We start from the raw sequence: 53,119 nt of genomic DNA, 5'->3' as shown, positions 1-53,119 counted from the left end.
AGTCGATGGATCTGCGCCTTGCTGGCGAACTGATCGACGCATCCGAAGGACGTGGCGCCGCGATGAAGAAGCGCGAAGACACGCACAAGATGGCCGAGGCCAACAAGGCCTTCAGCCATTTCCGCTGGTAATTTAAGGACTAACCCACCATGGCCCGCAAAACCCCGATCGAGCGCTATCGCAACATTGGTATCTCTGCGCACATCGATGCAGGGAAAACCACCACGACCGAACGTATCCTGTTCTACACCGGCGTCAATCACAAGATTGGCGAAGTGCATGATGGCGCAGCCACCATGGACTGGATGGAGCAAGAACAAGAGCGTGGCATCACCATTACGTCGGCTGCTACGACGGCGTTTTGGCGTGGCATGGCTAAGAACTACCCCGAGCACCGCATCAACATCATCGACACCCCGGGGCACGTGGACTTCACCATCGAGGTGGAGCGTTCCATGCGCGTCCTGGACGGCGCCTGCATGGTGTACTGCGCGGTGGGCGGCGTTCAGCCGCAGTCCGAAACCGTGTGGCGTCAGGCCAACAAGTACGGCGTGCCGCGTCTGGCCTTCGTCAACAAGATGGACCGCACCGGCGCCAACTTCTTCAAGGTCTATGACCAGCTGAAGACGCGCCTGCGCGCCAACCCCGTGCCCGTGGTGATCCCCATCGGCGCCGAAGACACCTTCAAGGGCGTCATCGACCTCGTCAAGATGAAAGCGATCATCTGGGACGAAGCCAGCCAGGGCATCAAGTTCGAGTACGAAGACATCCCGGCCGAGCTGCAGAGCACCGCTGAAGAGTGGCGCGAAAAGCTGGTCGAGGCTGCCGCCGAATCGTCCGAGGAACTGATGAACAAGTACCTCGAGACCGGCGCGCTGGAAGAAGCCGAGATCAACCTGGCCATCCGCCAGCGCACCATCGCCGGCGAAATCCAGCCGATGCTGTGCGGCACCGCCTTCAAGAACAAGGGTGTGCAGCGCATGCTCGACGCCGTCATCGACTACCTGCCCTCGCCCGTGGACATCCCGCCGGTCGAAGGCACCGATGACGCCGGCAACGAAGTCAAGCGCCAAGCCGACGACGGCGAGAAGTTCTCGGCCCTGGCGTTCAAGCTGATGACGGACCCGTTCGTCGGTCAGCTGACCTTCGTGCGCGTGTACTCGGGCGTCCTGAAGTCGGGCGACACCGTGTACAACCCGGTCAAGGGCAAGAAGGAACGTATCGGCCGCATCCTGCAGATGCACGCGAACAACCGCGAGGAAATCAAGGAAGTTCTGGCTGGCGACATCGCCGCCGTCGTGGGCCTGAAGGACGTGACCACCGGCGAAACGCTGTGCGACGTCGACTCGCACGTGACGCTGGAGCGCATGGAGTTCCCCGAGCCCGTGATTTCGCAGGCCGTGGAACCCAAGTCCAAGGCCGACCAGGAAAAGATGGGCCTGGCGCTGTCGCGCCTGGCGCAGGAAGACCCGTCGTTCCGCGTGCGCAGCGACGAAGAATCCGGCCAGACCATCATTTCCGGCATGGGCGAGCTGCACCTGGAAATTCTGGTCGACCGCATGAAGCGCGAATTCGGCGTGGAAGCGAACGTCGGCAAGCCCCAGGTGGCCTACCGCGAAACCATCCGCAAGACCTGCGAGGAAGTCGAAGGCAAGTTCGTCAAGCAGTCGGGCGGTCGCGGCCAGTACGGTCACGTGGTCCTGAAGGTCGAACCGCTGGAGCCGGGCGGCGGCTACGAGTTCGTGGACGCCATCAAGGGCGGCGTGGTGCCGCGCGAGTTCATCCCCGCGGTGGACAAGGGCATCCAGGAAACGCTGCCTTCGGGCATCCTGGCCGGCTACCCGGTCGTGGACGTCAAGGTCACGCTGTTCTTCGGTTCGTACCACGACGTGGACTCGAACGAAAACGCGTTCAAGATGGCCGGCTCGATGGCGTTCAAGGAAGGCATGCGCAAGGCCAGCCCTGTGCTGCTGGAACCGATGATGGCCGTTGAAGTCGAAACGCCTGAAGACTACGCCGGCACCGTGATGGGCGACCTGTCCTCGCGTCGCGGCATGGTCCAGGGCATGGACGACATGGTTGGCGGCGGCAAGACCATCAAGGCCGAAGTTCCGCTGGCCGAGATGTTCGGTTACGCCACGAACCTGCGTTCGCTGACGCAAGGTCGTGCCACGTACACGATGGAATTCAAGCATTACTCCGAGGCCCCCAAGAACGTCGCTGACGAAGTCATCGCCGCTCGGGCCAAGTAAATAACCCTCGCCGCGTCCGCCCACAAGGCGGCGCGGCAAATATCGAAATTTCCTTGAAAGTCAAAGGATAGAGATCATGGCAAAAGGCAAGTTTGAACGCACCAAGCCGCACGTGAACGTCGGCACCATCGGTCACGTCGACCACGGCAAGACCACCCTGACGGCGGCCATCACGACCGTTCTGTCGACCAAGTTCGGCGGCGAAGCCCGCGGCTACGACCAGATCGACGCGGCTCCTGAAGAAAAGGCTCGCGGCATCACCATCAACACCGCCCACGTCGAGTACGAAACGGAAACGCGCCACTACGCGCACGTTGACTGCCCGGGCCACGCCGACTACGTGAAGAACATGATCACGGGCGCGGCGCAAATGGACGGCGCGATCCTGGTGGTGTCGGCCGCTGACGGCCCGATGCCGCAGACCCGCGAACACATCCTGCTGTCGCGCCAGGTGGGCGTGCCCTACATCATCGTCTTCCTGAACAAGGCTGACATGGTCGACGACGCCGAGCTGCTCGAGCTGGTCGAAATGGAAGTGCGCGAACTGCTGTCGAAGTACGACTTCCCGGGCGACGACACCCCGATCATCAAGGGTTCGGCCAAGCTGGCGCTGGAAGGCGACAAGGGCGAACTGGGCGAACAGGCCATCCTGTCGCTGGCCCAGGCGCTGGATTCGTACATCCCGACGCCGGAGCGCGCGGTTGACGGTTCGTTCCTGATGCCGGTCGAAGACGTGTTCTCGATCTCGGGTCGCGGCACCGTGGTGACCGGCCGTATCGAACGCGGCGTGATCAAGGTCGGCGAAGAAATCGAAATCGTGGGCATCACCCCGACGGTCAAGACGACCTGCACGGGCGTGGAAATGTTCCGCAAGCTGCTGGACCAGGGCCAGGCTGGCGACAACGTCGGCATCCTGCTGCGCGGCACCAAGCGTGAAGACGTCCAGCGCGGCCAGGTTCTGGCCAAGCCGGGCTCGATCACCCCGCACACGGAATTCACCTCCGAGGTGTACATCCTGTCCAAGGAAGAAGGCGGCCGCCACACCCCGTTCTTCAACGGCTACCGTCCCCAGTTCTACTTCCGTACGACGGACGTGACGGGCACGATCGACCTGCCGGCCGACAAGGAAATGGTTCTGCCGGGCGACAACGTGACGATGACCGTCAAGCTGCTGGCCCCGATCGCCATGGAAGAAGGTCTGCGTTTCGCCATCCGTGAAGGCGGCCGTACCGTCGGCGCCGGCGTGGTCGCCAAGATCATCGCCTAAGTAGCACCCATCAGCGAAGGCGGCTCAGTCCTCCCCGGCCGCCTTCGTCTTTCGTTCTTTAGGAAACGCCATGAAAAACCAAAAGATCCGCATCCGTCTGAAGGCTTTCGATTACAAGCTGATCGACCAGTCCGCTGCGGAAATCGTCGATACCGCCAAGCGTACCGGCGCCGTTGTCCGTGGCCCCGTGCCGCTGCCCACGCGCATCCGCCGCTACGACGTCCTGCGTTCGCCGCACGTGAACAAGACGTCGCGCGACCAGTTCGAGATCCGTACCCATCAGCGCCTGATGGACATCGTGGATCCCACCGACAAGACCGTTGACGCCCTGATGCGTCTGGACCTGCCGGCCGGCGTCGACGTCGAAATCGCGCTGCAGTAAGACCGCAAGACCTTCGAGCCTGCTACCTTCGCCGGCAGGCCCGGAAAAAGAAAAGCCGCATTCCCCGGAATGCGGCTTTTTTGTTTGTGGCGCGCAACGGCCAATCGCGCTAAGTGCTTGTGCTGCCTGAAAAAAACGTGCTAATATGCGAAGCTTGCCATTTTGTGGCAAGAGCAGCTATGGAAAAAAGGCGGGCGGGTTCGATTTTCAGAGCCATCGTGCCTTTGACCAGGTTGAACATAGTCGTAGGGCAGAGGCCGTTACCCTTTGCCTGATTAGCCCCGACCAATCGCAGTCGGGAATGGAGAAAACGATGTCGAATTCGACACCCACGCCCGCCGCTCACCGGCTGGGGCTGGTGGGTCGCAAGGTCGGCATGACCCGCATTTTCACCGAGGATGGCGAATCCATTCCGGTGACCGTGCTGGACGTGTCGAACAACCGCGTGACCCAAGTTAAGTCGCTGGAAACCGACGGCTACGCCGCGATCCAGGTGGCTTATGGCACTCGTCGTGCCTCGCGCGTGGCTCAGCCGCAAACGGGCCACTACGCCAAGGCCGGCGCTGAAGCCGGCAGCATCCTGAAAGAATTCCGCCTTGATCCCGCCCGCGCCGCCGAATTCGCGGCTGGTGCCGTGATCGCCGTGGAATCGGTGTTCGAAGCCGGCCAACAGGTCGACGTCACGGGCACCACCATCGGTAAAGGCTTCGCCGGTACCATCAAGCGCCACAACTTCGGTTCGCAGCGCGCGTCGCACGGTAACTCCCGTTCGCACCGCGTCCCGGGCTCGATTGGTCAAGCTCAAGATCCGGGCCGTATCTTCCCGGGTAAGCGCATGGCCGGTCACCTGGGTGATGTCACCCGCACCGTTCAAAACCTCGACGTCGTTCGCGTTGACGCTGAGCGCGGCCTGCTGCTGGTCAAGGGCGCCGTCCCCGGCCACGCTGGCGCCGACATCGTCGTGCGTCCGGCCATCAAGGCCCCGGCCAAGAAGGGAGCGTAAGTAAATGGATCTCAAGCTCCTGAACGACCAAGGTCAGGCCGCCGCGACTTTCAGCGCGCCCGACACGATCTTCGGCCGCGACTTCAACGAAGCCCTGATTCATCAGATCGTGGTGGCCTTCCAGGCCAACGCCCGTTCCGGCAACCGCGCTCAGAAGGATCGTGCCGAAGTCAAGCACACCACCAAGAAGCCCTGGCGCCAGAAGGGTACCGGCCGCGCTCGCGCCGGTATGACCTCGTCGCCGCTGTGGCGTGGGGGTGGTCGGACTTTCCCGAACTCGCCCGAAGAGAACTTCAGCCAGAAGGTCAACAAGAAGATGTACCGCGCCGGGATCCGCTCGATCCTGTCGCAGCTGGCTCGCGAAGACCGCATCGCCGTCGTCGAATCGTTCGATCTGGAATCGCCCAAGACCAAGGCCGCCGCTGCAAAGCTGAAGAGCCTGGGCCTGGACTCGGTCCTGATCATCACCGACAGCGTCGATGAAAATGTTTACCTCGCCACCCGCAACCTGCCGCACGTTGCCGTTGTCGAGCCCCGTTATGCCGATCCGTTGTCGCTGGTCCACTACAAGAAAGTGCTGATCACCAAGCCGGCCATCGCTCAACTCGAGGAGATGCTGGGATGAACGCTGAACGCTTGATGCAAGTCATTCTGGCGCCGATCGTGACCGAAAAGGCCACCTTCGTTGCCGAGAAGAATCAGCAAGTCGCTTTCCGTGTCGTGGCTGACGCTACCAAGCCGGAAATCAAGGCTGCCGTCGAACTGCTCTTCAAGGTGCAGGTCGAGTCCGTGCAGGTCCTCAACCGTAAGGGCAAAGTCAAGCGCTTTGGCCGATTCGTTGGCCGCCGCCGCAATGAGCGCAAGGCCTACGTCTCGCTCAAGGACGGCCAGGAAATCGACTTTGCGGAGGTGAAGTAAATGGCCCTCGTAAAAGTTAAGCCGACTTCGGCTGGCCGCCGTGGCATGGTGAAGGTCGTCAGCCCGAACCTGCACAAGGGCGAGCCCTACGCGCCGCTGCTGGAAAAGAAGACCCGTGGCTCGGGCCGTAACAACAACGGCCACATCACGGTCCGCCATCGTGGCGGCGGTCACAAGCAACACTACCGTGTCGTCGACTTCCGTCGCGACAAGGATGGCATTCCGGCCAAGGTCGAGCGTCTGGAATACGACCCCAACCGTACGGCGCACATCGCTCTGCTGTGCTACGCCGACGGCGAACGTCGCTACATCATCGCTCCGCGCGGCCTGGAAGTGGGCGCCACGCTGGTCTCGGGCATCGAAGCCCCGATCCGCGCCGGCAACACCCTGCCGATCCGCAACATCCCGGTGGGTACGACCATTCACTGCGTCGAAATGATCCCTGGCAAGGGTGCCCAGATGGTCCGCTCGGCCGGCGCTTCCGCCGTCCTGCTGGCCCGTGAAGGCGTCTACGCTCAGGTCCGTCTGCGCTCGGGTGAAGTCCGCCGTGTGCACATCGAGTGCCGCGCCACCATCGGTGAAGTCGGTAACGAAGAACACAGCCTGCGCCAGATCGGCAAGGCCGGTGCAATGCGTTGGCGCGGTGTCCGCCCGACGGTCCGTGGCGTCGCCATGAACCCGGTGGATCACCCGCACGGTGGCGGTGAAGGCCGTACCGGTGAAGCACGCGAACCGGTCAGCCCGTGGGGCACTCCGGCGAAGGGTTACAAGACCCGTCGCAACAAGCGGACGAACAATATGATCGTCCAACGGCGCAAGCGCAAGTAAGAGGCGAACACTATGTCACGTTCGATCAAGAAAGGCCCGTTTGTCGATGCTCACCTGATCAAGAAGGTGGACACGGCCGTCGCGGGCAAAGACAAGAAGCCGATCAAGACCTGGTCGCGTCGCTCGACGATCCTGCCCGAGTTCATCGGTCTGACGATCGCTGTGCACAACGGCAAGCAACATGTTCCCGTGTACATCAACGAGAACATGGTCGGTCACAAGCTGGGCGAGTTCGCGCTGACCCGCACGTTCAAGGGTCACGCCGCGGACAAGAAGGCGAAGAGGTAAGCGATGGAAACTACTGCCATTATCCGTGGGGTTCACATCTCCGCTCAAAAGACGCGCCTGGTTGCGGATCTGATCCGCGGCAAGTCCGTCGCGCAAGCGTTGAACATCCTCACCTTCTCGCCGAAGAAGGCCGCCGCCATCCTGAAGAAGGCTGTCGAGTCCGCCATCGCCAACGCCGAGCACAACGACGGCGCCGATATCGACGAACTGAAGGTCACCACGATTTTCGTGGACAAGGCCCAGTCGATGAAGCGCTTCTCCGCTCGCGCCAAGGGCCGCGGCAACCGTATCGAGAAGCAGACCTGCCACATCACGGTCAAGGTCGGAGCTTAAGGAGTCACGATGGGTCAGAAAATTCACCCCACTGGGTTCCGTCTCGCGGTCACCCGTAATTGGTCCTCGCGTTGGTTCGCCGACGACAAGGCCTTCGGCTCGATGCTGGCCGAAGACATCCGCGTGCGCGAGTACCTGAAGAAGAAGCTCAAGAGCGCCTCCGTCGGTCGCGTGATCATCGAGCGTCCCGCCAAGAATGCCCGCATCACCGTCTACTCGGCTCGTCCGGGCGTGGTGATCGGCAAGCGCGGCGAAGACATCGAAAGCCTGAAGGCTGATCTGCAGCGCCTGATGGGCGTGCCCGTGCACGTCAACATCGAAGAAATCCGCAAGCCGGAAACCGATGCTCAACTGATCGCCGACTCGATCTCGCAACAGCTCGAGAAGCGCATCATGTTCCGCCGCGCCATGAAGCGCGCGATGCAGAACGCCATGCGTCTGGGTGCCCAAGGCATCAAGATCATGAGCTCGGGCCGTCTGAACGGTATCGAAATTGCCCGCACCGAGTGGTATCGCGAAGGCCGTGTGCCGCTGCACACGCTCAAGGCCAACATCGACTACGGCACCTCCGAAGCCCACACCACGTACGGCGTGATCGGCATCAAGGTCTGGGTCTACAAGGGCGACATGCTGGCCAACGGCGAACTGCCGCCGGAAACCGCCGCCCCGCGTGAAGAAGAACGTCGTCCGCGCCGCGCTCCGCGCGGTGATCGTCCGGACGGTGCTCGCACCGGTCGTCCGGGTGGTCGTGGCCGTGGTCCCCGCAAGGCGGACGCTGCTCCGGCGCCTGAAGGAGAATAACCATGCTGCAACCCTCTCGCAGAAAGTATCGCAAAGAGCAGAAGGGCCGCAACACCGGTCTGGCGACCCGCGGCACCAACGTGTCGTTCGGCGAATTCGGTCTGAAGGCCACCGGCCGTGGCCGTCTGACCGCCCGTCAGATCGAAGCCGCTCGTCGTGCCATCAATCGTCACATCAAGCGTGGCGGCCGTATCTGGATTCGTATCTTCCCGGATAAGCCCATCTCGCAGAAGCCTGCCGAAGTCCGTATGGGTAACGGTAAGGGCAACCCGGAGTACTGGGTCGCCGAAATCCAGCCCGGCAAGGTGCTCTACGAAATGGAAGGGGTTAGCGAAGAGCTCGCGCGTGAAGCTTTCCGCCTGGCCGCTGCCAAGCTGCCGATTTCGACCACGTTCGTCGCGCGTCATATCGGTGCTTAAGGAGTACTAAGATGAAAGCCAGCGAACTCCGTTCGAAAGACGCCGCCGAGCTCGGCAAAGAGCTCGAAAGCCTGCTGAAGGCACAATTCGGTCTGCGTATGCAGAAGGCCACGCAGCAGCTTGCCAACACCAGCCAGCTGCGCAACGTGCGCCGCGACATCGCGCGCGTGCGTACCTTGCTGACCGAGAAGGCAGGGAAATAAAGATGAGCGAAACTCAAAACACCCAAGTGGCCAAGCGCCAGCGTACGCTGGTCGGCAAGGTCGTCAGCAACAAGATGGACAAGACTGTCGTCGTGCTCGTCGAGCGCCGCGTCAAGCACCCCATCTTCGGCAAGATCATCATGCGTTCCGCGAAGTACAAGGCGCACGATGAATCGAACCAGTACAACGAAGGCGATACGGTTGAAATCGCTGAAGGCCGTCCCATCTCGCGCTCGAAGTCGTGGCGCGTGGTGCGTCTGGTTGAAGCCGCACGTATCATCTAAGTGAAAGCAGTTTGTCGGAACGGTTCGCCGTTCCGATAATGAAACGGCAAGGGATCAAACCCTTGCCGTTTTTTTTGCGCCGTGCGGAAGTGTGGCGGGGCTTGTTTTCAGCGGTGGGCCATCTCGCGCAGCCGGCCCGCGATGCCGGTGGGAAAGTAATACACCGACACCACGAACAGGATGCCCAGCCACAGCAGCCAGCGGTCGGGTTCGAACAGCAGGGCCAGCGGCGCGACGCCGGAGACCAGGCCGTGCACGTGGTGCAGGCCGTCCTGCAGATAGCTCTGGGCGAATACGAACAGGCTGGCGCCCACCACCGCGCCATACATGGTGCCCATGCCGCCGATCACCAGCATCAGCAGGATATTGAGCATGATCTCGAACGACAGCGAGGCGTCGGGGCCGTTGTAGCGCAGCCAGAGCGCGTACATGGCGCCGGCCAGCGTGGCGAAGGCGGCCGCCAGGAGATTGGACAGGCTGCGGTACAGCACGGTGCGGTAGCCGATGGCTTCAGCGCGGAAGGGGTTCTCGCGGATCGCCTGCAGCACGCGGCCGAAGGGCGAGTTCACGATGCGCAGCAGCAGCAGGAACAGCACCAGGCAGACCGCGGCGATCAGGTAGTAGGTGATGATGCGGCCGTCCACGTTCACGCCGAACAGCGGCTCGGAGAACGGCCGGAAGGCCGGGCGCAGCATCTGCGGCACCTTGAAGCTCAGGCCGTCCTCGCCGCCGGTCAGGTGCGACAGCTGCGACACCAGGGTCTGGAACGCGGCGGCCACCGCCAGCGTGATCATGGCGTAGAAGATGGCGCGCACCCGCAGGCTGGCCAGGCCGATCAAGAGCGCGAAGGCCAGCGACACCGCCAGGCCGGCGGCCGTGCCGGCCAGTATCGCGGTCCAGCCGGGCTCCATGCGCACGCTGGCGATGGCCACGCCATAGGCGCCGATGCCGAAGAACATGGTGTGCGCGAAACTGACGATGCCGGTGTAGCCCAGCAGCAGGTCGTAGCTGGCCACCAGGATCACGAACACCAGGATTTTGGCGGCCACGGCCAGCGACTTCGGGCCGGGAAACAGAAAGGGCGCGGCCGCCAGCGCGGCCACGATCGCGATCAGCAGCAGCGTCAGCACGGCGCTGCGGGGAGGGTCGCCGGAAAGCAGGCGTACGGACATGTCGGTTCCTAGCGGTTCGTGACCGGATACACGCCCTGCGGGCGCCACAGCAGGATGGCGACCATCAGCGCGATGTTCGAGAACAGGGCGGCCTTGGGCATCAGAAAGCCCGTGTAGTTGGCCATCAGGCCCACCAGCAGCGCGCCGATCAGGCAGCCCACGGTCGAGCCGAGGCCGCCGATCATGATGACGATGAAGATCAGCACGTTGACCTGCGCGCCCAGCTGCGGCACCACCGACTGCTGGTACATGCCCCACAGCACCCCGCCCAGCCCCGCCAGCATCGAGCCGGCGACGAACACGCCCACGAACAGGTGGCGGATGCGGTAGCCCAGGCTTTCCACCATCTCGCGGTCTTCCACCCCGGCGCGGATCAGCAGGCCGAGCTTGGTGCGGTTGAGCAGCCACAGCATGCCGCCCAGCACCAGCAGCCCGGCCACCAGCGCCACGATGCGGAACTTCTCGATGGCGGCGTCGCCCAGCAGGAACGCGCCGCGCATGGCCTCGGGCAGCGGCAGCGAAATCGTCTGCGGGCCCCACAGCATCTTGATGATCTCTTCGCCGATGATCATGCCGCCCATCGTGATCAGAATCTGCTTGAGATGCTGGCCGTACACCGGGCGCACGATGACGCGTTCGAACGCCAGGCCGACGGCGCCGGCCACCAGCATGCCGACGATCATGGCCGGCAGCACCGCGGCCAGGTTCACCCACAGGCTGCCTGACTGGGTCCAGTCGGCCATGGCGCCCAGCACCGTGGCCGCCATGTACGCGCCGATGGCGATGAACAGGCCGTGGCCGAAGTTCAGCACGTCCATCAGCCCGAAGACCAGCGTCATGCCGGAGGCCACGATGAAGATGATCATGCCCATCGCCAGGCCGGCCAGGGTCAGCGTGACCCAGGTCGACAGCGAGCCCACCAGCGGCAGCGCGATCGCCGCCAGGGCCAGCACCAGCAGCGCCGGGCGCAGGTCCGCGCGCACGCGCGGCAAGGGGGTATCGAGTTCCAGCGTGCTCATTGGTGGCTTCCCAGCGACAGGCCCAGCAGGCGCGTCTGCAATGCGTCGTCCTCGGCCAGCTGCGCCATGCTGCCGGCATGGACCACGCGGCCGTTGTCCATCACGGCGACGTGATCGCCCACGAGGCGGGCGAAGTTGAAGTTCTGCTCGACCAGCAGGATGGTGGTGGAGGCCTGCTTCAGTTCGATGAAGGCGTCGATCATGTTCCGCACGATGGCGGGCGCCAGGCCCTTGCTGGGCTCGTCGACCAGCAGCAGCCGGCGCGGCTCGATGATGGCGCGCGCCACCGCCAGCATCTGCTTCTGGCCGCCCGACAGCTTGCCGGCCGGGTGCAGCCAGAATTTCTTCAGCGCCGGGAAGAAACCGAAGATCCATTCCAGCCGGGCGCTGTCGAGCTGGCTGGCGTTGCGCGCCTGGCGCGCCGCCAGCAGGATGTTCTCCTTGACCGACAGGTCGGCGAAGATGCCCATGTTCTCGGGCACGTAGGCCATGCCCAGGCGCGCCATGTCGGGCGGCGAGGTGCGCGTGCCGGGCCCGCCCACCGGCGCGCCGTCGAAGCGCACCTGGCCTTGCGAGGCGCGCCACAGTCCCATGATCGTGCGCAGCGTGGTGGTCTTGCCCGCGCCGTTGCGTCCCAGCAGCATGGTCACGCCGGCGGCGGGCACCGCCAGGTCGACGCCGTGCAGGATGTGGTAGGCGCCGATGTGCGTGTGCACGTCCTTCAATTCCAGCAGCGCTTGCGTCATGCCGCCTTCTCCGTGGGGCTCACGCCCAGATAGGCCTGCTGCACGATGGGCGAGGCGATGACTTCGGCCGGCTCGCCGTCGGCCATCAGGCGGCCGTTGTGCAGCACCACGATGCGGTCGGCCAGTTCGCGCACCACGTCCATCTTGTGCTCCACCAGCAGGATGGTCTTGCTTGCGTCGTTCTTGATTTCGCGGATCAGCTCCAGCACCACCGGCACGTCGTCCACGCTCATGCCGGCCGTGGGCTCGTCGAACATGAACACCTGCGGATCGAGCGCGACCAGCATCGCGATCTCCAGCTTGCGCTGGTCGCCGTGCGGCAGGTCGGCGGCCGGCTGGTCGCGGCGCGCCGACAGGCGGGTGCGCGCCAGCAGCGCGTCGGCGCGTTCGATCAGGGCGCGGTCGTCGCTCCAGGTGCGCCAGAAACGGATCTGGCGCCAGCCCATGCCTTGCTGGCGTGACTGCAGCGCCAGCCGCACGTTCTCGTGCACGCTCAGGCGCGGAAACAGCTGGGTCAGCTGGAACGCCCGGCCCAGGCCCGCGTGCATGCGCGCCGGCGCGCCCAGCGCGGTGAGGTCGCGCCCGTTCAGGCGCACCGTGCCGGCGCTGGCGCGCAGCTGGCCGGAGATCAGATTGAAGTAAGTGGTCTTGCCCGCGCCGTTGGGGCCGACGATGGCCGTCAGCGTGCCGGGCGCATAGCTGCAGCTGACTTCGTCGACGGCCACGTGCCCGCCGAAACGGATGGTGAGCGATTGGGTTTCCAGCATGGACGGACGCAGGCTCAGCGCTTGTTCTGGATGGGCACCGACATCTGGTCGGGCGTGATTTCCCTGACCAGGTCCTGCACCGCCCACGGCACCGAGGGATCGTTCTTGATGCGGAAGTGGTACATGGACTGCATGGCCTGGTGGTCCTCGGGGCGGAATGTCATCTTGCCCTTGGGCGTGTCGAAGCTCATGCCTTCCATGGCCTTGATCAGCGCGTCGGTGTCGGAGTCGCCCTTGGTCCTGGCCAGCGCCGTCGCGATCGCGATGCCCGAGGCCATGCCGCCGGCGGTGAAGAAGTCCGGCGGCTGCCCGTAGCGCTTCTGGTGTTCGGCCACCAGCCAGTCGTTGATCGGGTTCTTGGGTATGCCGTAGTAGTAATAGGTGGCGCCTTCCATGCCGACCAGCGATTTCAGCGGCGTCATGGCCGCCAGCGTGTTGCCGCCGGTGGCGATCTCGATGCCGAAGCGCTGCGGGTCGAGGTCGGCGATCTTGAACGGGTTGCCGGCGCCGGCCCACAGGATGAAGATGATCTTGCGCCCGGGCTGGTCCTTCAGCGCATCGAACAGGCGCTGCGCGCCGGCGGTGAAATCGGTGGCGTTGGCCGGCAGATATTCCTCGTGCACGATCTTGGCGTTCTTCAGGGCGCTCTTGAACGCCTTGACGCCGTCGCGGCCGAAGGCGTAGTCCTGCGCGAGCATGGCGATGGAGGTGCCGGCCTGGTCGAAGGCGACCGCGTTGGCGATGGCGTCCTGCGAGGAATTGCGGCCGGTGCGGAAGATGTACCGGTTCCACTTGTCGCCGGTGATGGAGTCCGCCACGGCGGGCTCGACCAGCAGGATCTTCTCGTACTCTTCGGCGATCGGCAGCATGGCCAGCGCCACGCCGGACGACGTGGGACCCACGGCGATGTCGGCATTGTCGTCGGCATAGGCCGAGGCCAGCTGGGCGCGGGCCACGTCGGGCTTGCCCTGGTTGTCCTTCTCGATGACGCGGATCTTGCGCCCGGCCACCGTCATGCTGCCCTGGGTCGCGTACTCCAGGCCCAGCATCAGGCCGGCCTGGGTCTGCTTGGCGTAGGCCTCCAGCGGGCCGGTCTTGTCGTAGACGTGGGCCACGACGAAATCCTTCGCCGCGGCCGCGGAACTCATGCACAGGCCGGCGAGCGCGGCGAGCAGTAGGCGTTTCATAGGGGACTCCTGTTTATCAGTGACGTGCGGCGAGGAATTGGCGGACGGCTTCGATCTGCGGGGCGACGTTGAGCGCGGGGGCGTGCCCGCAATCGGGGAAATCGATGCGCTGCGCGCGCGGGCCGCGCCGCGTCATGGCCTCGGCCACTTCCGGCAGCAGCAGGTCCGACTCGGCCCCGCGCAGCAGCAGCAGCGGCATGCGCAGCGAGTCGTAGCCGCTCCAGCGGTCGTAGTCGTCGGGATGATGGCTGAACTGGCCGACGATGGCCGGGTCGTAGTGCGCGGTCACGCGCCCGTCCGGCAGGCGGCGCATCGAGGTCTCGGCCATGCGGCGCCATTGCTCGTCGCTCTGCCAGCCATAGGGCTTGTAGGCGGCGCGCAGCCAGGTCTCCAGTTCGGTGACCGTGTCGAAGGCCGGCGGATCGCCGGCGTAGTCCAGGATGCGCTGGACGGCGGCGCGCGGCAGCTCCGGTCCGATGTCGTTGACCACCAGGCGCGAGATGCGGTCGCGCAGGGTGGTGGCCGCGGCATGCATGCCGATGGCGCCGCCCATGGACGTGCCGACCCAGCGCACGCTGGCGAGCGCCAGCCCGTCGAGCAGGGCGCGCGCCAGCCGCGCGTAGAAGTCCAGCCGGTATTCGGCCACCGGGTCCGGGCTCCATTGCGACAGGCCGCGGCCGATCGTGTCCGGGCAGATGATGCGGTAGTCGGGCGCCAGCGCCTGCGCCAGCTCGTCGAAGTCGCGTCCGGTGCGCGCCAGGCCATGCCACATGACCAGCGGCGGCGCGTCGGGGGCGCCCCATTCGGTGTAATGCAGTTCGCGGCCTTCGCAGCGCAGATAGCGCGAGGCCGGCGCGGGCGCGGTCGCCATGAGTCTCCTCCCGGTGGGTCCAGGTCGTTCTGTGCGGTTGTTGTACGCTTATGCGGGTGAATATAGACTTGCGCCAGGCGCGCGCACAATGCGCCGCCCGCCCTGCTGCAGGCTGAGTCAAGAACTTGTAGACGCAAGATCAATTTGCGCTTCGCATCCCAGGAGACCGCGCCATGTCGGAGACGGAATTCGCCATTTCGGCCGGCGCCGGCGCGGACCGGCGCGATCAATGGCGCGCGGCGCTGGCCGACGCCTTCGGCCCCTTCGAGGTCCACGGCGGCAAGCCCGGCCATTTCGCCGGGCGCCTGCGCTACGCGCGCCGCGCCAGCCTGCAGTTCAACGACCTGCACTACCAGGGCCAGCAGCTCGAACGCACGGCCGGCAATGTCTCGCGGCTGGACCAGGAGTTCTATACCTTCGGCCTGCCGCTGGCCGGGCCGCTGGCGGTGCGCCAGCAGGGGCGGGAATTCCAGGTCGAGCCGGGCTGCGTGTACCTGATGAACCAGAGCCTGCCGTACCAGGCCACGGCGCTGGGCGCCGGCGGCTACCGCAGCCTGAGCATCTCGTTTCCGCGCAGCGCGCTGTCGCAGCGCGATTCGCGTGTCGGCGCCTTCCACAAACTGCGCATCGATGACGGCTCGCCGCGAGGCGCCATGCTGGCCAGCTACATGGAACACATGTTCAAGGGCATGGACGGCTGGTCCGACGCCGAGGTCGCCGAACTGGGCGAGCGCCTGATCGACCTCATCGTGCTGTTCCTGGTGCAGCCGGGGCAGGGCCATGCGTCGGAGTCGGACAGCAGCGTGACGGTGGCGCACCGCCAGCGCGTGCTGGCCTACATCCGGCAGCACCTGGCCGATCCCGAACTGTCGCCGGCGCGCGTGGCCGAAGGCTGCGGCATCTCCGTGGCCTACCTGCACCGCATCCTGCGCGCCGGCGGGCTGTCGGCGGAGTCCTTCATCTTCGACCAGCGGCTGGAACGCTGCCACGCGCTGCTGCTGGACCCGCGCCATCGCCATCGCGCGATTTCCGAACTCGCCTACCAGGTCGGGTTCTCGCATCCGGCGCATTTCAGCCGCCTGTTCAAGCGGCGCTTCGGCATGTCGGCGCGCGAACTGCGCGCCCGTTCCTAGGACGCGGCCGCCGCCAGCGCCGCGTCCAGGTCGCCGATGATGTCGGCGTGGCTCTCGAAGCCCACTCCGAGCCGGATCAGTCCCGGCGGCAGCCCCGATTCCGCCAGCTGCTGCGGCGTCATCATGCCCGCCCACATGGCCGCCGGATGCACCACCAGGGTCGAGAACGAGCCGAAGCTGGCCGAGCGATGCGCCAGCGTGAGCGCGCCCACGACGCGCTCGGCCTGCGCCATGCCGCCCGGCACCTCGAAACTCAGCACGCCGCCGTATCCGCTCATCTGCGCGCGCGCCAGCGCGTGCTGCGGATGGCTTTCCAGGCCGGGATAGTGCACCGCCGACACCGCCGGGTGCGCGGCCAGGTGCCGGGCGACGGCCAGCGCGGTTTCGTTCTGGCGCGCCACGCGCATGGGCAGGGTGCGCAGGCCGCGCAGCACCAGCCAGGCGGCGAAGGGGTCCAGCGTCGCGCCCAGCAGATAGGCCTTTTCCCACACGGCCTTGATGCGCTGCTCGTCGCCCACCAGCACGCCGGCCGAGGCGTCGCCGTGGCCGCACAGGTACTTGGTGGCGCTGTGCATCACCAGGTCCATGCCCAGCGCCAGCGGCTGCTGGTTGATAGGCGAGGCGATGGTGTTGTCGACCAGCGTGGTGATGCCGCGGGCGCGCGCGATGTCCGACATGCGCGCCAGGTCCGTCAGGCGCAGCATCGGATTGGACGGGCTTTCCAGCACGAAGAGGCGGGTCTCGGGGCGCGCGGCGGCGGCGAAGCCGTCGGCGTCGGCCTGGTCCACGAAGCTCACGTCGATGCCGAGCTGCGGCGCGATGTTCTGCAGCAGGCCGGTGGTGCCGCCGTACAGCACGCGCTGCGCCACCACGTGGTCGCCGCGGCCGGCGAAGGCCAGCAGCGCCGCCGTGATGGCGCCCATGCCGGAGGCGGTGGCCAGCGCGCATTCGCCGCCTTCCAGCCCGGCCACGGCGGACTCGAACGCGCGCGTCGTGGGGTTGCCGTAACGTGTATAGAATCCCGGATGCAGGGGCCGCGTCGCCATGTCCAGGAAAACGCCGGCCTCGTCCGTGGCGAAGCTGGCCGTCTGGTACAGCGGCGGGGCCACGGGATACGAGCTTTCCGGCAGCAGTACGGCCGCCTGCGCCAGGCGGGTATGGGGATCGGAATGGGAAGACATCGTCTATGACCTCATCGAATGATTTCAGGTCCTACGATCTTATGGATGGCGGCGAGGCTGTCTTGTCTGATCCTGCTGTCGCCGCCCACGGCCTCTACGGCGGCCTGCGCGACGGCGTGCGGGTGTGGCGGCAGGGCGCCTGCGGCGCCATGGCGACCGCGGCGCGCTTCGTGCGCCACCGCTTCCGGCCGCATACCCACGACACCTTCATGTTCGGCCTCATCGAAAGCGGGGCCAAGGAATTCCAGCGGGGGCGCGCCACCTATCTCGCCGCGCCGCAATCGGTATCGGTGGTCAATCCGGGCGACCTGCACACCGGCCGCCGGGCCGCGGGAGCAGAGCTGCGCTATCGCGCGCTGTACGTCCCGGCCGACGCCATGTCGCAGGCGCTGGGCGCGGCCGCGGCCGTGGGCTTCCAGTCGGGCGTGGTCCAGGACCCCGCGGTGTTCCGCGCCATGCTGCGCGCCCACGACGCCCTGGTCGAAGGCGATTCGCGCCTGGCCTGCGACGGCCTGATGCTGGCGGCCCTGGGCCTGCTCGCCTCGCGCCATGGCGGCGCGGCGGCCGCCGGCCCGGCGCGGGAGGCCCGGCCCGAGATCCGGCGGGCCCGCGCGCTCATCGAGGATTGCCACGCGCAGGCCTTGTCGGTGGCCGAGATCGCGCGGGAGGTGGCGCTGAGCCCCTACCACCTGATGCGGCAGTTCCGCAGCCAGGTCGGCATGCCCATGCACGCCTACCAGCTGCAGGTGCGGGTCGAGCGCGCCAGGCGGCTGCTGGCCGCGGGCCAGGCGCCGGCCGACGTTGCCCTGAGCGTGGGCTTCGCGGACCAGGCCCATTTTTCCAAGCGCTTCAAGAGCCTGGTGGGGGCCTCGCCCGCCTCGTATCAGCGCGACCTGCGCCGCTGATGCGCCGGCGGCCCGGACGAAAAAACGGGCTCCCGCGGGAGCCCGTCAGTACATCCTGGCCGCGTAGCGGTCAGATGTGGGTGATGAACTTGGTCACCAGGTAGCCGTCGAACGTTTCCAGGCCGCCTTCGCTGCCGATGCCGCTGTCCTTGATGCCGCCGAAGGGCGTCTCGGCCAGGGCGCTGCCGAAATGGTTGATGTTGACCATGCCGGCTTCCAGGCCGTTGGAGACCTTGGTGGCCGTCTTCAGCGAGTTGGTGAACACGTAGGACGACAGGCCGAAGGGCAGGCTGTTGGCGCGGCGCAGCACTTCATCGGTGTCGGTGAAGCGGACCACGGGCGCGACCGGGCCGAAGGGCTCTTCGGTCATGAGCATGGAATCGTCGGGCAGCTCGGTCACGACCGTGGGGGCGAAGAAGAAGCCCTTGCGGTCCAGCGGGCCGCCGCCGACCACCACCTTGCCGCCGTGCTTCTTGGCGTCGTCGATGAAGGCGGTCATGGCGGGGACGCGGCGCTCGTGCGCCAGCGGGCCCATGTCGGTGCCGGTTTCAAGGCCGTCGCCGACCTTGATGTTCTTCAGCACTTCGGAGAAGCGCGCCAGGAACTGCTCGTAGGCGCCGTTCTGCACGTAGAAGCGGGTCGGCGATACGCAGACCTGGCCGGCGTTGCGGATCTTGAACTTGGCCAGCATGGTGGCGGCGCGGTCGATGTCGGCGTCGTCGAACACCAGCACCGGCGAGTGGCCGCCCAGTTCCATGGTGACGCGCTTCATGTGCGCGCCGGCCAGCGCGGCGAGCTGCTTGCCCACCGGCACCGAGCCGGTGAACGACACCTTGCGCACGATGGGCGAGCGGATCAGGTAATCCGAGATCTTGGCGGGTTCGCCCCACACGATGTTCAGGCAGCCCTTGGGCAGGCCGGCGTCGTGGAACATGCGGGCGATCGCCATGACGGCGCTGGGGGAATCCTCGGGACCTTTCAGCACCACCGTGCAGCCGGCGCCGATGGCGGCGGCGATCTTGCGGATGGCCTGGTTGTACGGGAAGTTCCAGGGCGTGAACGCGGCGCAGACGCCGATGGGTTCGCGCACGACGATCTGGCGCACGTCGGGGTTGCGCGGCGGCACCACGCGGCCGTAGATGCGGCGGCATTCCTCGGCGTGCCAGTCGGCGTGCTCGGCGCAGGAGGTGACTTCGCCCACGGCCTCGGCCAGCGGCTTGCCCTGGTCCAGCGTCATGTTGCGGCCGATCTCGTTGGCGCGTTCGCGCGACAGCGTCGCGACCTTGCGCAGGATGGCCGAGCGGTCCATGGGCGAGGATTTCTTCCACGACTCGAACGCGCGCTGGGCGGCGGCTAGCGCCCGGTCCAGGTCCGCTTCGGTGGCGTGGGGCAACTGGCCGAGAACTTCCAGCGTGGCCGGGTTGATGACGTCCTGGGTGCGCCTGCCCTCTCCGGCGACGAATTCTCCGTCGATATACAGCGCCAACTGTTCATACATGCCTGTCTTCCCTTGCTAAATAGGAGTGGATAGCGATCACTGTCGCCCGCTCCAGTCTAAACCAGCTTGTGGATGGCGGGGAGGGCCAATGGCGGACGGGGCCGTGGAGCCAATCGGACCGCAAACCTTGCACGCGCGCCCGGGCATGGCCAAAATGGGGCATCTTTGGCCGCCTACCCGATTCCCTATTGTGCAACCCGTCGATGCGCGTCCGTCCGGCAAGCCCAGCCTCTATTCCCGGGTGTTCTTCCGTTTCATCGACTGGCTGCGCCAGCGCATCGCCCAGGCGTCGCTGGTGGGGGACCGGCCCATCTTCCGAAACGACCAGTTCCCCTGGCTGGCCGCGCTGGAGGCCCAGGCGCCGGCCATCCGCGATGAACTGAACGGGCTGCTGTCCGAACGCCAGCAGCTGCCGTCCTTCCACGAGCTGTCCCCCGACGTGGGCATGATCACGTCCGACGACCAATGGAAGACCTTCGTCTTCATGGGCTACGGCCTGCGTTCCGAGCGCAACCTGGCACGCTGCCCGGCGACCGCGCGCGCCCTGCAGGGCATTCCGGGCCTGCGCACCGCCTTTTTCTCCATACTCGAGCCCGGCAAGCGGATTCCGCCGCATACCGGACCTTATAACGGCGTGCTGCGCCTGCACCTGGGACTGGTCGTGCCCGAGCCGGCCGAACGCTGCTGGATCGAGGTGGGCGGCGAGCGCTACCACTGGAAGGAAGGCGAGGCCGTGGTGTTCGACGACCTCTACCTGCACCAGGTGCACAACGACACCGAGGGCCTGCGCGCCGTGTTGTTCGTGGATTTCGAGCGGCCCTGCCGGGCGCCGGTGCGCTGGCTCAACCGCCTGGTGCTGGCGGCGGCGCCGTTCACCGACGAGATCCGCCGCGGCAAGGCCAACCACGACGCCTGGGAACGCAACTATTACGGCGGCAAGCGCGCCGGAAATAAAACGGGGGCGGATTGATTCGGGGCAGAAACGGCCTGCGGTCCGGAGTTGTCCACAGGCGTTGTCGTGTATTTGCTCTCTATGTCAACAAAGGGCTTGCGCTCAAAATATAAGCAGGCTAGAATTATCAGCTTTCCCAGATTGTCTGTTGGCTTAGAGGTCTACGTAGAGGTCTAAGCCCAGGTGATTGGGGGAATTACCCGCAGGATTTCAACCCAGGGTCGTTGCGTTGCCACCAGTTGCTGGTCTTTGGAGCGGAAAAGCTCGAGGCGCCAGCCAACAAAAGCAGGGCGGCTGACCTGACGGGACCAAAACTGGCAGGAATTGCAGTGTTCCTAAGGGGGAGAGCCCCGGGGGAAAACCGTATTTCCAGTTAAGTTGGAACAGGAAAAATCATGATCCAAATGCAGACCACGCTGGATGTGGCCGATAACACTGGTGCGCGTCATGTCATGTGCATTAAGGTGCTCGGTGGCTCCAAGCGCCGTTATGCCGGTATCGGCGACATCATCAAGGTGAGCGTCAAAGATGCGGCTCCGCGCGGACGCGTCAAGAAAGGCGAAATTTACAATGCCGTGGTGGTTCGTACCGCCAAGGGCGTGCGCCGTAAGGACGGTTCGCTGATTCGTTTCGGTGGCAATGCCGCCGTGTTGCTCAACGCCAAGCTGGAGCCCATCGGCACCCGCATCTTCGGACCCGTGACGCGTGAACTGCGTACCGAGAAGTTCATGAAGATCGTGTCGCTGGCCCCGGAAGTGCTGTAAGGAGCCCTACGATGAACAACATTCGTAAAGGCGACGAAGTCATCGTCCTGACCGGTCGCGACAAGAAGCGTCGCGGTACCGTGCTGGCTCGCGTTGGCGCCGACCACGTGCTGGTCGAAGGCGTCAATGTCGTCAAGAAACACGTGAAAGCCAACCCGATGGCCAACAACCCGGGCGGAATCGTCGAAAAGACCATGCCGATCCACATCTCGAATGTGGCGCTCTTCAACCCCGCGACCGGTCGTGGCGACCGCGTCGGCGTGCAGGAAGTCGAAGGTCGCAAGGTCCGCGTGTTCCGTTCCAATGGTGCCGTTGTCGGCGCCAAGGCGTAAGGGGCGATAGACATGTCTCGTTTGCAAGATCTGTACAAGAGCAAGGTCGCTGCCGACCTGCAGGCCAAGTTTGGCTACAAGAGCGCGATGGAAGTGCCGCGCATCACCAAGATCACCCTGAACATGGGTGTCTCGGAAGCCGTCGCTGACAAGAAGGTCATCGAGCACGCCGTCTCGGACCTGACCAAGATCGCCGGCCAGAAGCCCGTCGTGACGAAGACCAAGAAGGCTATCGCCGGGTTCAAGATCCGCGAAAACTACCCGATCGGTTGCATGGTCACGCTGCGTGGTCAGCGTATGTACGAATTCCTGGATCGCCTGGTGGCGGTTGCGCTGCCCCGCGTGCGCGACTTCCGCGGCATCTCGGGTCGTGCTTTCGACGGCCGTGGCAACTACAACATCGGGGTGAAAGAGCAGATCATTTTCCCCGAAATCGAGTACGACAAGATCGACGCGCTGCGTGGGCTGAACATCAGCATCACCACCACCGCCAAGACCGACGAAGAAGCCAAGGCGCTGCTGACCGCCTTCAGCTTCCCGTTCCGTAACTAAGGGGCTGATGACGTGGCTAAACTTTCCCTCATCAATCGCGACATCAAGCGCGCCAAGCTGGCTGACAAGTTCGCCGCCAAGCGCGCTGAGTTGAAGGCGATCATCGACGACCAGTCGAAGACCGACGAAGAACGTTACCAAGCTCGGCTCAAGCTGCAACAGCTGCCGCGCAATGCCAACCCGACGCGTCAACGTAACCGTTGCGTGGTCACCGGTCGTCCGCGCGGCGTGTTCCGCAAGTTCGGCCTGACGCGCCACAAACTGCGTGAAATGGCGATGAAGGGTGAAATCCCCGGCATCACCAAGGCCAGCTGGTAGGAGAAACAATATGAGCATGAGCGATCCCATCGCCGATATGCTGACCCGCATTCGCAATGCGCAGCAAGTGGACAAAGTTACGGTGAGCATGCCCTCCTCGAAGCTGAAGGCGGCCATTGCCGCCGTGCTGAAGGACGAAGGCTACATCGACAGCTTTGAAGTCAAGGGCACCCAGGCCAAGCCTGAGCTCGAGATCACCCTGAAGTACTACGCCGGCCGTCCGGTCATCGAACGTATCGAGCGCGTTTCGCGCCCGGGCCTGCGTATCTACAAGGGCCGTACCAGCATTCCTCAGGTCATGAACGGCCTGGGCGTGGCCATCGTTTCGACCTCGCGCGGCGTCATGACCGACCGTAAGGCTCGCGCCAACGGCGTCGGCGGCGAAGTGCTTTGCTACGTGGCCTAAGGAGAGTCGAATGTCACGTATCGCTAAGTATCCGGTCGAACTGCCCAAGGGTGTTGAAGCCAACATCCAGCAGGATCAGATCATCGTCAAGGGCCCGCTGGGTTCCCTGACCCAAGCCCTGACCGGCGACGTCACGATCGCGTTGGACGAAGGCAAGCTCACGTTTGCCGCCGCCAACGAGACCCGTCACGCCAACGCCATGTCGGGCACCGTGCGCGCGCTGGTGGCCAATATGGTCAACGGCGTGAGCAAGGGATTCGAGCGCAGGCTGAACCTGGTTGGCGTGGGTTACCGCGCCTCGGTTCAAGGCGACGCCGTTAAGCTGCAGCTCGGTTTCTCGCACGACGTCGTGCATCAGTTGCCGGCCGGTATCAAGGCCGAATGCCCCACCCAGACGGAAATCGTCATCAAGGGCGCCAACAAGCAAGTCGTCGGTCAGGTGGCCGCTGAAATCCGCGCGTACCGCGAACCCGAACCCTACAAGGGCAAGGGCGTGCGTTACTCGGACGAACGCGTCGTCATCAAAGAAACCAAGAAGAAATAACGGCGCACGCAAGGACGAATCATGGACAAAAAAGTTTCCCGTTTGCGTCGTGCGGTTCCGACCCGCCGGAAGATCAGCGAGCTGCGCGTTCATCGCCTCTCGATTTTCCGCTCGAACCAGCACATCTACGCCAACATCATTTCGCCGGAAGGCGATCGCGTTCTGGTCAGCGCCTCGACGGTCGAAGCCGAAGTGCGCGCGCAACTGGCCGGCCAAACCGGTCAGGGCGGCAACAAGGCCGCTGCGTCGCTGGTCGGCAAGCGCGTGGCCGAAAAGGCCAAGGCTGCCGGTATCGAACTGGTTGCTTTCGATCGCTCGGGCTTTCGTTACCATGGCCGCGTGAAGGCGCTGGCCGATGCCGCGCGTGAAGCCGGCCTGAAGTTCTAAGCGAGGATCTGTCAAATGGCTAAAGTACAAGGCAAGAACGCCGCGGAAAAAGAGAACGATGACGGCCTCCGCGAAAAAATGATCGCGGTCAACCGCGTGAGCAAAGTCGTCAAGGGTGGTCGCACCATGAGCTTTGCCGCGCTGACCGTGGTCGGCGATGGCGACGGCCGCATCGGCATGGGCAAGGGCAAGGCGCGCGAAGTGCCGGTGTCCGTTCAGAAGGCTATGGAACAGGCCCGTCGCGGCATGTTCAAGGTGGCCCTGAAGAACGGCACGCTGCACCACTCCGTGGTCGGCAAGCATGGCGCCGCCACCGTGCTGATTTCGCCCGCTGCTGAAGGTACCGGCGTTATCGCCGGCGGCCCGATGCGCGCTATTTTCGAAGTGATGGGTGTGCGTAACGTGGTTGCCAAGAGCCTGGGCTCGAGCAACCCCTACAACATGGTTCGCGCCACGTTGAACGGCCTGCGCGCCTCCCTGACCCCGGCGGATGTTGCTGCCAAGCGCGGCAAGACCGTCGAAGAAATCCTGGGGTAAATCATGGCTCAGAAGCAGATCAAAGTGACCCTCGTGCGCTCGGTGATCGGTACCAAGCAATCGCACCGTGATACGGTTCGCGGTTTGGGCTTGGGCCGTATCAACAGCAGCCGCGTGCTGGTCGATACGCCCGAGGTGCGTGGGATGATCCGTAAGGTGGATTATCTCGTTTCCGTCTCGGAAGCCTAAGGAATCACCATGTCGGATATGCAACTCAATACGCTGAAGCCCGCCGAGGGCAGCAAGCACGCCAAGCGCCGCGTCGGCCGTGGCATCGGTTCGGGTCTGGGCAAGACCGCCGGCCGTGGCCACAAGGGTCAGAAGTCGCGCTCGGGCGGTTTCCATAAGGTTGGCTTCGAAGGCGGTCAAATGCCGCTGCAGCGTCGTCTGCCCAAGCGCGGTTTCACCCCGCTCGGCCAGCACCTGTACGCCGAAGTCCGTCTGTCGGACCTGCAAGCCGTGCCCGTCGACGAAATCGACGTGCAAGTGCTGAAGGCCGCTGGCGTGGTCGGTCAGGCGGTTCGCTACGCCAAGGTCATCAAGTCGGGTGAACTCTCGCGCAAGGTCGTGCTCAAGGGCATTACCGCGACGGCCGGCGCTCGCGCCGCCATCGAAGCCGCGGGCGGCTCGCTTGCCTGATCACGAGGTGACGAGTGGCTAACGCGCAGGCATTGGGCAAAACCGGAGGACGTTACGGCGATCTGAAGCGCCGTCTCGTTTTCCTGGTGCTCGCCCTGGTGGTTTACCGGTTGGGTACACACATCCCGGTACCGGGCATCAACCCGGATGCGCTGGCGGACCTGTTCCGCCAGAACCAGGGCGGGATCCTCGGCCTGTTCAACATGTTCTCGGGCGGGGCGCTTTCGCGCTTCTCGATTTTTGCCCTGGGGATCATGCCGTACATTTCGGCATCCATCATCATGCAGCTGATGTCTGTGGTGGTGCCGTCGCTGGAAGCCCTCAAGAAAGAGGGCGAATCCGGCCGTCGGAAGATCACCCAATACACCCGCTACGGCACCGTGGTGCTGGCGCTGGTGCAGGCTGTGGGCATTTCGGTTGCGCTGGAGTCCCAACCGGGGCTGGTGATCGATCCGGGCATGCTGTTCCGCTTCACGACCGTCGTGACCCTGGTCACCGGCACCATGTTCGTCATGTGGCTGGGTGAACAGATCACGGAACGCGGTCTGGGCAACGGGATTTCCATCCTGATCTTCGCAGGTATCGTTGCGGGTCTGCCCGCGGCGCTGGCTGCATTGCTGGACCTGGTCCGCACCAACTCGATGTCCGTGCTGTCGGCGCTGTTCATCGTGGCTCTGGTGGTGCTGGTTACCGCTTTTGTGGTGTTCGTCGAACGCGGACAGCGCAAGATCACGGTGAACTACGCCAAGCGTCAGGTCGGCAACAAGATCTACGGTGGCCAAAGCTCGCATTTGCCGCTGAAGCTGAACATGGCAGGGGTGATTCCGCCGATCTTCGCATCGTCGATCATTCTGTTCCCGGCCACGATCACGAGCTGGTTTTCCAGCAGCGAGAACATGCGCTGGCTTAGCGACCTGGCTGCGGCCCTGTCGCCTCGTCAACCGCTCTACATCACGCTGTATTCGGCCGCGATCATTTTCTTCTGCTTTTTCTACACGGCTCTGGTGTTCAACAGCCGCGAAACGGCGGACAACCTGAAGAAGAGTGGTGCGTTCGTTCCGGGCATCCGTCCGGGCGAACAAACGGCGCGCTACATCGACAAGATCCTGATGCGTTTGACGCTCGCAGGTGCCATCTACATCACGTTGGTGTGCCTGTTGCCGGAATTCTTGGTGATGCGCTGGAACGTTCCGTTCTACTTCGGTGGTACGTCTCTGTTGATTATTGTGGTGGTGACGATGGATTTCATGGCGCAGGTCCAGGCCTACATGATGTCTCACCAGTACGACTCGTTGCTCAAGAAGGCTAACTTCAAGGGCCCGGGTTTGCCGATGCGGTAAGCAAGAGAATGTCCAAGGACGACGTCATTCAGATGCAAGGTGAGGTTCTGGAGAACCTCCCGAACGCGACATTTCGCGTCAAGCTCGAAAACGGCCACGTGGTGTTGGGCCATATTTCCGGCAAGATGCGTATGCATTACATCCGGATCCTGCCGGGTGACAAGGTCACAGTGGAGCTCACGCCCTATGACCTGACGCGAGCCAGGATTGTTTTCCGCTCCAAGTGAGCGGAACCGGATTACGGAAAATTAGGAGTCAACCATGAAAGTAATGGCATCGGTTAAGCGGATCTGCCGCAACTGCAAAGTTATCAAACGTCACGGCGTGGTGCGCGTTATCTGCACCGACCCGCGTCACAAGCAGCGTCAAGGCTAACCCGGGTTAGCGACTACGCAACGGATTTATTCAAGGAACAGTCATGGCCCGTATTGCTGGCATTAACATTCCGCCGCATCAGCACGCCGAGATCGGCCTGACCGCCATTTTTGGCATCGGTCGCACGCGCGCTCGCAAGATTTGCGAAGCGGCAAACGTCCCGTTTGACAAAAAGGTCAAGGATCTGAGCGACGCTGAACTGGAACGCGTTCGCGAACACGTTGGCGTGTTCACGGTCGAAGGCGACCTGCGTCGTGAAGTGCAGCTCTCGATCAAGCGTTTGATCGACCTGGGAACCTACCGAGGCATGCGCCACAAGCGCGGCCTGCCCGTGCGCGGCCAGCGCACTCGCACCAACGCCCGCACCCGCAAGGGCCCGCGTCGTGCTGCTGCGTCCCTGAAGAAATAATCGAGGAACTGGATTATGGCGAAAGCTTCCACCAGCGGCGCTTCGCGCGTGCGCAAAAAGGTCAAGAAGAACGTCTCGGACGGCATCGCGCACGTTCACGCTTCGTTCAACAACACCATCATCACCATCACCGACCGTCAGGGCAACGCGCTGTCGTGGGCCACGTCGGGCGGTGCTGGCTTCAAGGGTTCGCGCAAGTCGACCCCGTTCGCTGCGCAGGTCGCCGCTGAAACGGCCGGCCGCGTCGCGCTGGAGTACGGCATCAAGACGCTGGAAGTGCGTATCAAGGGCCCCGGCCCCGGCCGCGAATCGTCGGTCCGCGCTCTGAACGCGCTGGGCATCAAGATTTCGAGCATCGCCGACATCACGCCCGTTCCGCACAACGGCTGCCGTCCGCCGAAGCGTCGTCGTATCTAAAGGGAATCCACATGGCACGTTATACTGGACCCAAATGCAAGCTCTCGCGCCGCGAGGGTACTGACCTGTTCCTGAAGAGCGCCCGTCGCTCGCTGGATTCCAAGTGCAAGCTGGATTCCAAGCCTGGCCAACACGGCCGCACTTCGGGCGCCCGCACTTCCGACTACGGCCTGCAGCTGCGCGAAAAGCAAAAGCTCAAGCGCATGTACGGCGTGCTGGAAAAGCAATTCCGCAAGTACTTCGCCGAAGCCGAGCGTCGTCGCGGCAACACCGGCGAAACGCTGATCCAGCTGCTCGAATCGCGCCTGGACAACGTCGTCTACCGCATGGGCTTCGGCTCGACCCGCGCCGAAGCTCGCCAGCTGGTGAGCCACCGCGCGATCGAACTGAACGGCCACACCGCCGACATCGCCTCGATGCTGGTCAAGGCCGGTGACGTCGTCTCGGTCCGCGAAAAGGCCAAGAAGCAAGGCCGCATCAAGGAATCGCTCGACCTGGCCGCCAGCATCGGCATGCCCCAGTGGGTCGAAGTCGACGCCAACAAGATGACCGGCACGTTCAAGTCGGCTCCCGATCGCGCTGACGTCGCTCGCGACATCAACGAATCGATGGTCGTCGAACTGTACTCGCGTTAATCAGGCCTGCCGGCGCTACCTTCGCAATGCGCCGGCGAACTGGTCCCGCGACCCGTTTGCAAGTCCCGCAGCAGCCCGCTTTCCGCTTTTCGGCGGAGCGGGCTTTGCGGTAAGTATCGGCCCGCGCTTCGCGCCGGCCCTGTTTCACGTTTCACCCTGTCCATCAGCCTTATCGGTGTAACGAGCCGAGGGTATTGAAAAGGAACACAGTAAATGTCCACTCAAGGTTTCCTGAAGCCGCGCTCCATTGAAGTCGAACCGGTCGGCACGCACCATGCCAAGATCGTGATGGAGCCGTTCGAGCGTGGCTACGGTCACACGCTGGGCAACGCCCTGCGCCGCATCCTGCTGTCTTCGATGACCGGCTACGCGCCGACCGAAGTGCAGATGACCGGCGTGGTGCACGAATATTCGACCATCCCGGGCGTTCGCGAAGACGTCGTCGACATCCTGCTGAACCTGAAGGGTGTGGTCTTCAAGCTGCACAACCGTGACGAAGTCACCCTGGTCCTGCGCAAGACCGGCGCCGGCACCGTGCTGGCCAGCGACATCGAGCTGCCGCACGACGTCGAGATCATCAACCCCGGCCACGCCATCTGCAACCTGACCGACGCCGGCAAGCTGGAAATGCAGATCAAGGTCGAAAAGGGCCGCGGCTACGTGCCGGGCAACGTGCGCGCGCTGTCGGAAGACCGCACCCACACCATCGGCCGCATCGTGCTGGACGCTTCGTTCAGCCCGGTCCGCCGCGTCAGCTACGCGGTCGAAAGCGCCCGTGTGGAACAGCGCACCGACCTGGACAAGCTGGTCCTGGACATCGAAACCAACGGCGTGATCTCGCCCGAGGAAGCGGTGCGCCAGTCGGCCCGCATCCTGATGGACCAGATCTCGGTCTTCGCCGCCCTGGAAGGCGCCGGCGACTCGTACGAAGCCCCGGTCCGCGGCACGCCGCAGATCGACCCGGTGCTGCTGCGCCCGGTCGACGACCTGGAGCTGACGGTGCGTTCGGCCAACTGCCTGAAGGCCGAAAACATCTACTACATCGGCGACCTGATCCAGCGCACCGAGAACGAGCTGCTCAAGACCCCGAACCTGGGCCGCAAGTCGCTCAACGAAATCAAGGAAGTGCTGGCCGCACGCGGCCTGACGCTGGGCATGAAGCTCGAAAACTGGCCCCCGCTGGGCCTGGAGCGCCCCTAAGTCCTGAAAGGGAGTCCGCCCTCGCAAGGGGCGGCCCCTGCAGGCGGGCCGGGGAAATCCCGGCCGGTCTGCGAAACCGTCGTAAAATGCACCGTTTTCTACCGGACCGCAGCCTGATCGCAGGTTGATAGAAGAGCCGGCAACCCGATGGCGGAAACGCCGTCTTTAGATTCAAAGGAAACTTATCATGCGTCACGGTAATGGCTTGCGTAAGCTCAACCGCACCAGCAGTCACCGTCTTGCCATGTTCCGCAACATGGCCGTTTCGTTGATCACCCACGAAGCCATCAAGACCACGCTGCCGAAGGCGAAAGAATTGCGCCGCGTCATCGAACCCCTGATCACGCTGGGTAAAGAACCCACCCTCGCGAACAAGCGTCTGGCTTTCGCCCGTCTGCGCGACCGCGATGCCGTGGTGAAGCTGTTCGCCGAAATCGGCCCGCGCTACGCGGCCCGCAACGGCGGCTACACCCGCGTGCTGAAGATGGGCTTCCGTCAAGGCGACAACGCTCCCATGGCTTTCATGGAGCTGGTCGACCGTCCGGAAGTCGATGAAGCCGCTGAGGACAGCGCCGAGTAAATCCGGCTGCTCGATAAGCGACAAGGGCGGGTCTTCGGACCCGCCCTTGTTTTTTGCGCGCCGCCTCAGGAGGCGTGCAGTTCGGCGCGCAGCTGCTCGGCGGTCGCGGCCAGCGCGTCCGGCGCGGCCTGCGGCGGCATTCGAAAGGTCAGGTCCTGCTGTTCGATGTACTGCGTGGACGTGACGTCCTGCGGATGGTGCATCGGGATGACGTGCGCGTGCGCATGCGCGACGTGGATGCCGGTGAAGGCGAAGCCCACGCGGTCCACGCCGTACAGGCGCTTCATGTGGCGGCCGAGCTTCTGCCCCAGGTTGAGGATGTTGCCCGCCAGGTCGGCCGGCATGTCCTCGTAATAGGGGTAATGCTGCTTGGGGATGATGAGCGTGTGCCCGGGGCGCACCGGCTGGATGTCGAGAAAGGCCAGCACGCGGTCGTCTTCGTGCACGATGTGGGCGGGGATCTCGCGGCGGGCGATGCGGCAGAACAGACAGTTGTCGGACATGCGTGCCTCGGTGGTAGCGGGTTGCATGGCGGCGCGGCGGGCGTGGGTAGCCGGGCGTTGGCCGCAATACCGATAAAATACCCTGAGTTACGCCCCATACGGGCTTTCCAAGGAGACATCATGTTGCGCGATGACGACGTTGTGCTGGTCATCAGCAATGCGCCCGACCTGCTCCTGGCCAAGCGGATCGCGCACGTCCTGGTCGAAGACGGCCTGGCCGCCTGCGTGAACCTTGGCGCGCCGGGCCTGTCCATCTACATGTGGAACGGAGAAGTCGAAGGGGCTGAAGAGATCCCCATCCACATCAAGACCACCTATGCGCGCCACCAGGCCGTTGTGCAGGCCCTGGCGCAGATGCATCCGTACGACGTGCCCGAAATCATCGTGCTGCCGGTCATCGGCGGCGCCGCGCCTTATCTGGACTGGGTGCGCGAGCAGACGGCCGTCACGCCGAACAAGAGAGACTGATGTTGCAACATGCCGGTATGGTCGGCGCGCCCCGGCGCGACTTTCGCGCGGTCCGCGCTTTCTTCGGGCGCTGCCTCGCCCTGTTGGCGGCGGCGCTGCTGTTGCTGGGCTGGCAGGCTGCGGCGCGCGCCGAGGCCGAGTTCCTGGACCCTGAAAAAGCCTTCGTGTTCAGCGCCGCCATGGCCGCGCCCGACACGCTGGAGATGCGCTACCGGGTCGCGCCCGGCTACTACATGTACCGCGAGCGCTTCGGCATCACCATCAGCCCCATTGGCGCGGCCACCCTGGGCGAGGCCGTCTATCCGAAGGGCGAGGTCAAGTACGACCCGACCTTCGAGAAGGACATGGAGGTCTTCCATGAAGACGTGGTCATCCGCGTGCCCATCGCGGCCGGCGGGCAGCCGTTCACGCTGACCCTGACCGGCCAGGGCTGCGCCGACGCGGGCCTGTGCTATCCGCCCATGGACAGCAGCGTCAAGCTCACGCCGGTGGCCGGCGGCTATGCGCTGGCCGGGCCGGCGGGCGCGCCGGCCGCCGCTTCGTCCGCGGCGTCGGGCGGCCTGGGCGCGCTGGTCAACGCCGGCGATACCGGGCTGGCCGACGCGCTGGGCGGACTGGGCTGGGCCAAGACCGCGGGCGTGTTCCTGGTGCTGGGCCTGCTGCTGGCGTTCACGCCCTGCGTGCTGCCCATGATTCCCATCCTGTCCTCCATCGTGGTGGGCGGCTCGGCCCAGGCCAGGCCCAGCCGCAAGCGCGGGCTGGCGCTGGCGGCCACCTACGTGCTGGGCATGTCGGTCGTGTACACCGCGCTGGGTGTGGCGGCGGGCCTGAGCGGCGCGGGCCTGGCGGCCTGGCTGCAGACTCCGTGGATACTGAGCCTCTTCGCGATCCTGCTGGCGGTGCTGGCGCTGGCCATGTTCGACGCGTTCACCTTCCAGATGCCTTCGGGCATCCAGGCGCGGCTGTCCGAGCGCGCCTCGCGCATTCCCGGCGGCCGCTACACCGGCGCGCTGCTGATGGGCGCCTTGTCGGCGCTCATCGTCGGGCCCTGCGTGGCCGCGCCGCTGGCCGGCGCGCTGCTGTATATCTCGCAGACCGGCGACGTGGTGCTGGGCGGATCGGCGCTGTTCGCGATGGCCTGGGGCATGGGCGTGCCGCTGCTGATCGTGGGCGCGTCCTCGGGCGCGCTGCTGCCCAAGGCCGGTCCGTGGATGGACGGCGTGAAACGGCTGTTCGGCATGCTGTTGCTGGCGACCGCGTGGTGGATGCTGATCCCGGTGGTGCCCACCTGGGTGCAGATGACGGGCTGGGCCTTCCTGGCGGCGGTTTCCGCCGTGATGCTGCGCGCCTTCGACGCCCTGCCCGCGGGCGCGGGCGCGGCGCGCATGTTCGGCAAGGGCGTGGGCCTGCTGCTGGCGCTGGCCGCGGCCGCGTGGCTGGTGGGCGCGGCCAGCGGCGGGCGCGACGTGCTGCAGCCGCTGTCGCACCTGGCGGCGCGCGCCGACGGGGCCGTCGCCACGGCGAACGCCGGCGGCGAAGTGCGCTTCACCCGCGTGCGCAACAACGCCGAACTGGATGCCGTGCTGGCGCAGAGCCGCCAGCCGGTCATGCTGGATTTCTACGCGGACTGGTGCGTGTCCTGCCGCGAAATGGAGCGCTTCACCTTCACCGATCCGGGCGTCGCGCAGCGCATGGCCGGCATGGTGCTGGTGCAGGCCGACGTCACGGCCAACAACGCCGACGACCGCGCCTTGCTCAAGCGCTTCCGCTTGTTCGGCCCGCCCGGCATCATGTTCTTCGAGCCCGGCGGCAAGGAGCTGCCCGAGGCCCGCGTCGTGGGCTTCCAGGACGCCAGGCGCTTCACCGAATCGCTGGACAAGGTGCTGATGCGCTAAGCGCCTAGCCCAGGCGCGAGGCGCGCGCGTCGCGGTTCTGCCAGCCCAGTTCGGCCGAGATGGCGTCGGCGCACTGCCTGATCTCGGCCACCAGCGGGCTGCTCCAGCGCGCGTCGAACACCCCGGCCGCGCCGATCGCGGTGATGACGAGCACCACGTTGCCGTTGGAATCGAACACCGGCGCGCTCAGCCCGTTGATGCCGGGTATCGGGTCGCCGACCGCGCGCGCCACGCCGCGCTGGCGCACTTCTTTCAAGGTCTGCTCGAACTTCTCGCTCCTGGCCCGCGACGGCACCGCGCCCAGGCGCAGGAAGTCCTCGTGCAGCAGGCTTTCTATCTTCTTGGGCGGCAGCAGCGCCGCGAACACCTTGCCGGTGGCGGTGTTGGTCAGCGACATCACGGTGCCGGTGCGCATGTTGACGTGGATCGGGTAGTTGGACTCGTGCAGGTGCACGATCACCGGACCCAGGTTGCCCAGCACCGCGATGGCGATGGTCTGGCCGGTTTTTTCGGCGAGCTCGCGCGTCATGGGCACGGCGATCTTGATGGGATCGAGCCGGTGCAGCGCGGCCAGCCCGAGCTGCAGCGCCAGCGGGCCCAGCTCGTATTCGCCGGTGCTGGCGTCCTGCCGGACCAGGCCCAGGTTGCCGTAGCTCACCAGGTAGGCGTGGGCGTTGGCGCCCGACATCCCGGCGGCCTTGGCCAGGGCGCCCAGCGGCAGCGAGGACGAGTGCTCCAGCAGCGCAAGCAGCAGCTTGCCGCCGACTTCGATGGATTGGATGCCGCGCCTGCGCGGCGATTTGACGGAGGGTTGGGCGGCGCTGCGCGCGCCGGCGGTGGTGTGGGCAGTCATTTTTCTTTATCGAACGTGATCGCCTATGTTAGTACTTTCGCAACTAGCGAATCCTATTGACAGTATCAAATCACTTATCTACAGTCGCTACAAGAACAAAGCCATCCCGGCCCCGAGGGCGGGACAAGGCCACCCAGTGGGTATGGAGACAACGTGGAAGATACTCGTCAATACGACTGCGACGTGCTGGTCGTCGGGTCGGGCGCGTCCGGTATGTCGGCGGCGATCACCGCGGCCACGGCGGGCCTGAAGGTCCTTATCGTTGAAAAAGAGCCGCGCTTCGGCGGCTCCACCGCGCGGTCGGGCGGCTGGCTCTGGATTCCGGGCACGTCCCTGGCCAAGGCGCAGGGCATGCACGAAACCCCCGACGAAGCGCGCGCCTACCTGCGCCACGAGGCCGGCGACAGCTACAACGCCGAGCGCGTGGACGCATTCCTGGAGCACGGGCCGCGGGCCGTGGACTTCTTCACCTCGCAGACCGAGGTGCAGTTCGACATGCCGCTGGTGTTTCCCGACTATCACGCCGAAGCGCCGGGCGGCAAACAGGGCGGCCGCTCGATGGTGGCGCGGCCCTACGACGGCCGCAGGCTAGGCGCCCACGTCCGCGACCTGGCGCCGGCGCTGCCCGAGCTGACCGTGTTCGGCATGATGCTGGGTTCGGGCAAGGAGATCGTGCACTTCATGCGCGCGACGCGCTCGCCGGCCTCGGCCTGGTACGTGGCCAGGCGCCTGACCAGGCATTTCCTGGACGTGGCCAAACATGGGCGCGGCATGACGCTGACCAACGGCAACGCGCTCGCGGGCCGGCTGGCCGCCAGCGCGTTCAAGCTGGGCATTGCGCTGTGGCTGCGCGCCCCGGCCCGCTCGCTCATCATCGAAGACGGGGCCGTGCGCGGCGCGGTGGTGCAGCGCGACGGCGCCACGGTGCAGGTGCGCGCCGCGCGCGCGGTGGTGCTGGCCGCCGGCGGCTTTCCGTACGACATCGAGCGGCGCAAGCGGCTGTACGCGCATGCGCCCACGGGCACGGAGCATTATTCGCCGTCGCCCGCCGGCAATACCGGAGACGGCCTGCGCCTGGCCGAGAGCGCGGGCGCCTGCGTCAACACGGCGCTGCCCAACGCCGCCGCCTGGGTGCCGGTGTCCGTGGTCACGCGCAAGGACGGCAGCCCCGGCTACATGCCGCATTTCATCGACCGCGCCAAGCCGGGCGTCATCGCCGTGACGCGCCAGGGCAGGCGCTTCGTCAACGAGGGCAGCTCGTACCATGACTTCGTGCAGCAGATGGTACGCGCCTGCCAGGGACAGGACGAGATCTGCGCCTGGCTGATCTGCGACCACCGGACGCTGCGCAAGTACGGCCTGGGCAGCGTCGCGCCGTTTCCGCTGCCCATCAAGCGCTATCTGGAAACCGGCTACCTGACGCGGGCCGCGACGGTGGCTGAACTGGCGCAGAAGACCGGCATCGACGCCGGCAGCCTGCGCCAGACGGTCGAGGCCTTCAACCGCGAGGCCGCGCTGGGGCGCGATCCCGAATTCGGCAAGGGCAGCATGGCCTACAACCGCTACCAGGGCGATGCGCTGCACGGCCCCAATCCCTGCGTGGCGCCGCTAGTGAAAGCGCCGTTCTACGCGATCAAGGTCATGATCGGCGACATCGGAACCTTCGCCGGCCTGAAGGTCGACGGCGAGGGCCGCGCGCTGAACGCGCAGGGCGAGGTCATCGCCGGCCTGTACGCGGTGGGCAACGACGCTTGCAGCATCATGGGCGGCAATTATCCCGGCGCGGGCATCACGCTGGGGCCGGCCCTGACCTTCGGCTACATCGCCGGACAGAGCATCGCCGCCGCCGCCAAGGCCGCGGCGGCCACACCTGCGCAGGCCACGGCATGAGCGCGGCGCGGCAAGGCGGTTCGGCGAGCGCCGCGCCAGCAGGCCTGCTGCAAGGCAGGCTCGCGCTGGTCACCGGAGCGGGGCAGGGCAACGGACGCGCATTGGCGCTGGGCCTGGCGGCCGCGGGCGCGCGCGTGGTGGCGACCGACCTGCGGGCCGACAGCGCCGCGCAGACGGCCGAGGACATCGCCGCCGCCGGCGGCCAGGCCTGGAGCCATGCGCTGGACGTGACGGACCTGGAAGCCTGCGCGGCCGTTGCGGCGCGGGTCCGGCGCGAAGCGGGCCCGATCGACGTGCTGGTCAACAACGCCGGCATCCTGATCCGCGAGGGCATGGACAGCCCGCGCGCGGCCGAGAACTGGCGGCGCGTGCTGGACGTGAACCTGAACGGCAGCTTCAACATGATCCACGCCTTCCTGGAAGCGCTGCGCGCGACCCGCGGCGTCATCATCAATGTCGGCTCGATCGCGTCGTTCGCCGGCGTGGGCGCGACGCTGGGGTACTCGCCGTCCAAGGGCGGCGTGAAGATGATGACGCAGGCGATGGCGCGCGATCTCGCGCCCGACGGCATCCGCGTCAACGCCATCGCGCCCGGCGTCATCGAGACGCCGATGACGCAGTACACGCGCGACGATCCCGCCCGCCTGGCCGGCTTCATGCAGCGCATACCGCTGGGACGGCTGGGCCAGCCCGAGGACCTGGTCGGTCCCGTCGTGTTCCTGGCCTCGCCGATGGCGCAGTACGTGACGGGCGTGTCCCTGCCGGTGGACGGAGGCTATCTGGCGGTATAGCGGGGACGGGAACAAGCATCATCGAAGTGCGGCACATCCGAAAAAAACACAGGAGACAACGATGAAGGCAACAGGCATTTTCTCCACCTTGTCCAAGGCGGCCATGATGTGCGCGCTGGCCATCGGCGCGCAGGCCCAGGCCCAGGACATCAAGATCGGCTTCAACGGCGACCTGTCGGCCTCGCCCTCGGCGCAGAGCGGGCAGGCCGCGGTGCTGGGGCTGCGCACCGCCATCGACGACATCAACGCGGCCGGCGGCCTGCTGGGGCGCAAGGTGGTGCTGGTGGTGCGCGACGACCTGTCGCAGCCGCCCAAGTCGATCCAGAACATGACCGACCTGATCGACAACGAGAAAGTGGCGGCGATCGTCGGCCCCACCAACTCGGGCAATGCGCTGGCCTGGAAGCACATTCCGAACCAGAAGAAGATTCCGGTCATGGGCGCCATCGGGTCGGGCACCGACATCACCAAGCCGGTGCGCGAGGGCGCCGACAACTACATGTTCCGCGTCGGCATGGTGGACCGCGAGCAGGTCGAGGGCGTGATCGGCTACCTGAAGAAGAATCCCAAGGTCAAGAACGTGGGCTTCATGATCGAGACCACCGGCTATGGCCAGAGCGCGCTCAAGGACCTGGAGGCGGTCGGCGCGGCGCAGGGCATCAAGGCGGCGGCGGTGGAGAAGTTCGGCGTGGCCGACACCGACATGACTTCGCAGCTCAACAAGCTCAAGGCCGCGGGCGTGGACACCGTGGTGATCTGGGCGCAGAGCACGCCAATCGCGCACGTGTTCCGCAGCATGGAGAAGATCAACTGGTTCCCGCTGACGCTGACGTCCTGGGCGGCCGACAACATCGCGTTCTACGACACGGCCGGCAAGACGCTGTCGGAAAAGCCCTTCTTCCTGCGCACCATCACCGACAACCGCACGCCCGCGCAGCAGAAGCTGTATGACCGGGTTTCGGCCAAGATGACTTCGCCCACCGCCTTCGGCTTCCTGGCGCATGCCTACGACGGCATGAACCTGCTCGCCATGGCGATCAAGCAGGCCGGCACGACCGACGGCGACAAGGTGCGCCTGGCGCTGGAGAACCTGCAGGGCACTTACGAGGGCGCCATGAAGACCTACGAGAAGCCGTTCTCGGCCACCGTGCACGACGCGCTGCTGGTGGGCGACTACAAGTGGGCGCACTGGCAGGACGGCAAGCTGGTGCCGTATGCCGACGACGTGACGGCGATGGCCGCGAAGTAGCTGCGAGGCCCTCATGTTGGCGACATTGCTGCAGGCGCTCGTCAGCGGGCTGGCCGTGGGAGGCGCGTATGCGCTGGTGGCGCTGGGTTTCAGCATCACCTACACCACGACCCGCACGCTGAATTTCGGGCATGGAGAGTTCGTGTCGGTGGGCGCGTTCGTGGGCGTGGGCGCGCTGTTCCTGCTGGCCGGCAAGCCGGCCACCACGGCGGCGTTCACCGGGCTGGACCTGAGCGGCTGGCAGTACCTGCTGGCCGGGCTGGCCGCGGTGGCGGCGATGGGGCTGCTGGGCATGCTGCTGTACGTGTTCGGCGTCAAGCCGTTCGCCGCGCGCCCGGGAATGGCCTGGGTCATGAGCACGCTGGGCTTCGGCATCCTGCTGCAGAGCGCGGCCTTCGCGGTCTGGGGGCCGGCGCCGGTCACCGTGCCCGCGCCGTTCGGCGACGAGGTGATCCGCGTGTTCGGCGCCGGCGTGCGCAGCCAGGAACTGCTGCTGCTGGCGGTGGCCGTCATCGTCATGCTGCTGTTCGACCGCGTCATGAACCGCACCGTGCTGGGCAAGGCGATGCGGGCGGTGGCGGCGAACCCGGCGGTGGCCAACCTGATGGGCATCAACGTCAACGCGATCATGACCGGCGCCTTCTTCGCCAGTTCGGCGCTGGCCGGGCTGGCGGGTTTCCTGGTCGCGCCCATCACGTCGGCGTCGATCTTCATGGGCCTGGCCATCGGCCTGAAGGGGTTTTCCGGCGCCATGATAGGGGGGCTGTCCAACCCGCGCGGCTGCGTGCTGGGCGGTTTCGTGCTGGGCATCCTGGAGTCGTACGTGAACCTGTGGCAGTCGCAGTGGCGCGAGGTCGCGGTGTTCGCGCTGGTGATCCTGGTGCTCGCGGTCAGGCCCACCGGCCTGTTCGGCAAGCGGCTGGTGGAGAAGGTATGAAGCGGCACGGCCAAACCCTGATCGCGGTGGCGCTGGCGGCGGCGCTGGCGGCGTTCGCCGCGCTGGTGGACAACGATTACTACCTGCGCATCGTCTTCATGGCCTGCGTGTACTACCTGTGCGCGGCCGGCGTGAACGTGCTGGTGGGCTATGCCGGCCAGAAGTCGCTGGGCCAGGCGGGCCTGTTCGCCGCGGGCGCCTACACGGCCGCGCTGCTGACCTCGCGCTGGCAGCTCGATCCGTGGCTGGCGCTGGCGGCCGCGCCCGTGGTGGCCGGCGTCTTCGGCGTGCTGATCGCGCTGCCGTCGCTGCGCGTGAAAGGCCCATACCTGGCCATGGTGACGCTGGCGTTCGGCATCGTGGTGGAGAAGATCGTCACCGAGTGGGTCGACGTGTTCGGCGGACCGTCGGGCCTGTTCGGCATCATGCCGCTGACCTGGGGCGGCGAGGCGTTCACCAACCAGCAATGGGTGTGGTTCGCGCTGGCGCTGTGCGTGGTTACGCAGCTGCTGCTGCGCAACGTGCTGGACGGACGCTTCGGGCGCGCGCTGCTTTCGGTGCAGGCCGACGAGATCGCCTCGTCCTCGGTCGGGGTCAGGGTGTACCGCGCCAAGGTCATCGCCTTCGTGGTGGCGGCCGTGACCTGCGGCATCGCGGGGGCGCTGGTGGCCCAGCAGAACCAGTACATCAATTCCGACTTCATCACCTTCAACCTGTCCATCTTCATCCTGCTGCTGGTGCTGTTCGGCGGCGCAGGCTCGAAGGCCGGGCCGGCGGTCGGCGCGATCGCGCTGACCGTGATCGACGCGCTGCTGGCGCGCTGGCCGTCGGTGCAGCATTTCTTCTACGGCGCGCTGCTGCTGTTCGCGCTGTACTTCATGCCCGGCGGCGTCATGGGGCTGTTCGCGCCGCGCGCGCGGCGCGTGGCGGACGCGCAGCCGCGGCAGGAGGGAGAGCCGGCGCCCGCGCAGCGCACGCCCGCCGGGGGCCAGGACGAGCTGCTGCTGGTGGTCGAGAACCTGTGCAAGGCCTATGGCGGCGTGAAGCCGGCGCAGGATATTTCCTTCTGCCTGCGCCGCGGCCACGTGCATGCGCTGATCGGCCCCAACGGCGCGGGCAAGAGCACCCTCATCAACATGCTCAGCGGCGTGGTGCAGCCCGACGCGGGCGTGGTGCGCTTTCGCGGCGCCGACATCGCCGGCGAGCGCCCGCACGCCATCTGCGCGCTGGGCATCGGCCGCAGCTTCCAGAACCTGCGCCTGTTCGGCGAACTGTCGGTGCTGGACAACGTGCTGCTGGGCCGCCACAGCCGCATGAAGAACGGTTTCTGGGCGTCGCTGCTGGGCCTGCCCGGGGCGCGCGCCGAAGAGCGCCGCGCGCGCGAGCACGCCGGGCGGCTGGTGCGCATGGTGGGCCTGGCGCATCTGGCCGACACGCCCGCGGGCAGCCTGCCTTACGGCCTGCAGCGGCGCGTGGAGCTGGCGCGCGCGCTGGCCACCGAGCCGGCGCTGCTGCTGCTGGACGAACCGGCCGCGGGCCTGAATCCCCAGGAGACGGCGGAACTGGGCGAACTGCTGCTGCGCGTCGGCGCCTCCTGCGGCATCACCCTGCTGATGGTCGAGCACCACATGGACCTGGTGATGGCGATATCGGACCACGTGATCGTGCTGGACTACGGCATCAAGATCGCCGAAGGCGTGCCGGCGCAGGTGCAGGCCGACAAGCGCGTGATCGAGGCTTACCTCGGGACCGGCATGGCCTGAGCCCGGACTCACATTCATCGACAGGCCGCAAGACGATGCTGAAACTAGAATCCGTGCAGATTTCGTATGGCGCCATCCAGGCCGTGCGCGACGTATCGCTGGAGATACGCGCCGGCGAGATCGTGACCATCATCGGCGCCAACGGCGCGGGCAAGAGCACGCTGCTCAAGGGCGTGGCCGGGCTGGAGCCGCTGCAGGGCGGCCGGGTCACGTTCGACGGGCGCGACATCACGCCGGTGCCGGCGCATCGGCGCGTCGGCCTGGGCCTGGCGCTGTCGCCGGAAGGGCGGGGCGTGTTCGCCGACCAGACGGTCTACGACAACCTGGCGCTGGGCGCCTACCTGCGGCGCCGCGATCCGGCCGCGGTGGCCGAGGGCGTGGAGCGCGGCTACCGGCTGTTCCCGCGCCTGCGCGAACGCCGCGACCAGCTCGCCGGCACGCTGTCCGGCGGCGAGCAGCAGATGCTGGCGATGGCGCGCGCGCTGATGAGCGAGCCCCGCCTGCTGTGCCTGGACGAACCCTCGCTGGGGCTGGCGCCGCTGATCGTGCAGGACATCTTCGCCGCCATCCGCAAGCTGCGCGACGACGGCCTGACCATCGTGCTGGTCGAACAGATGGCCAACCAGGCGCTGGGCGTGGCCGACCGCGCCTATGTGCTGGAAACCGGGCGCATCACGTTGAGCGGCAGCGGCGCCGAGCTGCTGCGCGACCCCGGCGTGCGCGCGGCCTATCTCGGCGCGCATTGAGTCCGCGCGCCGGGCGCGATACCATGTCCGCTGCGCCGCGTGGGCGGCGCCCTCATCCCCTTCAGGCCGGCGCCGTGACGTCCCCTACAGTTGATGCAAGCCAGGACCGCACCGGTCTTATCTATCTTCAATTGATGTTCGTCATGGCCACGTGGGGCCTGAACATCGTCTCCATCAAATACCTGACGCAGCACATGGACGTGCAGGCGCTGGCGGCCGTGCGCATCGTGATCGCCTTCGCCGCCGTCACCTTCATCATCAAGGCGCGCCGCGGCCGCATTCCCAGGCTGGGCCGCGCCGAACTGGTCTGGGTCGCGCTGGCCGGATTCCTGGTGGTGTACGCGCACCAGGTGGCGCTGGTCTCGGGGCTGCGCCTGTCCTCGGCGGCCAACGGCACGCTCATCATGGCCACCAGCCCGCTGCTGTCGGCGCTGCTGGCCGCGCTGTTCTACCGCGAGCGGCTGACGCCGTCGCGCATCGCCGGCGCGCTGCTGGGGCTGCTGGGCGTGGGCATGGTGGTGGCCGGCAGCGGCGGGCGCTTCGGGCTGACCGGCTGGGGCGACGCCATCGTGTTCGTGGCGGTGCTGGTCTTCGTCTGCGGCGGGCTGGTGATCCAGCGCATGTCGCGCATGATGGACCCGCTGGGCATGCTCTGGTACATGTACCTCGCCGGCGGCCTCATGCTGGTCGCGCATGCGCTGCTGACGCCGGCCTCCTATGACGCGGGGATGTGGCTGATGTCGTGGTGGCCGTGGGTGGTGCTGCTGTACTCGGCGGTCATCGCCTCGGGGGTCAGCAACATCGTGTGGAACGCCGGCATCGCGCGGCTGGGCATCAGCCGCGCGGCGCTGTTCGTGAACTGGCTGCCGATCTTCGGGCTGCTGTTCGCGGCGCTGTTCCTGGACGAGGCCGTCACGCCCACGCACGTGGCCGGGCTGGCCTGCGTGCTGGGCGGAACCTGGCTGGGCCTGCGGCGCGTCAGCGCGCGTTGTTGAGCAGGCGCGCGGCTTCGATCGCGAAGTAGGTGAGGATGCCGTCGGCGCCGGCGCGCTTGAACGCCAGCAGCGCTTCCATCATGACCTTGTCGTGGTCGAGCCAGCCGTTGGCCGAGGCGGCCTTGATCATGGCGTATTCGCCGCTGACCTGATAGGCGAAGGTCGGCACCCGGAAGGCGTCCTTCACGCGGCGCAGCACGTCCAGGTAGGGCATGCCGGGCTTGACCATGACCATGTCGGCGCCTTCCTGCAGGTCGGCGGCCACTTCGCGCAGCGCTTCGTCCAGGTTGCCCGGGTCCATCTGGTAGGCCATTTTGTTGGACTTGCCCAGGTTGCTGGCCGAGCCCACCGCGTCGCGGAACGGGCCGTAGAAGGCGCTGGCGTACTTGGCCGAGTAGGCCATGATCTGCGTGTGGATGTGGCCGTTGGCTTCGAGCGCGCGGCGCACGGCGCCGATGCGGCCGTCCATCATGTCGCTGGGGGCGACCATGTCGACGCCGGCGTCGGCCTGGGCCAGCGCCTGCTTGACCAGGATCTCGACGGTAGGCTCGTTCAGCACGTAGCCGTTTTCGTCGATGACCCCGTCCTGGCCGTGGCTGGTGTACGGGTCCAGCGCCACGTCGCACAGCACGCCCAGCTCGGGGAAGCGGCGCTTGAGCTCGCGCACCACGGTCGGGATCAGGCCGTCGGGATTGATGGCTTCGATGCCGTCGGGCGTCTTGAGCGAGGGCTCGATGGCGGGAAACAGCGCCAGCACGGGAATGCCCAGCGCCACGCATTCCTCGGCCACCGGCAGCAGCGTGTCCAGCGAATAGCGGACCACACCGGGCAGCGAAGGCACCGCCTGCTGCAGGCCCGAGCCTTCGGCCACGAACACGGGATAGATCAGATCGTTGACCGTCAGCGCGTTCTCGCGGACCAGGCGGCGCGTGAAATCGTCGCGGCGCAGGCGGCGCGGACGGGAGACCGGGAATTCGGGGGAGATGATCTGCGGGTTCATGGTACGACCTTCGGTGAAATCCAGTTTTCGATGTGCGCGCCGGCCTCTTCCAGCCCGATGCGCTCGGGCGCCGAGAAGGGAACGGTGTGCAGGGCGCCGATATCGGCCAGATCCTTGCGCACCGCGAACACGGTGCGCATGCGCTGGCCGTAGGGCAGCTTGTCGGCCTTGGTCAGCAGCGCCAGCACCGGCCGGCCGGTGGGGGCGATGAAATTGGCCAGGCGCCGGTCCAGTTCGGTGACGCCGCGGCGGATGTCGATCAGCAGCACGATGCCGACCAGCGATTCGCGGTCGCGCAGATAGCCGCCCAGGATGTCCGCCCATTTTTCCTTTTCGTCGCGGGCCACCGACGCATAGCCGTAGCCGGGCAGGTCGACGAGAAAGCCGATCTGGCCTTCGGGGTCCAGCGGGTCGGGCAGGCCGAACATATTGATCAGGCGCGTGCGGCCCGGCGTCTTGCTGGAGAACGCGAGACGGCGCTGGTTGCACAGCACGTTGATGGCCGTGGACTTGCCGGCGTTGGAGCGGCCGACGAAGCAGACCTCGGGGGCGCCGGCGGCCGGCAGCTGGTCGAGGCGAGCCGCGGAAGTGAAGAAGGAGGCGCGATGTAGGAGGGACACGGATGGCTTCGGATGCGGTTGGTTTCAAGCCCTATTGTATAATCCGGCGTTTGCAACAGTGGTCCCCGTGCGCGGAGCCGTCTTTTTTGGCTCGATACGGTATATCCGGGTGTGCGGGTAGGCGTGGGCGCCTTTTTGCGCCTTGATCGATGCGATTCGTCGAGGTCTTCATGAAGCGTGTGCTGTCCCGGATGTTGGTTGCGAGCGGGCTGTTGCTCGGCGCCTCCGCCTTATCTACTACGAGTTTCGCCGCCGAAGGCGCTGCGGGCCCGGCCAAACCAGATGCCGCCAAGGGCGGGCAGCTGTTCGAGCAGGGGGACGCCGCCAGAGGCATCATTTCCTGCGCGTCCTGTCATGGCGCGGCCGGCAACAGCACCATCCCGGCGAACCCCAACCTGGCCGCGCAGCCGCACGAATACCTCGCCAAGCAACTGGCCGACTTCCAGGTCAAGTCCGGCGCCAAGGTGCCCACGCGCAACGGCCCCGAGGGCAATCCCACCCCGATGACGGCCATGGCGCAGAACCTGACGCCGGCCGACATGCAGAACATCGCGCTCTACCTGGCGCAGCAGCCGCTCAAGGAGCCGGCCACCGCCGGTCATGAGAACCTGGTTGATCTGGGTCAAAGAATCTGGCGCGGCGGTTTGCCCGAACGCAACGTTCCGGCGTGCGCGGCGTGCCATTCTGCCAATGGCGCGGGCATGCCCGCCCAATACCCCCGTCTGTCGGGCCAGTTCCCGATGTATATCGAAGCGCAGCTGAAGCTGTTCCGCAGCGGCGATCGCAAGAACGACATCATGTTCGCCATTGCCGATCGCATGTCGGATGCCGATATCAAGGCGGTCTCGGACTACGCAGCCGGTCTGCGATAGGCGCTTGCCCGCAACGCGCGCGGCTGGTCCGCGCCCTGCAACCGAGCGCGACGGAACCTGAGTCCGCCGCGCGCTGTCTATGAGGGGGGTAGCCGATAGCGCGGCCCCCCTTTTTTCATGAATTCAGCCCGTACACATACCCGTCCCTCCCTGCGCACCCTGCCCGGCGATTTCTTCGAATTGCTGGGCTCGATGCGTTTTGCCGTCAGCCTGCTGATGTTCATCTGCGTGGCGAGCCTGGTGGGAACGGTGCTGCAGCAGAACCGCGCGTCCAGCAATTACATCGACCAGTTCGGCCCGTTCTGGTTCGAAGTGTTCGACAAGTTCTCGATCTGGCACGTCTATAACAGCTGGTGGTTCCTGCTGATCATGGCGTTCCTGGTCGTGTCGACCTCGGTCTGCCTGATCCGCAACGCGCCCAAGATGCTGCGCGACGCGCGTTCGTTTCGCGAGCACGTGCGCGTCGGCAGCCTGCGCGCCTTCCCCCACCGGGTGGAAACGGACGCCGCCACCGACGTGCCGCAGACCGCGGCCGGCCTGAAGAAGCTGCTGGGCGGGCTGGGATACGCGGTGCGCGAACGCCAGGACCAGGACGGCGTGCTGCTGGCGGCCAAGAAGGGCAGCGCCAACCGGCTGGGCTATGTGTTCGCGCACTCGGCGCTGGTCATCATCTGCATCGGCGGGCTGCTCGACAGCGAACTGCCGGTGCGGCTGCAGGTCATGTTCGGCGGCAAAAAGCCCATCGTCGAGAACATGCTGATCTCCGAGGTGCCCGAAAGCGGGCGCCTGTCGGTGAACAACCCGAGCTTTCGCGCCAGCGTGCTGGTGCCCGAGGGCAGCCAGGCCAGCACCGCGGTCGTGATGGTGGGCGACGGCGCCCTGGTGCAGCCCATGCCGTTCTCGCTCAGGCTCAAGAAGTTCGTGGTCGATTACTACTCGACCGGCATGCCCAGCCGCTTCGCGAGCGAGGTGGAGGTGACCGATCCCGACACCGGCAAGACCTTCGATTCCACCATCGAGGTCAACGAGCCGCTGCGTTTCAAGGGCATGACGGTCTACCAGTCCAGCTTCGACGACGGCGGCAGCACGGTGGTGCTGAAGGGCTACCCGCTGGTCGGTGCCGAGGCCACGCCTTTCGCGGTGGACGGCACCGTGGGCAAGAAATCCGAAGTAACCGCTCACACAGCTTCCGGCCCGCGCAGCATGGGCATCGAGATCACGGCCCTGCGGCCGATCAACGTCGAGGACCTGACCGGCGGCACGCCCAAGGGCGCGAACCAGAGCTTCGCCGAGCATGTGGCTTCGGTCTCGGGCAGCGCCGCCGGCAAGAAGAACGAAAACCTGCGCAACGTCGGTCCCAGCGTCGAATACAAGCTGATCGACGACGCCGGCCAGGCCCACGAATTCCAGAATTACATGCTGCCGGTCGAACTGGACGGCGCTTCGGTGTTCCTGGCCGGGGTGCGCAACAACGCCTCCGAGCCGTTCCGCTACCTGCGCATCCCCGCCGACGCCGACAGTTCCATCGGCGAATTCATGCGCCTGCGCGCCACGCTGGCCGATCCGGCCGCCCGCAAGGAGGCGGCGCGCCGCTTCGCCGAGCGCAACAGCCCGTCGGGCACGGATCGCCAGCCGCTGCAGACGGCCGCCGAACGCGCGCTGGACACCTTCGCCTCGGGCGGCCTGCAGGCCGTGGCGGCGTTCCTGCAGGCCAACACGCCGGCCCAGGACCTGGAGCGGGCGGCCGACGTGGTGATACGGCTGATCGGCGCCAGCATGAACGAGCTGCGCGCCGTCGAGCGCGAGCGCGCCGGCCTGCCGCCGGTGGCGGCTTCCGGCCCCGACGCCGAACAGGCCGCGGTCTGGTCGCGCCTGGCGGTGGCGGCGCTGTCGGACCTGACTGTTTATCCGGCGCCGGTGTTCCTGTCGCTGGCGGACTTCCAGCACGTGCAGGCCAGCGTGTTCCAGGTCAGCCGCACCCCCGGCAAGAACACGGTGTACCTGGGCAGCCTGCTGCTGGTGCTGGGCGTGTTCGCGATGTTCTATATTCGTGATCGCCGCATCTGGATCTGGATCAAGCCGCAAGACGGCGGCAGCAGCGTGCTGGCGGCCATGACGTCCCAGAAGCGTACACTGGACTTCAACCAGGAGTTCGAACGCTTCAAGCAGGCGCTGTTGCGCCACAAGAGGTCTTAAGGTTCCCTATGTCCACGACGACCACCACCCATTCCACGCCGCCGGACCTGCTCTGGCAGGACCAGCTGTCCGAAACCGGCGACAGCCGCGCGCGGCGCGGCCGGCCCGACTGGACCGACATCGTCTTCTTCCTGCTGCTGTCGGCGGGGGCGGCCTTCGCGCTGACCCGCTACAGCGGCGCGATGGACTACTACGAGAAGATCATCCTGTGCGGCACGGTGCCGGTGCTGGCCTGGATGGGCTGGCTGTGGCGTCCGCTGCGCCGGCTGATGGTGGCCTGTGCCATCGCCGCCGGGCTGGCCCTGATGCTGTACGGCAACGACCTGGCCCGCGCCGAGCAGGTGTTCTTCCTGAAATACCTGTTCTCTTCGCAATCCGCCATTCTGTGGATGTGCGCGCTGTTCGCGCTGGCCACGGTGTGCTACTGGATCGGGGTGTTCAGCCCCACCGCCGCCTGGCTCGGCACGGCCCTGACCTGGGGCGCGGTGTTCGCCGGCGTGACCGGCCTGCTGGTGCGCTGGCGCGAGGGTCACCTGATGGGCCCGGACCTGGGCCACATCCCGGTCAGCAACCTGTACGAAGTCTTCGTGCTGTTCGCGCTGATCACGGCGCTGTTCTACCTGTATTACGAACGCAAGTACGCCACGCGCGCGCTGGGCGGCTTCGTGCTGCTGGTGGTGACCTCGGCCGCCGTGTTCCTGCTGTGGTATTCGTTCACGCGCGACGCCGGGCAGATCCAGCCGCTGGTGCCGGCCTTGAAGAGCTGGTGGATGAAGCTGCACGTGCCGGCCAACTTCATCGGCTACGGCACGTTCTCGCTGGCCGCCATGGTGGGCTTCGCCTACCTGGTCAAGCAGCACGGGCAGACCACGTCCTGGGCCAAGCTGGCGCCGCTGTTCGTGCTGGGCGTGCTGCTGGCGGCCGAGCCCATGGTGTTCCGCACCGATGGCCTGTCGGCCACCTGGATGCTGTATTTCGGCGTGGGCGCGGTGATCGTGGGCGCCATCCTGCTGGGCCGCCGCCGCATCGCCGCGGTGCTGCCGTCGCTGGAGGTGCTGGACGACATCATGTATCGCGCCATCGCCATCGGCTTCGCGTTCTTCACCGTCGCCACCATCCTGGGCGCGCTGTGGGCGGCCGACGCCTGGGGCGCGTACTGGCAGTGGGACCCCAAGGAGACCTGGGCGCTGATCGTCTGGCTCAACTACGCGGCCTGGCTGCACATGCGCCTGATCAAGGGCCTGCGCGGCACCATGGCGGCCTACTGGGCGCTGATGGGGCTGCTGATCACCGGGTTCGCGTTCCTGGGGGTGAACATGTTCCTGTCGGGGCTGCACTCGTACGGGGAGCTTTGACGGGTGCCGGCATTTGCGCCTGCCACGAAAATCGGCGGCTTGCGCCGCCTGATGGGTTCCGCGCGGTGAACGTTGGGGTTCTTGCTTAAGGACTCTGGCGCTGCACCCATCCTACAGCGTCGATTCTCCGCGTAGCAGGTCGTCCAGCGTTTCGCGCCGGCGCACCACGTAGTACTGGTCGCCGTCGACCATGACCTCGGCCGCGCGCGGGCGGGTGTTGTAGTTGCTGGCCATGGCCATGCTGTAGGCGCCGGCGGATTCCACCGCCAGCAGGTCGCCGGCCTCGATCGCGAGCTTGCGCTGCCTGGCCAGCCAGTCGGCGCTTTCGCAGACCGGGCCCACGATGTCGTAGAGGGTTGGCTCGCCGGCGCGCGGATGCACCGGGCGCACGCCGTGGAAGGCGTCGTACAGCGCCGGACGCAGCAGGTCGTTCATGGCGGCGTCGACGATGGCGAAATTGCGCGCCTCGGCATGCTTCAGGTATTGCACCGTCGTCAGCAGCACGCCGGCGTTGCCGACCAGCGAGCGGCCGGGCTCCAGCACCAGGTGCAGATGGCCCAGGCCGCGGGCCTGCAGGCGTTCGAAGACGGGGTCGAGCAGGGCGCGCGGCGAGGGCGGAGTTTCATCCGCGTAGCGGATGCCCAGCCCGCCGCCCAGGTCCAGGTGCCGGATCGCGATGCCGGCCTGCGCCAGCCGGTCGATCAGGTCCAGCAGCTTGTCCAGCGCGTCCAGGTAGGGGCCGATCTCGGTCAGCTGCGAGCCGATATGGCAGTCCACGCCCACGATTTCCAGCGCGGGCAGCGCCTGCGCGCTGCGATACACCGCCAGCGCCGATTCGATGGCGATGCCGAACTTGTTTTCTTTCAGGCCGGTGGAGATGTACGGGTGGGTCTGCGCGTCCACGTCGGGATTGACCCGCAGCGAAACCGGCGCGCGCGCGCCCATGTCCTGGGCGACCTGCGACAGCAGGCGCAGCTCGGCCTCGGATTCGACATTGAAGCACTTGACCCCGGCCGCCAGCGCGTCGCGCATCTCCCAGGCCTGCTTGCCCACGCCCGAAAACACGATGCGGGCCGGATCGGCGCCGACCGCCAGGGCGCGCTTGAGCTCGCCGCCCGAGACGATGTCGAAGCCCGCGCCCAGGCGCGCGAATTCCTTGAGCACGGCCAGGTTGGAATTGGCCTTCATGCCGTAGCAGACCAGCACCGGGCGCTGCCCGACGGCGCTGTGGTAGGCCTGCCAGGCGGCCTTGAGCGCGGCGCGCGAATAAACGTACAACGGGGTGCCCAGCCGCTCGGCCAGGTGATCCAGCGGCACGTCCTCGGCGTAGAGGACGTTGTTGCGGAACTGGAAGTACGGATGGCCCGCCAGTTCCGGCTGCGCTGGAAACCGGGCGGTCATAGCACGGGGGGCGCCGGCGGGATCGGCACCGAGGGTTGCGGCTGGGAGTCGCGCGGCGGCTTGCCGTCGGGAGTCGGCATGTACAACGGCCCCTTGTACCCGCAGGCCGCCAGCATGCCGGTCGTCACGAGCGTGGCTACAATGCGAAGAGCCATGCGGCTGAATGCCAATTGGAACACTGGGAACTCCGTAATTCTTGCAGGCTCGATTATGACCGAAACCGAATTTCTTGCGTTGATCGACCAGGTGCTGGACAGCATCGAAAGCCAGGCCGATGACTGGGCGGCTTCGCTCGACGTCGATGTCGAAACCAGCCGCAGCGGCAATGTGCTGACCATGGTTTTCGAGGACAACACCCACGTCGTGGTGAACAGCCAGGCCGCCATGCAGGAGCTGTGGGTCGCCGCGCGCAGCGGCGGCTTCCACTACCGTTACGACGGCCTGCACTGGAACGATACTCGAGGCGGGCCGCAATTGCCGGATGCTTTGTCGCAAATCTGTTCCGCGGCTGCCGGCGTGCCGGTGACGATACGGCTGTAGGCGGGTAACCCCTGCGCGGCGGGGGCGGCTGGCGCCGCCCGATGGGTTCCGCGCGTTCGACGGTCGAGTTTTTGCGTAGACGGTCTCGCGCTGCACCCATCCTACGGGCACAGATCTTGTGGTCCATCCTTTAAAAAAAACCGGCCCCTCGGGCCGGTTTTTGCATTTGCGCGATCAGAACTGGATCTGTTGCGACCAGGGGGCGGGCTTCTGGGAGCCGACGCCCGGCGCGACCTTGATGCGGGTGTCCTCGTTGGTGCTGCCGTTCAGGCCGTTGAGGAACTCGCCCAGCGTGTCGGCCTCGGGCAGGCCCAGGCGCGCGACGGCCTGGCCCGGCGGGAATTCGGAGAAATAGAACTCGCCGTTTTCCACCAGCAGGCCATCGGGGCGGGGGCGCGGCTTCTCTTCGGGCACGCCCTTGAGCACGTCCTGCATGTAGTCGACCCAGATCGGCATGGCCACGCCGCCGCCGGTTTCGCGCGAGCCCAGCGACTTGGGCTGGTCGAAGCCCAGCCACGCGGTGGCGACCAGCGAGGGGGTGTAGCCCGAGAACCAGGCGTCCACGGATTCGTTGGTGGTGCCGGTCTTGCCGGCGATGTCGCTGCGCTTGAGCAGCGCGCGGGCGCGGGCGGCGGTGCCGTAGGTGGCCACGCCGCGCAGGATGTCGTCCATGACCCAGGCGGTGCGCGGGTCGATGGCGCGGGCCTGCTCGTCGCCGGCCACGACCGGCTTGGCCTGCATGATGACCTTGCCGCTGCTGTCGGTGACGCGGTCGATCAGGTAGGGCGTGACGCGGTAGCCGCCGTTGGCGAACACCGAGAACGCGCCGGCCAGCTGCAGCGGCGTGACCGAGCCCGCGCCCAGGGCCAGGGGCAGCACGGCCGGCTGGCGGGCCTTGTCGAAGCCGAAGCGGGTCAGGTAGTCCTGCGCGTATTGCGGGCCGATGGCCTGCAGGATACGGATCGACACCATGTTCTTGGATTTGTACAGGCCCTGGCGCAGGGTCAGCATGGGCTCGTACTGGTTGCCGTAGTTCTTCGGGTTCCAGGCCTTGGAGCCGGTCTGCTCGGCGGTCAGCATGAAGGGCTGGTCGGAGATCTGCGTGCCCGGGGTCAGGCCGCGCTCCAGCGAGGCGGCGTAGATGAACGGCTTGATGTTCGAGCCGGGCTGGCGCCAGGCCTGGGTCACGCGGTTGAAGTTGCCGCGGTAGAAATCGAAGCCGCCCACCATGGCGCGGATGGCGCCGTCCTGCGGCGCCAGCGCCACGAAGGCCGCCTGCACCGAAGGCAGGTTGATGATTTCCCAGTTGTCGCCGAACTTGCGGATATAGACCACCGAGCCGCGCTTGATGCGCTGCTCGGGCTTGGCCTTGTCGTTGAGCGCGCGCGCCACCACGCCCAGCACCTTCTTGTCGGTGACCGTGATGATCTCGCGCGAGCTGCGCGCCAGTTTCACTTCGGTGGGGCTGGCCGACAGCACCACCGCGGTCAGCAGGTCGCCGCTGTCGCTGAACTTGTCGAACACGCCGTCCAGGAAATCGTCCAGCGCCTGCGGGTTGTTTTCGACGCCGGCCGGCAGTTCGAGCTGCTCTTCGGGACCGGGGTAGGGCGCGCGGCGGGTGTATTGCAGCACGCCTTCGCGCACGGCGCGGTAGGCGGCTTCCTGGTCCTTGGAGTGCACCGTGGTGTAGATATTGATGCCGCGCGAATAGACGTTGTCCTGGTACACGTTGTACAGCAGCTGGCGCGCCAGCTCGGCCACGTATTCGCCGTGGATGGAATAGCCGCCGGCCGGCGTGCCTTCGGCCGACTTCATGACGATGGGCTGGGCCAGGGCCTGCTTGTATTCAGGCTCGGTCAGGTAGCCCAGCGAATGCATGCGGCTCAGCACGTAGCGCTGGCGCAGTTCGGCGCGGGGGCGGTTGGCGATCGGGTTGAAGCGCGAAGGCGCCTTGGGGATGCCGGCCAGCATGGCGGCCTCGGCCGGGGTCACCTCGGACAGGGGCTTGCCGAAATAGGTGCGCGAGGCGGCGGCGAAGCCGTAGGCGCGGTGGCCCAGGTAGATCTGGTTCATGTAGAGCTCCAGGATCTGGTCCTTGCTGAGCTCGGATTCGATCTTGAAGGTCAGCAGCAGCTCGTAGAACTTGCGCGAGTAGGTCTTTTCCGACGTCAGGTAGAAGTTGCGCGCCACCTGCATGGTGATGGTGCTGGCGCCCTGCGTCTTCGACATGTTGATCAGGTTGGTCAGGCCCGCGCGCACCACGCCGGCCCAGTCGATGCCGCCGTGCTGGTAGAAGCGGTCGTCCTCGGCGGCCAGCACCGCGGATTTCATGACGTCGGGAATCTCGTTGAAGCGCAGCACGTTGCGGCGCTCTTCGCCGAATTCGCCGATCAGCACCTTGTCCGCCGTGTAGACGCGCAGCGGCACCCGCGGGCGATAGTCCGTCATGGCGTGCAGGTCGGGCAGGTTGGGCCAGGCCAGCGCCAGCGCCATTCCCGCCAGCAGCACGCCGCACAGGAACAGGCCGGCACAGAAGATGCCGGTCTTGACGAAGAATCGCAGTATCGGGGAGCCGCTCTTCGAGGGCTTGTCTTTCTTGGAGGAATTCTGGGGCTTGCTCATCGCGGCGATTTTACGGGTATCTCCGGTCGGGGCTTAGCGCGGGGGACCGGTTTCTGTAACAAGATTGTGCAGTGTGGTGCGCGGGCAACTTGCGGGCAATGTGATAATGCCGGCATGAACGTTTCCGCTATCTCATGTCCGGAGGCTGCCCCGGACCCGGCGTCCCCCGGCGAGACGCCCGAAAATCCGCCTTGTGCCGCGGAGTGCGCAGGCGCGACCGCGTCGCTGCCGCACGATCTGCCCGTCTTCCTGGTGGGCATGATGGGCGCGGGCAAGACCACCATCGGCCGTGGCCTGGCGCGTGCGCTGGGGCGCGAGTTTGTGGATCTGGATCATGAGCTCGAGGCGCGTTGCGGCGTGCGGGTGCCGGTAATCTTCGAAATCGAAGGCGAAGCCGGTTTCCGTCGCCGGGAAGCTGCCGCCTTGGAAGAGTGTACCCAACGGCGCAACATTATTCTCGCCACCGGCGGCGGCGCCATCCTGGCGGCGGAAAACCGCCAGCGCCTGCACGAGCGCGGCATCGTGGTCTATCTGCGGGCCAGCGTGGACGAACTGTTCCGCCGCACCTGCCGCGACCGC

At 66.1% G+C, this 53,119-nt stretch carries 64 protein-coding genes (2 of these 64 running past the window's edge); 49 read left to right on the top strand and 15 right to left on the bottom strand.

Going from position 1 to position 53,119, the window contains the following annotated elements:
- The 14 genes from rpsG to rpsQ all read left to right on the top strand — a co-directional run.
- Positions 1-131, top strand: the end of a protein-coding gene (gene rpsG, locus AC1IQ6_RS27140) for a 30S ribosomal protein S7 (protein ID WP_006389600.1). It extends 340 nt beyond the left edge of the window; the window shows 131 of its 471 coding nt (coding positions 341-471); its start codon lies beyond the left edge, outside the window; the stop codon is at positions 129-131.
- 18 nt (positions 132-149) lie between these two features.
- A complete protein-coding gene (gene fusA, locus AC1IQ6_RS27135) occupies positions 150-2,252 on the top strand; it encodes an elongation factor G (RefSeq protein WP_102775021.1) in 2,103 nt (700 codons plus the stop codon).
- A 76-nt stretch (positions 2,253-2,328) separates the two neighbouring features.
- Positions 2,329-3,519 (top strand): elongation factor Tu, encoded by a 1,191-nt coding sequence (tuf, locus tag AC1IQ6_RS27130; protein WP_102775022.1) that lies wholly within the window; start codon positions 2,329-2,331, stop codon positions 3,517-3,519.
- A gap of 70 nt (positions 3,520-3,589) precedes the next feature.
- Positions 3,590-3,901: a 30S ribosomal protein S10 gene (rpsJ, locus tag AC1IQ6_RS27125; protein WP_003806903.1), complete on the top strand. Its 312-nt coding sequence runs from the start codon at positions 3,590-3,592 to the stop codon at positions 3,899-3,901.
- Positions 3,902-4,214: 313 nt separating this feature from the next.
- Complete coding sequence (rplC, locus tag AC1IQ6_RS27120) at positions 4,215-4,904, top strand: 50S ribosomal protein L3 (RefSeq protein WP_168202287.1); 690 nt, start codon at positions 4,215-4,217, stop codon at positions 4,902-4,904.
- A 4-nt stretch (positions 4,905-4,908) separates the two neighbouring features.
- Positions 4,909-5,529 (top strand): 50S ribosomal protein L4, encoded by a 621-nt coding sequence (gene rplD / locus AC1IQ6_RS27115; RefSeq protein ID WP_043541548.1) that lies wholly within the window; start codon positions 4,909-4,911, stop codon positions 5,527-5,529.
- Positions 5,526-5,822 (top strand): 50S ribosomal protein L23, encoded by a 297-nt coding sequence (gene rplW / locus AC1IQ6_RS27110; protein WP_006216557.1) that lies wholly within the window; start codon positions 5,526-5,528, stop codon positions 5,820-5,822. Before rplD ends, rplW begins: the two co-directional genes overlap by 4 nt.
- Complete coding sequence (gene rplB / locus AC1IQ6_RS27105) at positions 5,823-6,650, top strand: 50S ribosomal protein L2 (RefSeq protein WP_102775024.1); 828 nt, start codon at positions 5,823-5,825, stop codon at positions 6,648-6,650. It begins immediately after the preceding gene.
- A gap of 12 nt (positions 6,651-6,662) precedes the next feature.
- The gene (gene rpsS / locus AC1IQ6_RS27100; protein ID WP_006216555.1) at positions 6,663-6,938 is read left to right on the top strand and encodes a 30S ribosomal protein S19; all 276 of its coding nucleotides are present in this window, start codon (positions 6,663-6,665) and stop codon (positions 6,936-6,938) included.
- 3 nt (positions 6,939-6,941) lie between these two features.
- On the top strand, positions 6,942-7,271 hold the full coding sequence (rplV, locus tag AC1IQ6_RS27095; protein ID WP_102775025.1) for a 50S ribosomal protein L22: 330 nt from the start codon (positions 6,942-6,944) through the stop codon (positions 7,269-7,271).
- 9 nt (positions 7,272-7,280) lie between these two features.
- Positions 7,281-8,072: a 30S ribosomal protein S3 gene (gene rpsC / locus AC1IQ6_RS27090; protein ID WP_006389609.1), complete on the top strand. Its 792-nt coding sequence runs from the start codon at positions 7,281-7,283 to the stop codon at positions 8,070-8,072.
- A gap of 2 nt (positions 8,073-8,074) precedes the next feature.
- Positions 8,075-8,491: a 50S ribosomal protein L16 gene (gene rplP / locus AC1IQ6_RS27085; protein WP_029579982.1), complete on the top strand. Its 417-nt coding sequence runs from the start codon at positions 8,075-8,077 to the stop codon at positions 8,489-8,491.
- Between the two features lie 11 nt (positions 8,492-8,502).
- Complete coding sequence (gene rpmC, locus AC1IQ6_RS27080; protein WP_003806912.1) at positions 8,503-8,694, top strand: 50S ribosomal protein L29; 192 nt, start codon at positions 8,503-8,505, stop codon at positions 8,692-8,694.
- A gap of 2 nt (positions 8,695-8,696) precedes the next feature.
- Positions 8,697-8,978 carry a 30S ribosomal protein S17 gene (gene rpsQ, locus AC1IQ6_RS27075; protein WP_006216549.1) on the top strand — a complete coding sequence of 94 codons (282 nt, stop codon included), beginning with the start codon at positions 8,697-8,699 and terminating at the stop codon, positions 8,976-8,978.
- Between the two features lie 107 nt (positions 8,979-9,085).
- On the opposite strand, the gene AC1IQ6_RS27070 is transcribed toward rpsQ, so the two are convergent.
- Genes AC1IQ6_RS27070 through AC1IQ6_RS27045 form a run of 6 tightly spaced genes read right to left on the bottom strand, consistent with a single transcriptional unit; the run spans position 9,086 to position 14,740 of the window.
- A complete protein-coding gene (locus AC1IQ6_RS27070; RefSeq protein ID WP_102775026.1) occupies positions 9,086-10,150 on the bottom strand; it encodes a branched-chain amino acid ABC transporter permease in 1,065 nt (354 codons plus the stop codon).
- 8 nt (positions 10,151-10,158) lie between these two features.
- A complete protein-coding gene (locus AC1IQ6_RS27065; protein ID WP_102775027.1) occupies positions 10,159-11,169 on the bottom strand; it encodes a branched-chain amino acid ABC transporter permease in 1,011 nt (336 codons plus the stop codon).
- The gene (locus tag AC1IQ6_RS27060) at positions 11,166-11,915 is read right to left on the bottom strand and encodes an ABC transporter ATP-binding protein (protein ID WP_102775028.1); all 750 of its coding nucleotides are present in this window, start codon (positions 11,913-11,915) and stop codon (positions 11,166-11,168) included. Before AC1IQ6_RS27060 ends, AC1IQ6_RS27065 begins: the two co-directional genes overlap by 4 nt.
- On the bottom strand, positions 11,912-12,682 hold the full coding sequence (locus tag AC1IQ6_RS27055) for an ABC transporter ATP-binding protein (protein WP_111826961.1): 771 nt from the start codon (positions 12,680-12,682) through the stop codon (positions 11,912-11,914). Before AC1IQ6_RS27055 ends, AC1IQ6_RS27060 begins: the two co-directional genes overlap by 4 nt.
- Before the next feature lie 14 nt (positions 12,683-12,696).
- On the bottom strand, positions 12,697-13,869 hold the full coding sequence (locus AC1IQ6_RS27050; protein WP_102775030.1) for a substrate-binding domain-containing protein: 1,173 nt from the start codon (positions 13,867-13,869) through the stop codon (positions 12,697-12,699).
- Between the two features lie 16 nt (positions 13,870-13,885).
- On the bottom strand, positions 13,886-14,740 hold the full coding sequence (locus tag AC1IQ6_RS27045) for an alpha/beta fold hydrolase (RefSeq protein ID WP_485865569.1): 855 nt from the start codon (positions 14,738-14,740) through the stop codon (positions 13,886-13,888).
- A gap of 173 nt (positions 14,741-14,913) precedes the next feature.
- On the opposite strand from AC1IQ6_RS27045, the gene AC1IQ6_RS27040 reads away from it, so the two are divergent.
- Complete coding sequence (locus AC1IQ6_RS27040; protein WP_102775032.1) at positions 14,914-15,873, top strand: AraC-like ligand-binding domain-containing protein; 960 nt, start codon at positions 14,914-14,916, stop codon at positions 15,871-15,873.
- Here AC1IQ6_RS27040 and AC1IQ6_RS27035 read toward each other — a convergent pair.
- Positions 15,870-17,054, bottom strand: coding sequence for a trans-sulfuration enzyme family protein (locus AC1IQ6_RS27035; RefSeq protein WP_111826958.1), 1,185 nt, complete (start codon positions 17,052-17,054; stop codon positions 15,870-15,872). The genes AC1IQ6_RS27040 and AC1IQ6_RS27035 overlap by 4 nt on opposite strands.
- Positions 17,055-17,116: 62 nt before the next feature.
- Between AC1IQ6_RS27035 and AC1IQ6_RS27030 the strand changes: the two genes are divergently transcribed.
- The gene (locus tag AC1IQ6_RS27030; protein WP_102775364.1) at positions 17,117-17,959 is read left to right on the top strand and encodes a helix-turn-helix domain-containing protein; all 843 of its coding nucleotides are present in this window, start codon (positions 17,117-17,119) and stop codon (positions 17,957-17,959) included.
- Positions 17,960-18,029: 70 nt separating this feature from the next.
- On the opposite strand, the gene AC1IQ6_RS27025 is transcribed toward AC1IQ6_RS27030, so the two are convergent.
- Positions 18,030-19,457, bottom strand: coding sequence for an NAD-dependent succinate-semialdehyde dehydrogenase (locus tag AC1IQ6_RS27025; RefSeq protein ID WP_102775034.1), 1,428 nt, complete (start codon positions 19,455-19,457; stop codon positions 18,030-18,032).
- A 190-nt stretch (positions 19,458-19,647) separates the two neighbouring features.
- Between AC1IQ6_RS27025 and AC1IQ6_RS27020 the strand changes: the two genes are divergently transcribed.
- From AC1IQ6_RS27020 to rplQ, 19 genes are all read left to right on the top strand, one after another.
- The gene (locus AC1IQ6_RS27020) at positions 19,648-20,427 is read left to right on the top strand and encodes an aspartyl/asparaginyl beta-hydroxylase domain-containing protein (RefSeq protein WP_246842539.1); all 780 of its coding nucleotides are present in this window, start codon (positions 19,648-19,650) and stop codon (positions 20,425-20,427) included.
- A 377-nt stretch (positions 20,428-20,804) separates the two neighbouring features.
- Complete coding sequence (rplN, locus tag AC1IQ6_RS27015; protein WP_006216531.1) at positions 20,805-21,173, top strand: 50S ribosomal protein L14; 369 nt, start codon at positions 20,805-20,807, stop codon at positions 21,171-21,173.
- An 11-nt stretch (positions 21,174-21,184) separates the two neighbouring features.
- Positions 21,185-21,505 (top strand): 50S ribosomal protein L24, encoded by a 321-nt coding sequence (rplX, locus tag AC1IQ6_RS27010; protein WP_102775036.1) that lies wholly within the window; start codon positions 21,185-21,187, stop codon positions 21,503-21,505.
- 12 nt (positions 21,506-21,517) lie between these two features.
- On the top strand, positions 21,518-22,057 hold the full coding sequence (gene rplE / locus AC1IQ6_RS27005) for a 50S ribosomal protein L5 (RefSeq protein WP_102775037.1): 540 nt from the start codon (positions 21,518-21,520) through the stop codon (positions 22,055-22,057).
- A 12-nt stretch (positions 22,058-22,069) separates the two neighbouring features.
- Complete coding sequence (gene rpsN / locus AC1IQ6_RS27000; RefSeq protein WP_006216527.1) at positions 22,070-22,375, top strand: 30S ribosomal protein S14; 306 nt, start codon at positions 22,070-22,072, stop codon at positions 22,373-22,375.
- Between the two features lie 10 nt (positions 22,376-22,385).
- Positions 22,386-22,781 (top strand): 30S ribosomal protein S8, encoded by a 396-nt coding sequence (rpsH, locus tag AC1IQ6_RS26995; RefSeq protein WP_102775038.1) that lies wholly within the window; start codon positions 22,386-22,388, stop codon positions 22,779-22,781.
- Positions 22,782-22,791: 10 nt separating this feature from the next.
- On the top strand, positions 22,792-23,325 hold the full coding sequence (gene rplF / locus AC1IQ6_RS26990) for a 50S ribosomal protein L6 (protein ID WP_102775039.1): 534 nt from the start codon (positions 22,792-22,794) through the stop codon (positions 23,323-23,325).
- Positions 23,326-23,346: 21 nt separating this feature from the next.
- Positions 23,347-23,712, top strand: a complete 366-nt coding sequence (gene rplR / locus AC1IQ6_RS26985; RefSeq protein WP_102775040.1) for a 50S ribosomal protein L18 — start codon at positions 23,347-23,349, stop codon at positions 23,710-23,712.
- 15 nt (positions 23,713-23,727) lie between these two features.
- Positions 23,728-24,249, top strand: coding sequence for a 30S ribosomal protein S5 (gene rpsE / locus AC1IQ6_RS26980; protein WP_102775041.1), 522 nt, complete (start codon positions 23,728-23,730; stop codon positions 24,247-24,249).
- A 3-nt stretch (positions 24,250-24,252) separates the two neighbouring features.
- Positions 24,253-24,438 (top strand): 50S ribosomal protein L30, encoded by a 186-nt coding sequence (rpmD, locus tag AC1IQ6_RS26975; protein WP_006216520.1) that lies wholly within the window; start codon positions 24,253-24,255, stop codon positions 24,436-24,438.
- 9 nt (positions 24,439-24,447) lie between these two features.
- Complete coding sequence (gene rplO, locus AC1IQ6_RS26970) at positions 24,448-24,888, top strand: 50S ribosomal protein L15 (protein ID WP_069730502.1); 441 nt, start codon at positions 24,448-24,450, stop codon at positions 24,886-24,888.
- A gap of 14 nt (positions 24,889-24,902) precedes the next feature.
- Complete coding sequence (gene secY, locus AC1IQ6_RS26965; RefSeq protein ID WP_102775042.1) at positions 24,903-26,228, top strand: preprotein translocase subunit SecY; 1,326 nt, start codon at positions 24,903-24,905, stop codon at positions 26,226-26,228.
- Positions 26,229-26,236: 8 nt separating this feature from the next.
- Positions 26,237-26,455, top strand: coding sequence for a translation initiation factor IF-1 (infA, locus tag AC1IQ6_RS26960; protein WP_003806927.1), 219 nt, complete (start codon positions 26,237-26,239; stop codon positions 26,453-26,455).
- Positions 26,456-26,489: 34 nt separating this feature from the next.
- Complete coding sequence (gene rpmJ, locus AC1IQ6_RS26955) at positions 26,490-26,603, top strand: 50S ribosomal protein L36 (protein ID WP_003806928.1); 114 nt, start codon at positions 26,490-26,492, stop codon at positions 26,601-26,603.
- A 43-nt stretch (positions 26,604-26,646) separates the two neighbouring features.
- Positions 26,647-27,012, top strand: coding sequence for a 30S ribosomal protein S13 (gene rpsM / locus AC1IQ6_RS26950; protein ID WP_006389632.1), 366 nt, complete (start codon positions 26,647-26,649; stop codon positions 27,010-27,012).
- A 15-nt stretch (positions 27,013-27,027) separates the two neighbouring features.
- Positions 27,028-27,429 carry a 30S ribosomal protein S11 gene (gene rpsK, locus AC1IQ6_RS26945; RefSeq protein WP_006216516.1) on the top strand — a complete coding sequence of 134 codons (402 nt, stop codon included), beginning with the start codon at positions 27,028-27,030 and terminating at the stop codon, positions 27,427-27,429.
- Positions 27,430-27,440: 11 nt separating this feature from the next.
- Positions 27,441-28,064, top strand: a complete 624-nt coding sequence (gene rpsD / locus AC1IQ6_RS26940) for a 30S ribosomal protein S4 (protein WP_102775043.1) — start codon at positions 27,441-27,443, stop codon at positions 28,062-28,064.
- 213 nt (positions 28,065-28,277) lie between these two features.
- The gene (locus AC1IQ6_RS26935) at positions 28,278-29,264 is read left to right on the top strand and encodes a DNA-directed RNA polymerase subunit alpha (protein WP_006216514.1); all 987 of its coding nucleotides are present in this window, start codon (positions 28,278-28,280) and stop codon (positions 29,262-29,264) included.
- Positions 29,265-29,451: 187 nt separating this feature from the next.
- Complete coding sequence (gene rplQ, locus AC1IQ6_RS26930; RefSeq protein WP_006389635.1) at positions 29,452-29,844, top strand: 50S ribosomal protein L17; 393 nt, start codon at positions 29,452-29,454, stop codon at positions 29,842-29,844.
- Positions 29,845-29,909: 65 nt separating this feature from the next.
- Here rplQ and AC1IQ6_RS26925 read toward each other — a convergent pair whose 3' ends face one another.
- The gene (locus tag AC1IQ6_RS26925) at positions 29,910-30,347 is read right to left on the bottom strand and encodes an HIT family protein (RefSeq protein WP_102775044.1); all 438 of its coding nucleotides are present in this window, start codon (positions 30,345-30,347) and stop codon (positions 29,910-29,912) included.
- Between the two features lie 120 nt (positions 30,348-30,467).
- Between AC1IQ6_RS26925 and cutA the strand changes: the two genes are divergently transcribed.
- Complete coding sequence (gene cutA, locus AC1IQ6_RS26920; RefSeq protein WP_102775045.1) at positions 30,468-30,815, top strand: divalent-cation tolerance protein CutA; 348 nt, start codon at positions 30,468-30,470, stop codon at positions 30,813-30,815.
- A complete protein-coding gene (gene dsbD, locus AC1IQ6_RS26915) occupies positions 30,815-32,710 on the top strand; it encodes a protein-disulfide reductase DsbD (protein ID WP_111826955.1) in 1,896 nt (631 codons plus the stop codon). The genes cutA and dsbD overlap by 1 nt, the downstream gene beginning before the upstream one ends.
- 4 nt (positions 32,711-32,714) lie before the next feature.
- On the opposite strand, the gene AC1IQ6_RS26910 is transcribed toward dsbD, so the two are convergent.
- The gene (locus tag AC1IQ6_RS26910; RefSeq protein ID WP_102775047.1) at positions 32,715-33,563 is read right to left on the bottom strand and encodes an IclR family transcriptional regulator; all 849 of its coding nucleotides are present in this window, start codon (positions 33,561-33,563) and stop codon (positions 32,715-32,717) included.
- 213 nt (positions 33,564-33,776) lie between these two features.
- Between AC1IQ6_RS26910 and AC1IQ6_RS26905 the strand changes: the two genes are divergently transcribed.
- The 7 genes from AC1IQ6_RS26905 to AC1IQ6_RS26875 all read left to right on the top strand — a co-directional run bounded on the left by AC1IQ6_RS26905 (position 33,777) and on the right by AC1IQ6_RS26875 (position 41,934).
- Positions 33,777-35,453 (top strand): FAD-dependent oxidoreductase, encoded by a 1,677-nt coding sequence (locus AC1IQ6_RS26905; RefSeq protein ID WP_479731840.1) that lies wholly within the window; start codon positions 33,777-33,779, stop codon positions 35,451-35,453.
- Complete coding sequence (locus tag AC1IQ6_RS26900; protein WP_111826953.1) at positions 35,450-36,244, top strand: SDR family NAD(P)-dependent oxidoreductase; 795 nt, start codon at positions 35,450-35,452, stop codon at positions 36,242-36,244. Before AC1IQ6_RS26905 ends, AC1IQ6_RS26900 begins: the two co-directional genes overlap by 4 nt.
- Positions 36,245-36,305: 61 nt before the next feature.
- On the top strand, positions 36,306-37,493 hold the full coding sequence (locus AC1IQ6_RS26895) for an ABC transporter substrate-binding protein (protein WP_485865568.1): 1,188 nt from the start codon (positions 36,306-36,308) through the stop codon (positions 37,491-37,493).
- Positions 37,494-37,506: 13 nt separating this feature from the next.
- The gene (locus AC1IQ6_RS26890; protein WP_485865567.1) at positions 37,507-38,430 is read left to right on the top strand and encodes a branched-chain amino acid ABC transporter permease; all 924 of its coding nucleotides are present in this window, start codon (positions 37,507-37,509) and stop codon (positions 38,428-38,430) included.
- A complete protein-coding gene (locus tag AC1IQ6_RS26885) occupies positions 38,427-40,193 on the top strand; it encodes a branched-chain amino acid ABC transporter ATP-binding protein/permease (RefSeq protein WP_209165911.1) in 1,767 nt (588 codons plus the stop codon). The genes AC1IQ6_RS26890 and AC1IQ6_RS26885 overlap by 4 nt, the downstream gene beginning before the upstream one ends.
- 35 nt (positions 40,194-40,228) lie before the next feature.
- A complete protein-coding gene (locus AC1IQ6_RS26880; RefSeq protein WP_102775365.1) occupies positions 40,229-40,939 on the top strand; it encodes an ABC transporter ATP-binding protein in 711 nt (236 codons plus the stop codon).
- Positions 40,940-41,073: 134 nt separating this feature from the next.
- Positions 41,074-41,934 carry a DMT family transporter gene (locus AC1IQ6_RS26875; RefSeq protein ID WP_485866603.1) on the top strand — a complete coding sequence of 287 codons (861 nt, stop codon included), beginning with the start codon at positions 41,074-41,076 and terminating at the stop codon, positions 41,932-41,934.
- Here AC1IQ6_RS26875 and hemB read toward each other — a convergent pair.
- Both hemB and yihA read right to left on the bottom strand, forming a co-directional pair.
- Positions 41,918-42,934, bottom strand: coding sequence for a porphobilinogen synthase (gene hemB, locus AC1IQ6_RS26870; RefSeq protein WP_485865566.1), 1,017 nt, complete (start codon positions 42,932-42,934; stop codon positions 41,918-41,920). The two genes, AC1IQ6_RS26875 and hemB, sit on opposite strands and share 17 nt — an antisense overlap.
- A complete protein-coding gene (gene yihA / locus AC1IQ6_RS26865) occupies positions 42,931-43,554 on the bottom strand; it encodes a ribosome biogenesis GTP-binding protein YihA/YsxC (protein ID WP_102775053.1) in 624 nt (207 codons plus the stop codon). Before yihA ends, hemB begins: the two co-directional genes overlap by 4 nt.
- 170 nt (positions 43,555-43,724) lie before the next feature.
- Here yihA and AC1IQ6_RS26860 point away from each other — a divergent pair, with 170 nt between their 5' ends.
- The 3 genes from AC1IQ6_RS26860 (at position 43,725) to ccsB (ending at position 47,977) form a co-directional block, all read left to right on the top strand.
- Positions 43,725-44,426: a c-type cytochrome gene (locus tag AC1IQ6_RS26860; RefSeq protein WP_102775367.1), complete on the top strand. Its 702-nt coding sequence runs from the start codon at positions 43,725-43,727 to the stop codon at positions 44,424-44,426.
- A 117-nt stretch (positions 44,427-44,543) separates the two neighbouring features.
- Positions 44,544-46,622, top strand: a complete 2,079-nt coding sequence (locus tag AC1IQ6_RS26855; RefSeq protein ID WP_181391043.1) for a cytochrome c biogenesis protein ResB — start codon at positions 44,544-44,546, stop codon at positions 46,620-46,622.
- Positions 46,623-46,630: 8 nt separating this feature from the next.
- Positions 46,631-47,977 carry a c-type cytochrome biogenesis protein CcsB gene (ccsB, locus tag AC1IQ6_RS26850; RefSeq protein ID WP_168202286.1) on the top strand — a complete coding sequence of 449 codons (1,347 nt, stop codon included), beginning with the start codon at positions 46,631-46,633 and terminating at the stop codon, positions 47,975-47,977.
- A gap of 111 nt (positions 47,978-48,088) precedes the next feature.
- Here ccsB and lysA read toward each other — a convergent pair whose 3' ends face one another.
- Both lysA and lptM read right to left on the bottom strand, forming a co-directional pair.
- A complete protein-coding gene (gene lysA / locus AC1IQ6_RS26845; protein WP_209165909.1) occupies positions 48,089-49,378 on the bottom strand; it encodes a diaminopimelate decarboxylase in 1,290 nt (429 codons plus the stop codon).
- Positions 49,375-49,533 (bottom strand): LPS translocon maturation chaperone LptM, encoded by a 159-nt coding sequence (gene lptM / locus AC1IQ6_RS26840; protein WP_280638477.1) that lies wholly within the window; start codon positions 49,531-49,533, stop codon positions 49,375-49,377. Before lptM ends, lysA begins: the two co-directional genes overlap by 4 nt.
- Before the next feature lie 55 nt (positions 49,534-49,588).
- On the opposite strand from lptM, the gene cyaY reads away from it, so the two are divergent.
- Entirely contained in the window at positions 49,589-49,918 is a 330-nt protein-coding gene (gene cyaY / locus AC1IQ6_RS26835; RefSeq protein WP_043541608.1) for an iron donor protein CyaY, read from the top strand.
- A gap of 174 nt (positions 49,919-50,092) precedes the next feature.
- On the opposite strand, the gene AC1IQ6_RS26830 is transcribed toward cyaY, so the two are convergent.
- On the bottom strand, positions 50,093-52,540 hold the full coding sequence (locus AC1IQ6_RS26830) for a penicillin-binding protein 1A (RefSeq protein ID WP_102775056.1): 2,448 nt from the start codon (positions 52,538-52,540) through the stop codon (positions 50,093-50,095).
- Between the two features lie 114 nt (positions 52,541-52,654).
- Between AC1IQ6_RS26830 and AC1IQ6_RS26825 the strand changes: the two genes are divergently transcribed.
- Positions 52,655-53,119 carry the 5' portion of a shikimate kinase gene (locus AC1IQ6_RS26825; RefSeq protein ID WP_111826949.1) on the top strand. It continues 177 nt past the right edge of the window, so the window shows 465 of its 642 coding nt (coding positions 1-465); its start codon is at positions 52,655-52,657; the stop codon falls past the right edge of the window.

The sequence above is a fragment of the Achromobacter sp. MUI-25009338 genome (assembly GCF_057359325.1).
The sequence above is the reverse complement of the archived record's forward strand: the minus strand, read 5'-3'. Positions and strand labels throughout refer to the sequence as shown.

Bases quoted from the DNA above. Each gene is read 5' to 3' on its own strand.
- AC1IQ6_RS27065 (WP_102775027.1), bottom strand. From the start codon at position 11,169: ATGAGCACGCTGGAACTCGATACCCCCTTGCCGCGCGTGCGCGCGGAC.
- rpmJ (WP_003806928.1), top strand. From the start codon at position 26,490: ATGAAAGTAATGGCATCGGTTAAGCGGATCTGCCGCAACTGCAAAGTT.
- AC1IQ6_RS26885 (WP_209165911.1), top strand. From the start codon at position 38,427: ATGAAGCGGCACGGCCAAACCCTGATCGCGGTGGCGCTGGCGGCGGCG.
- rplW (WP_006216557.1), top strand. From the start codon at position 5,526: ATGAACGCTGAACGCTTGATGCAAGTCATTCTGGCGCCGATCGTGACC.
- rpsQ (WP_006216549.1), top strand. From the start codon at position 8,697: ATGAGCGAAACTCAAAACACCCAAGTGGCCAAGCGCCAGCGTACGCTG.
- rpsK (WP_006216516.1), top strand. From the start codon at position 27,028: ATGGCGAAAGCTTCCACCAGCGGCGCTTCGCGCGTGCGCAAAAAGGTC.
- AC1IQ6_RS27040 (WP_102775032.1), top strand. From the start codon at position 14,914: ATGTCGGAGACGGAATTCGCCATTTCGGCCGGCGCCGGCGCGGACCGG.
- rpsH (WP_102775038.1), top strand. From the start codon at position 22,386: ATGAGCATGAGCGATCCCATCGCCGATATGCTGACCCGCATTCGCAAT.
- rplR (WP_102775040.1), top strand. From the start codon at position 23,347: ATGGACAAAAAAGTTTCCCGTTTGCGTCGTGCGGTTCCGACCCGCCGG.
- AC1IQ6_RS26905 (WP_479731840.1), top strand. From the start codon at position 33,777: ATGTCGGCGGCGATCACCGCGGCCACGGCGGGCCTGAAGGTCCTTATC.
- rplQ (WP_006389635.1), top strand. From the start codon at position 29,452: ATGCGTCACGGTAATGGCTTGCGTAAGCTCAACCGCACCAGCAGTCAC.
- AC1IQ6_RS27025 (WP_102775034.1), bottom strand. From the start codon at position 19,457: ATGTATGAACAGTTGGCGCTGTATATCGACGGAGAATTCGTCGCCGGA.
- AC1IQ6_RS26910 (WP_102775047.1), bottom strand. From the start codon at position 33,563: ATGACTGCCCACACCACCGCCGGCGCGCGCAGCGCCGCCCAACCCTCC.
- AC1IQ6_RS27035 (WP_111826958.1), bottom strand. From the start codon at position 17,054: ATGTCTTCCCATTCCGATCCCCATACCCGCCTGGCGCAGGCGGCCGTA.
- rplE (WP_102775037.1), top strand. From the start codon at position 21,518: ATGTCTCGTTTGCAAGATCTGTACAAGAGCAAGGTCGCTGCCGACCTG.
- rpsS (WP_006216555.1), top strand. From the start codon at position 6,663: ATGTCACGTTCGATCAAGAAAGGCCCGTTTGTCGATGCTCACCTGATC.
- ccsB (WP_168202286.1), top strand. From the start codon at position 46,631: ATGTCCACGACGACCACCACCCATTCCACGCCGCCGGACCTGCTCTGG.
- AC1IQ6_RS26890 (WP_485865567.1), top strand. From the start codon at position 37,507: ATGTTGGCGACATTGCTGCAGGCGCTCGTCAGCGGGCTGGCCGTGGGA.
- rplC (WP_168202287.1), top strand. From the start codon at position 4,215: ATGTCGAATTCGACACCCACGCCCGCCGCTCACCGGCTGGGGCTGGTG.
- rpmD (WP_006216520.1), top strand. From the start codon at position 24,253: ATGGCTCAGAAGCAGATCAAAGTGACCCTCGTGCGCTCGGTGATCGGT.
- AC1IQ6_RS26830 (WP_102775056.1), bottom strand. From the start codon at position 52,540: ATGAGCAAGCCCCAGAATTCCTCCAAGAAAGACAAGCCCTCGAAGAGC.
- AC1IQ6_RS27050 (WP_102775030.1), bottom strand. From the start codon at position 13,869: ATGAAACGCCTACTGCTCGCCGCGCTCGCCGGCCTGTGCATGAGTTCC.
- infA (WP_003806927.1), top strand. From the start codon at position 26,237: ATGTCCAAGGACGACGTCATTCAGATGCAAGGTGAGGTTCTGGAGAAC.
- AC1IQ6_RS27060 (WP_102775028.1), bottom strand. From the start codon at position 11,915: ATGACGCAAGCGCTGCTGGAATTGAAGGACGTGCACACGCACATCGGC.
- hemB (WP_485865566.1), bottom strand. From the start codon at position 42,934: ATGAACCCGCAGATCATCTCCCCCGAATTCCCGGTCTCCCGTCCGCGC.
- rpsC (WP_006389609.1), top strand. From the start codon at position 7,281: ATGGGTCAGAAAATTCACCCCACTGGGTTCCGTCTCGCGGTCACCCGT.
- rplX (WP_102775036.1), top strand. From the start codon at position 21,185: ATGAACAACATTCGTAAAGGCGACGAAGTCATCGTCCTGACCGGTCGC.
- rplV (WP_102775025.1), top strand. From the start codon at position 6,942: ATGGAAACTACTGCCATTATCCGTGGGGTTCACATCTCCGCTCAAAAG.
- rpsD (WP_102775043.1), top strand. From the start codon at position 27,441: ATGGCACGTTATACTGGACCCAAATGCAAGCTCTCGCGCCGCGAGGGT.
- rplN (WP_006216531.1), top strand. From the start codon at position 20,805: ATGATCCAAATGCAGACCACGCTGGATGTGGCCGATAACACTGGTGCG.
- dsbD (WP_111826955.1), top strand. From the start codon at position 30,815: ATGTTGCAACATGCCGGTATGGTCGGCGCGCCCCGGCGCGACTTTCGC.
- rpsE (WP_102775041.1), top strand. From the start codon at position 23,728: ATGGCTAAAGTACAAGGCAAGAACGCCGCGGAAAAAGAGAACGATGAC.
- rplF (WP_102775039.1), top strand. From the start codon at position 22,792: ATGTCACGTATCGCTAAGTATCCGGTCGAACTGCCCAAGGGTGTTGAA.
- cutA (WP_102775045.1), top strand. From the start codon at position 30,468: ATGTTGCGCGATGACGACGTTGTGCTGGTCATCAGCAATGCGCCCGAC.
- fusA (WP_102775021.1), top strand. From the start codon at position 150: ATGGCCCGCAAAACCCCGATCGAGCGCTATCGCAACATTGGTATCTCT.
- AC1IQ6_RS27045 (WP_485865569.1), bottom strand. From the start codon at position 14,740: ATGGCGACCGCGCCCGCGCCGGCCTCGCGCTATCTGCGCTGCGAAGGC.
- AC1IQ6_RS26895 (WP_485865568.1), top strand. From the start codon at position 36,306: ATGAAGGCAACAGGCATTTTCTCCACCTTGTCCAAGGCGGCCATGATG.
- tuf (WP_102775022.1), top strand. From the start codon at position 2,329: ATGGCAAAAGGCAAGTTTGAACGCACCAAGCCGCACGTGAACGTCGGC.
- rplP (WP_029579982.1), top strand. From the start codon at position 8,075: ATGCTGCAACCCTCTCGCAGAAAGTATCGCAAAGAGCAGAAGGGCCGC.
- lptM (WP_280638477.1), bottom strand. From the start codon at position 49,533: ATGGCTCTTCGCATTGTAGCCACGCTCGTGACGACCGGCATGCTGGCG.
- AC1IQ6_RS26935 (WP_006216514.1), top strand. From the start codon at position 28,278: ATGTCCACTCAAGGTTTCCTGAAGCCGCGCTCCATTGAAGTCGAACCG.
- cyaY (WP_043541608.1), top strand. From the start codon at position 49,589: ATGACCGAAACCGAATTTCTTGCGTTGATCGACCAGGTGCTGGACAGC.
- AC1IQ6_RS26900 (WP_111826953.1), top strand. From the start codon at position 35,450: ATGAGCGCGGCGCGGCAAGGCGGTTCGGCGAGCGCCGCGCCAGCAGGC.
- AC1IQ6_RS26925 (WP_102775044.1), bottom strand. From the start codon at position 30,347: ATGTCCGACAACTGTCTGTTCTGCCGCATCGCCCGCCGCGAGATCCCC.
- AC1IQ6_RS27070 (WP_102775026.1), bottom strand. From the start codon at position 10,150: ATGTCCGTACGCCTGCTTTCCGGCGACCCTCCCCGCAGCGCCGTGCTG.
- AC1IQ6_RS26855 (WP_181391043.1), top strand. From the start codon at position 44,544: ATGAATTCAGCCCGTACACATACCCGTCCCTCCCTGCGCACCCTGCCC.
- rplO (WP_069730502.1), top strand. From the start codon at position 24,448: ATGTCGGATATGCAACTCAATACGCTGAAGCCCGCCGAGGGCAGCAAG.
- AC1IQ6_RS26860 (WP_102775367.1), top strand. From the start codon at position 43,725: ATGAAGCGTGTGCTGTCCCGGATGTTGGTTGCGAGCGGGCTGTTGCTC.
- rpsM (WP_006389632.1), top strand. From the start codon at position 26,647: ATGGCCCGTATTGCTGGCATTAACATTCCGCCGCATCAGCACGCCGAG.
- lysA (WP_209165909.1), bottom strand. From the start codon at position 49,378: ATGACCGCCCGGTTTCCAGCGCAGCCGGAACTGGCGGGCCATCCGTAC.
- rpsJ (WP_003806903.1), top strand. From the start codon at position 3,590: ATGAAAAACCAAAAGATCCGCATCCGTCTGAAGGCTTTCGATTACAAG.
- rplD (WP_043541548.1), top strand. From the start codon at position 4,909: ATGGATCTCAAGCTCCTGAACGACCAAGGTCAGGCCGCCGCGACTTTC.
- AC1IQ6_RS26880 (WP_102775365.1), top strand. From the start codon at position 40,229: ATGCTGAAACTAGAATCCGTGCAGATTTCGTATGGCGCCATCCAGGCC.
- AC1IQ6_RS26875 (WP_485866603.1), top strand. From the start codon at position 41,074: ATGTTCGTCATGGCCACGTGGGGCCTGAACATCGTCTCCATCAAATAC.
- rplB (WP_102775024.1), top strand. From the start codon at position 5,823: ATGGCCCTCGTAAAAGTTAAGCCGACTTCGGCTGGCCGCCGTGGCATG.
- AC1IQ6_RS27055 (WP_111826961.1), bottom strand. From the start codon at position 12,682: ATGCTGGAAACCCAATCGCTCACCATCCGTTTCGGCGGGCACGTGGCC.
- rpmC (WP_003806912.1), top strand. From the start codon at position 8,503: ATGAAAGCCAGCGAACTCCGTTCGAAAGACGCCGCCGAGCTCGGCAAA.